Raw genomic sequence first — 55,945 nt, 5'->3', positions numbered from 1 at the left:
CGGCCGGGAAGCCCTGCAACAGCGCCGCCTGCGCAACCGTGAGCTTGATCAGGCCCTGGCTGTCGTCGCCCTCGGGCCCCGGAACCTCGTCCCCCAGCGCCCCACCGTTGACCCCCATCCGCGCCCAGGCGGCCTTCGTGCCCGTCGGGCCCAGGTCGGCGCCGCCGCGGTTGTCGGAGCCGCCCACCAGCGTCGGTGCCACGGAGATGGCCTGAGCGGCCCATGCGTCCGCCCCACCCCACCCCCGTGCCGCCATGGAGTCTCTGAGCGCCTCGCCCACCGGCACATGCTTCCCCACCGTGGGCACCGGCGGCCGGAAGCTGTCGAAATACCGCTCCTTCAGCGCGACGAGCACCCCCTGCTTCCGGTCCTGCGGCACCCCGAAGTCCGCTGCGTTGAGGACGAACCAGTGGAGGCGGTACCCGAGGTGCTCCAGCTCCTCCCGGACGAACGCGCGCAGAGGCTCGAAGGCGGCGGCGTCGACCAGCCCCGGTACGTTCTCGAGGAGCACGGCGCGCGGCTGGATCGAATGGGCGAGCAGGACCGCCGCTCTGAGCAGCTGCTGCTCCTCGTCCGTCTCCGTCCTGGCCGCCGTGGCGCTCGACTTCACCCGAGGAAGGCCGGCCGACAGGAGGTCGACGTCGTACGTCTGCGGATGCTCGTCCGGGACGAACTCCAGCAGGTCCATCTCCAGGACCTTCCAGTGCGGTCGGTTCAGCCCCAGCGTCTCGCAGGCCACCGCCTTCCTGTCCAGCAGGAGCACCGGATCGAACCCGGCCTGCTCCAGTCCGAGCGCCAGCCCACCGGCCCCCGCGCACACGTCCACGAACCGCAATCCGCTCACGAGCCCCCGCATCCCCGTCCCGTCCGCCTTGCGGACCTCTCGCGATCGACCGCCTCCGCCACCTTCTCGGCGACCTGGGCCGGGGCCTGGTGCTCCCAGAAGCGCAGGACCGTCCACCCCTCGGCCACCAGATGCGCCGTCGTCTCGGCGTCGCGCGCCATGTTCCGATCGAGCTTCTGACGCCACCACTCGGCGTTCGACTTCGGCTGCGTCGCGTGCACGGGGCAGCCGTGCCAGAAGCAGCCGTCCAGGAACACGGCCACCCTGGCCCGGGTGAAGGCGATGTCGATCGTCCGCCGGGACATGTGGGGCACCCGCTCGTTGAGGCGGTAACGGTAACCGGACGCGTGCAGCAACTTCCGGACCGCGACCTCGGGCGCGGTGTCCCGGCTCGCCTGGCGACTCATGCGGGCGGAGACGGCCGGGGAGGAGGGTTTGGCGGTACTCATCAGAGCCCAGTCTCCTACGCCCGGACCCCTACGCGGTCGATGACGGCGGAATCGCCCTTGCTCGAATCGACGGTGCGGAAGCGTACGAGGTTCCTCTGTCCCGCGCTCGCCGCGGCCGGTGCGACCAGGCAGAAGGCCATGACGACGTCTCCGGCGTCGATCGTGCCGTCGGCGCCGAGCCGTGGCTCCGTCTCGACCATCGGGTAGAGGACCACGACACCTCGCCGTTCCCGGACGAGCGATTCGACCAAGGGGTCGCCGGAGTCCCGCAGTGCACCGGCGATCCGCAGGGCGACCCCGCGGTGCTTCGGTTCGCTGATCGCACCGAAGAGGTCACCGCGGCGCCGGGCACGGCGTGCCAGGGAAAGCGGACCGTACCCGAGGACCGTTGCCTCGGTCCGCCGCCCCGACGTCTGACGCGGGGCGATCACCACCCAGTCGTCGATGCCGTCGCCGCTCTCGCCCGCCGAGACCAGGGACTGCAGATGCGGCGAGAACTGGCTGGGAACCGACCATTTCAGGTCACACAGGATGCCGACCAGCGTGCCGTGGTCGATCGTGCCGAGCAGCGCCTCGTAGCTGTCGTCCCGCCCGGCGGCGGCGCAGCGCAGGGTGACAGGAGTCGGATCCAACGCCCCCAACGCCGCCCCCCAAGCCCCCACGTTCCCCCGCAGCTCCTCCGCCCCCACCGGGTACGCGGTCGGTTCCACCCACTGGCCCGGGGAGCGGATCTCCACCAGTTCCGCGTTGAACATCTTGTTGCGGGCCGACGGGCGGATCCAGCTGAGGTGCTGGGAGACCAGTGGGGGGATCTGGGCAGGTGTGACCTGGGGTTTGCCGTCCACCAGGGTGGCGTAGCGGGTCAGCTGGGCGCGGAACGTTTCCTCGTCGCGGCAGATGGCCTCGAAGGCTTCGTAGAGGTCGATCGTCTTTGTCCTGCCGACCGGGACCTCGCGGCCGATGTAGAGGCGGACCAGGTCGCGGTAGCCGGGGCGGAAGCCGAACCAGCGGCCCACCTGCATCAGGGTGTCGGTCTGTTGGATGGGGCGGACGTAGTACGTGACCGTCAGACCCTCGACCGTGAAGCCCCGGGACAGCTTCGTGCCGCCGACCAGGATCTTCCACACGTGCGGGGTGCGCTCGAAGTCCAGGTCGGGCTGGTCGTAGTCGCGCTCGGTGTCGCCGTTCACCACCAGGACGGGGGTGCCGCCCGCGTTGATGAGCTGGCGGGCGCGTGAGACGTACGCGCGCAGCTCCTCGTACGAGTCCGGCGTGGGCAGCTCCGGGTCGGCGAAGCGGTGGAAGTCGGCGGCGAAGAGCGCGGCCAGCCGGTCGTGGCCCGCGTGGCTCGTGTAGGCGGCCCGGTGCCACATGGAGTTGATCCGCAGGGCCAGGGCCGTGTGCTCGGCCATGCGTACCGACTCGTGGACGAGCATCGTGTGGTGCCGGAACGGTCCTTCGGGCACGCCCCGGTCGGCGCGGTAGAGCTTGAGCGCCCCTGTGAGGACGAACGCGTCCAGCGCCTCCTGGAGGCGATCGCCCGTGTCCTCGTAGATGCCCCGGATGTGCGTCCTCTCCGCGGTGCCGTCGTCCGTGTCGAGGTCGTGGAAGTCCTGGACGCCCATGTAACCGGTCGGGCGGGGCAGCGAGATGAGGAAGTCGCGCGGGAAGATGTCGTCGCCGTCGCCCGGGTCCACGAAGACGTTGGCGAACGGCGTCGCGGTGTAGCCGACGTACTGGGCACGGGGCAGCAGGCCGAGCAGCTCGGAGATCTGGCCGTTGATGGCCGTACGGGTGACCTTGCCCTCCTCCCACTTCTTCGGGTCCGTCGTGTTGACCGACGCCTGGTCCGACTCGTCGTCGATGATCAGCGCGGGGATCTCGGAGAGGATCGGGCCGATCTTCTTGAGGTCCTTGATCAGCTTGGCCAGCACGGACTTGTTCTTCTTCACGACCATGACGCGGGCCGCCGCGTGGTGCAGGTTGGCCGGTGCGTACAGCGGTTCCGTGCGCGACTGCTTCTCGAATTCGAGGGCACGGATGCCGTTGAGCAGGCTCTTGTAGTCGTCGTCCCGGGTGGTGAGGCGCTCGATGTCGAAGGCGCCGAGTGCCGAGGGCCGGCCGCCGTGGCTGACGAACTTCTCCGGCCAGTCCGCGTCCTCCTGGTAGTCGATGCCGACCAGGGCGTCCCGGTCCGCCGGGTCCGCGCCGCGCAGGATGTTCTCCTGGCCGATGAGCTCCATGTCCAGCCGGCGCTGGGTCTGGCCCCGGAGCAGGTTCAGCGTGCCGCCGAGGACGATGACCAGGCGGTATCCCGCGTCGATGGCCTTCGCGGTGACGCCCGTGAAGTTGGCGGTCTTGCCCGACTGGACGTAGCCCACCACCAGGCCGCGCGCCCCGTACGCCTCGGGGCGGGTGGGGTCGGAGAGGCGCTCGACCACGGCGTGGCTCGCCTCGTCCAGTCCGGAGACCGCCGCGTCCGACCAGCCCTTGCGGCGCAGCAACGCCTCGTACGACTTCCAGTAGAAGGAGCGCGCCGCAGCGGCGTCCCGGGAGTACCAGGAGACGAACTCCTTGCTGATGACCGTCGGTCCGGGCTCCTTGAACACCGGGACCGCGCTGTCGAGCGCCTTCCGCAGCCCGGGTCCGAAGCCCAGCCGGGTGTACGTGTCCGCGCGGCGCTCGTCCGTACGGGGCGGCTCCGCCGACCAGTCGGCCCGCTCCGCCAGGTCCCAGGCGGTCAGCGTGCGGTGCCACAGTGCGATCAGCGCGTCACCCGGAGCCGCGCCCAGGACCCGGTCCTGGAAGTGGGAGAGCGTGGTGTCGGCGGGCTCCTCGTCGTCCGAGAGCACGAAGGCCAGCTTGGCGAAGGGCTTCGGCCCCCGGCGCATCGCGGCCAGCACGTCGCCGTGCAGGGTGAACAGGGGGTCGGTCATGGCAGGCGGCTCTCTCGGATCGGGTGACGGGGACGGGCGGGCGGGGGAGGGGCGCTCAGCGCTCCATCTCGCAGCGGGCCGCCGTGACCAGGACGCTGTTCCACAGCGCCACGTTGTCGGTGTGGACGGCCCGGACCCGTTCCTTCTGGAAGATCTCGTTGACCATCAGATAGAGCATGCTCTTGATCACCGGGGCGTCGTTCAGACCTCCGCGCCGGCCGCCGTTCAGCACCTGCCGGTACTCCTTGTTGAGCCGCACCTCCCGCTGTTCCCGGTCGAGTTCGAAGAACACGTCGGACGGCAGGCTGTCCCAGCGGAACGCGATCGGGTCCTCGCCCTCCAGCTCCGGCAGTTCGTCGCGCAGTGTCCGCCGGAGCTTCGGGTCGATCCCCTTGCCCGCCGGGAGCACCGCCTTGCGCTGCGGTTCGGTGGCGCGCCGGGCCGCCTCCCGGTACGTGAGGGCCGCCTCCTGCACGTACGCGGCGAAGCTGTGGCCCGCGGCGTCCACGGCCTGCTCCAGGCCGCGGGCGAAGGCGGGGGTGACGGTCACGCCGTCCTTCTTCACCGTGAGGTTGAAGACGTCGTTCGGCGCGGACGGCAGGTCTACGGCGATTCGGGCGAGCGCGAGGTGGCCCTCCGGGCTGCGGGTGCTGTTCCAGCCGCCCGCCTGGACGAGCCGGTCGTTGCGGTAGATGTAGAAGCCCTGGCGCTCGGCGAGCGGGCCGATGCCCCGGAAGCTGACCAGCGGCGACTTGGGCGGCCAGACGTGCGCGGTCAGCGCGACCTCGCCGACGCCCTCGACCGGAGCGGTGTACGTACGGGGGTAGCCCGCCCGGCCGGGCACCCGGTAGCCGAACGGGTCGATCGGTTCGACCCCGCGGTGGTCCAGCTCCTCCTTGGTCCGTACGTCCTCCACGACGATGTCGATGTTGAAGCCGTCGCGGGCCAGGAAGCGGTGGAGGTAGAGCCCGAGGTGGGTCTCCAGCTTCTCGATCGCGTCGTTGAGGTACCGGTCGGCCTGGCCGGTGGTGATGGTCTCGAAGGCGCGGACCCGGTCCCAGCGCACGATCGTTCCGTGCCACTGGATGACGCCGTCGTAGCGGTCGACCAGGTCCTGGCAGTACCCCGGGTCGACGATGTCGCAGCTGAAGTCGGCCTGGGCGCGGGCCGTCAGCCAGCGGCGCCCGGTGGACGGGCTGCGCTTGGTGCGGCTGATCACGGTGAGCGAGTCGGCGTGCGACAGGGACGCCGCCTTGAGGCCGGCGCCGAAGTGTCCGAGCGCTGTCTCGTCGTAGCCCTGCCTGCCGCCCACCGTCATGGCGGTGTCCAGCGCGGCGTCGTCCATGCCGCGGCCGTCGTCGATCACGAGGAGGCTGACCAGCCGGTCGTCGTCGCGCAGCAGGCTGACGACGACGTTACGCGCACCCGCGTCGATGGAGTTGTCCACGAGGTCGGCGATGGCCGCCTCGAACCCGTATCCCTGGTGCGTCAGTGACTCGACGTACCGGGCGGCGGGCGGGAGCCGCTTGGTGCCGGTGGTGGGGACCTCGAACTGCCAGTCGGCAGAGGGCTGGTACGGCGCCATGAAGCCTTCCTCGCGCACACAGAGCTGAGACCTGCGTGGGGAGGTGCGGCCCTGATGAGTAGATGCGATGTGATGGTATTGCAAAGGTGGGACAGCCGGGAATCCCGGTGACAAAGGTGTCCGTGTCACGCCGCCCCCAGCACCCGCACGAACCCCACCCCCCGCTCCCCGCTCAGCTCCACCTCTTCCCCCGTCTCCACGAACCCCGCCCTCCCCAGCACCGCCCGCGACGCCGTGTTCCGCACCGCTGCCCTCGCGGTGAGCACCGTCAGGCCGTACGTCGTGCGGCACAGCGCGAAGAGGTCGTGTACGGCGGCCGTCGCCAGGCCGTGGCCCGTGGCCTTCTCCGCGAGGCGGAAGCCGAGTTCGGCGGTGCCGTCCGCCGCGTCCATCAGGTTGAAGCGGCCGAGGACCTCGCCCGTGTCCTCGGCCACCAGGACGTGGAAGTGGCAGGTGCCCGCGGCCTGTTCGGCGAGCAGCGCCTCGTGGCGGGGCGGGTAGTCGGCGAAGAAGGCGTCGCCGCGGTCCGGGACCGACGCGGCGAAGAACGTGCGGTTGGCCGCCTCGAACGCGAGGACGGCCGGGGCGTGGTCGGGGCGCAGGCGCTGGAGTACGGGCATGGGCGAAGGGTACGGAGCCGGGGCGTGTCCCGGCATGCTCTCTCGGCCACCGGGGCGGCGCGGTGCCGGCCCCGCAGCGGCCCCGTACAAGTCCTTACACCCGGCCCCCGTGGCATCCCCGGTAGGACTCCCCCGACCCGCACCAGCACTCCGCGCTCTTCGCCGGGGGCCACGGGACCGCGCGGCCGCGTGCGGCCAGGGTCGTCGCGTACTGGGGGAGGAGGTCCGGGTCGGCCGGGGAGGCGGATTCGGAGGCGGCGAAGGCTTCGTAGGAGGGGACCGTGCCGCGGACGATGCCGAGGTTCGGGGTGCCCGCCGCCTGGAGGTCGCGCAGGGCCGTCTCCAGGCGGGCCAGGTGGTCCGGGTGGGAGGCGTATTCGCTGCCCAGGCTCGGGTACGCCGTGAGGAGTTCGCGGAACTCCGCCGCCGGCCAGTGCAGCACCGCCACCGGGAAGGGGCGGGACAACGCCGTGCGGTAGGTGCCCAGTTCGGCGCGGAGGCGGGTGATCTCGGCGCGCAGCTCGCCCGGGTCCGACGACCCCAGGGACCACAGGCGCTTCGGGTCGTGCAGCTCGTCCAGCGGGACCGCCGCCGTGTGCAGCGTGTCCGCCAGCTCGTCCCAGGCGTCGTGCCCGACGCCCATCAGGCGGCGCACGCGGTGGCGGCCGGTCAGCAGCGACTGGGTCGCGTACGGGACCTCCTCGCCGGGGGCGATCAGCAGGCGCAGGGCCGTGGAGAAGAGGTCGTGGGCCGCTTCCAGCTCGTCGTGGGCCTCCAGCGTCTCGGCCGCGATCTCCCACGGGGCCGCCTCCTGCGGGGCCGCCATGCGGACGCCGTCGATCAGCGCGCGGGCCTCCGCCTCGTGGCCGTACTCCCACAGGTTCGCGGCGCTGAGCGCCTTCACCAGGTGCGGATGCTCGGTGCGGGGGTCGCCGAGCAGGTCGTCGTAGAGCGTCGCGGCGCGGGCGCGGTCGCCGCCGAGTTCCAGGTGGGCCGCGGCCTGGAGGAGCAGCGGCTCGTGGTCCTCGGGGTACTGCGCCGCGGTGCGGAGCAGACGCTCGGCTTCGGAGATGTGGTCGGCAGGGGTGTCGGGGCGCATGCACCACACCGTACTGCTGTGCGGGCGCGCGGCGGGGGCTACTCCCCGGGCAAGGCCCCCGGCAGCGCCCCGGGCACGCCGCCGACCCTCTAACGTGTCTCCACGTGCTCAGACGACGTCCGCAGTTGTTGTGGTTGCTGGTCCCCTACGTGCTCTACCTCGGGGCGCTGCCGTTCGTGAACCGGGTCCGGCCCGTCGTTCTCGGGCTGCCGTTCCTCTTCTTCTGGCTGCTCGGGGCGACCCTGCTGACCCCCGTCGCCGTGTGGCTGACCCGGCGGGGTGACCGCCGGTGAACGCCGCCGTCGCGACCTCCGTCTTCGGGGTCTTCATGGTCGCCACCGTCGCCCTGGGGCTGCTCGCCGTACGCGGCAGACGTGGCGGAGGGGCGGGCTCGCCGAGTGGTCGGTGGGCGGGCGCAGCCTCGGCACCGTCTTCATCTGGGTGCTGATGGCCGGCGAGGGCTACACCAGCTTCAGCTACCTCGGCGCCGCCGGCTGGGGCTACAACTACGGGGCGCCCGTCCTCTACGTCGTCGCGTACATGTCCTGCGGGTACGCTGTCGGGTACGTCGTCGGGCCGATGCTGTGGGCGTACGCGCGCGAGCACGGGCTCGTCGGGATCACCGACATGGTGGCGCACCGCTTCGGGCGGCCCTGGCTCGGCGCGGTCGTGGCCGTTCTGGCGACCGTGTTCCTGCTGCCGTACATCCAGCTCCAGATCACCGGCATGGGCGTCGTCGTCTCGACGATCTCGTACGGGGCCATCAGCCTGAACTGGGCGTACTTCATCGCCTTCGCCGTCACCACCGGGTTCGTCGTCGTCAGCGGGCTGCGCGGCAGCGCGTGGGTCTCCGTGCTGAAGGACCTGCTGGTGATCGTCACGCTCGGCTTCCTGGCGGTCTACGTGCCCGTGCACTACTTCGACGGCTACGGGCCCTTCCTCGACCGGCTCGTCAGCGAGAAGAGCGAGTGGCTGACCTTCCCCGGTCACGGGGACAGCGGCCTCGGACAGGCGTGGTTCATCACCACGTCGTTCCTGAACTCGCTCACCGTCGTGATCTTCCCGACCACCGTCGCCGGCTACCTCGGCGCATCGAGCGCCGACGTGCTCCGCCGCAACGCGGTGTGGCTGCCCGCCTACAACGTCCTGCTCTTCGTCCCGATGCTGCTCGGCATGGCGGCGCTGTTCGTGGTGCCGGGGCTGGCCGGCGCCGAGTCCAACCTTGCCCTCTTCAAGCTGGTCACGGACTCGCTGCCCGCCTGGTCCGTCGGGGTCATCGGGGTGGCCGCCGCGCTCTCCTCGATCGTGCCCATGGCCGTGTTCATGCTGGTCATCGGCACGATGTGGGGCCGCAGTGTGCTCTCGCTCGTGCCCCGCTGGGAGCGCCGGCAGAAGGGTGCCGCGCAACTGGTCGTCGTGGTCGCGGGCTCCCTCGCGCTGCTGCTCACGTACACCGCCCCCAACACCCTCGTACGCCTCTCGCTCATCTCGTACGAGGGAATGGCGCAGCTGCTCCCCATGGTGCTGCTGGGGCTGATGTGGCGGCGGCTGACGCTGCTCGGGGCGCTGTCCGGGCTCGTCGTCGGGGTCGGCGTGGTGTGCGGGTTCGTGTTCACGGAGCACGATCCGGTGTGGGGGGCGAACGCGGGCATCGTCGCCCTCGCCGCCAACCTCGCGGTCGCGCTCGCGGTGACGTACGCCGGGCCGCGCGAGCGCGACGAACGGCCGGACGACGAGGTGCTGGCCCGGGACGAGCCGGCGGCGGACCGCGTGGTCGTCAACGCACGTTGACCCTTTCGGCCGGTCGTGTATAACGGATGGACCGACAGCGCGATACGGAAGGGAGGCACCGCCCATGGACACCGGCGCCATGAGCCGCGTACGCCGCGGTCTCTCCCGCTTCCCGCGCGCCGCGGGCCTGCTCCTCTTCCTCCTCACCGAGGTGCTCCTCGCCGAGGGCGGCAGCCTCTCCGCCGCCGTCGCGCTCGCCGCCACCGCGGCCGCCGGCACCGCACTCGTCGCCTGCTCGGTCATCAGCGCCCGCTGCGCCGCCCCGGTGCCCCGCACCCGGGTGCGCACCGCCATGCGCGACCGGGAGAAGCGCACCGCGTTCCTCCCGCAACGGGACCCGGACGCCCAGGGGCGCCGCCGCCCCCGAGCGCCGGGCCACGCCCTCCCGGCGGCCGCGTAGGGGCACATCGCCCCTTTAGCGGACCCGTCACGCCGATTCGACATCCCCGGCACGACGAGACCCCCGGAGGGCCTAGGGCCTTTCGTTTGGATCATGCCGGGCTCGCGGGCTCCGGCACCGCACCTCGCGGCGTTGTCGTCAATCACCAACGCTCCGCGTTGTCTCAATCCTCCGCCTTGCGATGCACGGCGCCGGAGCCCGCTCCCTGATCCGGCCTGATCCAAACGAAAGGCCCTACCCATGTCCGCCTTCATGTCCGCTTTCGCCAGCCTGGTCGGCGCCCTCGCCGATCTGCTCCACCCCCTCTTCCAGAGCGCGTCCACCGCCGCCGCGATCGTCCTGTTCACCGCGCTCGTCCGGCTCGCCGTGCACCCGCTCTCGCGGGCCGCCGCACGCGGGCAGAAGGCCCAGCGCCGGCTCCAGCCGCAGATCGCCGAGCTGCGCAAGAAGCACGGCAAGGACCGCGAGCGGATGCAGAAGGCGCTCATGGAACTGCACCGCGAGGAGAAGGTCTCACCGTTCTCCGGCTGCCTGCCGAGCCTCCTCCAGATGCCGGCGTTCTTCCTGCTCTACCACCTGTTCTCCAGCCAGAGGATCGGCGACGAGGCGAACTCGCTCCTCGGTCACCAGCTCTTCGACGCACCGCTCGGCGAGCGCTGGCACGACGCGCTCGCGCACGGCGGGATGTTCGGTGCGCAGGGCCTCGTCTACCTGGGCCTGTTCGCGATCGTGGCCGCCGTCGCCACCTTCAACTACGGGCGTACGAAGCGTCAGATGGCCGCCAACCCGGTCACCCCGCCCGCCGGCCCCGACGGGCAGCCGGTGCCCGGCATGGGCGCGATGAACCGGCTCATGCCGCTGATGTCCTTCTTCACCCTCTTCACCGTCGCCTTCGTGCCGCTGGCCGCCGCGCTGTACGTGGTCACCAGCACCACCTGGACCGCGATCGAGCGGGCCTTCCTGTACCGCGACATGCCCGCGCCGGGCACCGCGGTCGCCACGGCCGCGTGACGACGGCGGCGGCGGGGCGGTCGCCCGGCCCGTGACGGCGGCGGCCGGGCGGCCGGGCGGCCGGGCGGCCCGGTCCAGGTGGTGAACAGGGTCTTGCGGAGTGATCGGATGTCTTGGAGGATCGGACAAGCCTGCGATGGCCGCCACCCATCCGACGGGCCTGATCCCGACCGAGGAGAACGACTCTTGAAGCTGCTTCGTGTGGGTACGGCGGGCGCGGAACGACCGGCGCTGCTGGACGAGGACGGAACCCTGCGCGACCTGTCGGGCGTCGTCCCCGACATCGACGGCGCCCTGCTCGCCGACGAGGACGCGCTCGCCCGGGTGCGTGCCGCCGCGGCCGCGCCCGGCGGGCTGCCGGCACTCGACGCCGGGGGACTGCGGGTGGGCCCGCCGCTCGCCCGCATCGGCAAGATCGTGTGCATCGGGCTGAACTACCACGACCACGCCACGGAGACCGGGGCGCAGATCCCGGACGAGCCCATCCTGTTCTTCAAGGCCCCGGACACCGTCGTCGGGCCCGAGGACACCGTGCTCGTGCCGCGCGGCAGCGTGAAGACCGACTGGGAGGTCGAGCTCGCCGTCGTCATCGGGCGCACCGCGCGCTACCTGGAGACGGCCGAGGAGGGCCTCGCCCACGTCGCCGGGTACGCGGTCGCGCACGACGTCTCCGAGCGCGAGTTCCAGATCGAGCGCGGCGGCACCTGGGACAAGGGCAAGAACTGCGAGACGTTCAATCCGCTGGGCCCCTGGCTGGTCACCGCCGACGAGGTCGCCGACCCGCAGGCCCTCCCGCTGAAGCTCTGGGTCAACGGCGAGCTGAAGCAGGACGGCACGACCGCCGACCAGATCTTCCCGGTCGGTGAGGTCGTCCGCTATCTGAGCCGGTTCATGACGCTCTACCCGGGCGACGTGATCAACACCGGCACCCCGGCCGGCGTCGCCATGGGGCAGCCCGAGCCCAAGCCGTACCTGCGGGCGGGCGATGTCGTGGAGCTGGAGATCGAGGGCCTGGGCCGGCAGCGCCAGGAGCTGAAGGACGCATAGAGCGCCCCGATACATCGGAGGGGTGGGGTCCGTCGGCCACGGGCCCCCCCCTCCGCGCGGGTCAGCCGTCGATCCGCGACACGAACTGCTCCAGCGCCTCCACCACCAGCGCGTGGTCCTCGGCCTGCGGCAGCCCCGAGACCGTCACCGAGCCGATGACGCCCGCGCCCTCGACCGCGATCGGGAACGAGCCGCCGTGCGCCGCGTACACGTCCGGGTCCAGCCGGGACGCCTCGTCGAACGTCGTCCCCTTCGCCCGGAACCGGGTCCCCACCAGGTACGAGCTCTCCCCGTACCGCTCGACCACCCGGCGCTTGCGGTCGATCCAGGCGTCGTTGTCCGCGCTCGAACCGGGCAGCGCCGCGTGGAACAGCTGCTGCGCCCCGCGCCGGATGTCGATCGCGACCGGGGCGTGCCGCTCCCGGGCCAGCGCGACCAGCAGCCCGCCGAGCGCGTAGGCGTCGTCGTAGCCGAAGTGCGGCAGCGTCAGCCGGCGCTCCTGGGCGATCAGCTCGGAGATGGTCGGAGCGGTGGGGTTCATACGGGCTGCTCCTCGGGGGCGTGGGCGGGAGAGGGTACGGAGGGGCCGGCGGGCCGCAGGGTCACGGTGACCCCCTCGCGGGCCGAGCGGCGGGCCGCCTCCAGGACGTCCAGGGCCTCGGCGGCCTGAAGGGCGGTCACCGGATTGTCGCCCGTCCCGCGCAGCGCGTCGGTGACCGCCGCGTAGTACACCGGGTAGTCGCCCGGGAGCGTGCGGACCGGGGTGCCGCCGCCCGTGAGCGGGGACTCGCCCGCGCCGAGCCGGCCCCACAGCTCCTCGCCCTCCTCGCCCCACGGCTCGCCCGGAGCCGGCCGGCCGCCCTCGCGCAGGGCGGCCTCCTGGGGGTCGAGGCCGTACTTCACATAGCCGGCGCCCGACCCGAGCACCCGGAACCGCGGGCCGAGCTGGGCGGTCGTGGCGCTGACGTACAGGTGCGAGCGGACCCCCGATGTGTGGGTGACCGCCACGAAGGTGTCGTCGTCGGCCGCCGCGCCCGGGCGCCGCAGGTCCGACTCCGCGTACACCTGGGCCGCCGGGCCGAACAGGGTCAGCGCCTGGTCGACCACATGGCTGCCCAGGTCGTACAGCAGCCCGCCGATCTCGTGCGGGTCGCCCGACTCGCGCCAGCCGCCCTTCAGCCGGGGGCGCCACCGTTCGAAACGGGACTCGAAGCGCCGCACCTCGCCCAGGGCGCCGTCCGCGAGGAGCGCGCGCAGGGTGAGGAAGTCGTTGTCCCAGCGGCGGTTCTGGAAGACCGAGAGCAGCAGTCCGCGCGCGTCGGCCAGCGCCGCCAGCTCGCGCGCCTCGGCCGCCGTGCCCGCGACCGGCTTGTCCACGACCACCGGAAGCCCGGCCTCCAGCGCCGCCCGCGCGAGCGGTACGTGCGTCCTGTTCGGCGACGCGATCACGATCAGGTCCAGCTCGTCCGCCCGCTGCCACAGCTTGTCGGGCGAGTCGGCGAACCGCACCTTCGGGTGGGCGGCGCGGGCCTGGGCGCGGCGCTCCTCGTCGCGGGTGACGACCGTGTCGAGGACCAGTCCCTCGGTGGCCGTGATCAGCGGGGCGTGGAAGACGGACCCCGCCAGGCCGTAGCCGACGAGTCCGACGCGCAAGGAGGTCATGGACCCACTTTCGCAACGCTGTTGCCAAAGTGCAAGCGCGGGCCACAATGGTTCCGTGAACAGGAGCAACACCGGCGCGAACCTCCCCGCCCTGCGCAGCCACAACGCGGCCCTCGTCCTCGACCTGCTGCGGGTGGCCGGCGAGCGCGGCATCAGCCGGCTCGAACTCGCCGAGCGCACCGGGCTCACCCCGCAGGCCGTCAGCAAGATCACCGCCCGGCTGCGCGCCGAGGGCCTGGCCGCCGAGGCGGGCCGCCGCGCCTCCACGGGCGGCAAGCCCCGGACCGTGCTGCGGCTCGTCCCCGGGGCCGGGCACGCGGTGGGGCTGCACCTGGACCGCGACGGGCTGACCGCGGTCCTGGTCGACCTCGCGGGCACGGTCGCCGAGAGCCTGTCCGCCCCGCTGGACTTCGGGGCCCCGGCGGACGAGGTGCTGACGGCCGCCGCGGGGGCGGTCGCCGCCGTGCGGGGGGACGCGGCGCTCCCGGTGCTCGGGGCGGGCGTCGCGGTTCCGGGGCCGCTGGACCACCGGGGCGGGGTGCTGCACCGCGTCACGGGGTTCCCGCAGTGGGACGGCTACCCGCTGCGCGACGCGCTCGCCGCCCGGACCGGGCTGCCCGTGGTCCTCGACAAGGACACCAACGCCGCCGCCCTCGGCCTCGCCCTCGGCGCGGAGGGCCCCGCCGACTTCGCGTACCTCCATCTCGGCACCGGCCTCGGCGCGGGGCTCGTCCTCGGCGGTGCGGTGCACCGGGGGGAGCGGACGGGGGCGGGCGAGTTCGGGCACCAGACCGTGCAGCTGGACGGCCTCCGGTGCGGCTGCGGCGGACGCGGCTGCCTGGAGGCGCTGTGCCTGGCCGCCGTCCGCCGGGGCGACGCGGCCGAGGCGGCACGGGTGCTCGGGACCGGCGCCGCCAACCTCGTCGGGCTGCTCGACATCGACCGCGTGGTCCTGGGCGGGCGAACGGTCGCCGCCGACCCCGACACGTACGTACGCGGAGTGCGCGCGGTCCTGGACGAGCGCTCCCGCCGCGACGGGGCGCGCGGCACCCCGGTCCCGGTCACCGCCCACCGCGCGGGCGACCGCCCGGTCGCGGAGGGCGCGGCGCAGCTGGTGCTGGCCCCGCTGTTCGGGCGGGTGGGGCAGTCGGAGACGGGCTGACCCGAGGCACGCGTCTGCCGTTTTGCCCGGGTGGCGCGCGGGAGCCGTGCGGGGGCAGGGCAGGGCCCGCCACGGCGACGCAGGAGCCGCGCGGCCGTCCGCGTACGACCCGGGCCGCCGGTCCGTGCAGGACCCGCGGCCCCCGCACCCCGTCCGCGCGGCCCCGCACGCCCGTCCGCGCGGCCCCGCACGCCCGTCCGCGCGGCCCCGCACGCCCGTCCGCGCGGCCCCGCACCCCCGTCCGGGCGGCCCCCCGGCACGCCTGCGCCGGGCGGTCGCGCGCGCGTGGCAGGGTCGGCCACCCGGAGGGGTGCCCGGAGCCGCGCCGCCCGCGGCGCGCCGCGCCCCGCGCCCCGCCCCGACCGGCCGTTGCCGTACGAAGTGGAGGCTGCCCCGCCATGCCCCCCGAATCCGCCGAGCCCACCGAGTCCACCGATCCCCCCGCGGCCGGCCGCACCCGGCACGGCCTCGCGCTCGGGCTCGCCGCCGCGAGCGTGATGCCCGTGGTCCTCGGCGGGGCGACCGCGTCCGCCGCCCCGCAGCGCAGCCCGGTCACGGGTCCGGCCGGCCGGATGGTCCCGGCCGCCGCGCCCGGCTCGGCCGCCGCCGACCAGCAGCCCGCCTGCGGCGACCCCGCGTCGGCCGGTTTCCCCATCGACACCCGCATCCACGGCGGACCCGACACCTATGCGTCCGGCGGCGGCTACGGCACCTGGTTCCTGGACCTGACGAACACGACGACCGAGTCCTGCCGGGCGATCCACCCCGTGCTCGTCCTCACCGACGAGGAGCGGGCGCTGACCTCGGACCAGATCCAGCTCCAGTTCTCGGAGCGCGCCCGCCCCGGCGTCGAGCACCGCGTGACCTGGGAGACGACGGACCGGGACGAGCACATCGGGGTCTTCGGCGGCGAGGACGGCGACGCCTTCGCCGGGTTCACCGTGCCCGCCGGACGCACCGTCACCGTCCAGGTCCGGCTGGCCTTCACCTCCGACACGAGCCCCGGCCGGATCACCGCCAACGCCGCGATCGTCCAGCGGCGGGGCAGCGGGAGCGGCACGGGCGGCGACGGGGAGTGGGTCGGTGAGTCCGAGGACTACCCGTTCTCCGTGGTCGAGCCCGGCGAGGACGGCACCGGCACCGGTGAGACGGACGGCGACCGCGAGAGCGCGGACGGGACGGGCCGGGAGCACGTGGGCGGCACCGGCGAGAACGAGGAAGAGGGGAACGGCACGGTGAAGGGCAAGGGCGACGAGGGGTACGCGGACCCCGGCAGGACCGGCACCACCCGGCGGCCCGTCCCGCCCGGCACCGACCCGGCGGGGGTCCCGCAGCTCGCCGCGACCGGCATCTCCGTCCCCGTCCCCCTGCCCGCGCTCACCGTCTCCGGATTCCTGATCGGCGGCGGCGCGATGGTGCTCGCGGCCCGCCGGACCCGCCGCGCGAACCACTGACCATCAGGTGGTCGGCCCGTACCTGTACGTCGAACAGTCGGCCTCAGGTGGTCCGACAATTGGGGGGGCGGCGTCGCGGGGCTGGGCACGCACATCTGCGGCGTTGTCGTCAATCACCATGGCTCCGCCATGGCTCAATCCTCCGTCTTGCAGCTGCACGCACCCAGCCCCGCTCCTTCCTCCACCCCCCAATTGCCGGACCACCTAAACTCTGGGGCGTCGGCGCTGCACAACGCGGTGCCGCCGGCGTCCCCGCACCTGGCGTACGGCAACTGGAGTCCCACATGGCAGAGCGCAAGCCGATCTCGTCCTGGCTGACCGACATGGACGGGGTCCTCATCCACGAGGGCACCCCGATCCCCGGCGCCGACGCCTTCATCAAGCGGCTGCGTGACTCGGGGCTGCCCTTCCTGGTCCTGACCAACAACTCGATCTACACCGCCCGCGACCTGCACGCCCGGCTGAAGCGCATGGGCCTGGACGTGCCCGTGGACAACATCTGGACCTCCGCCCTCGCCACCGCCCAGTTCCTGGACGACCAGCGCCCCGGCGGCACGGCGTACGTCATCGGCGAGGCCGGGCTCACCACCGCGCTGCACGACATCGGGTACGTGCTCACCGACCACGACCCCGACTACGTGGTGCTGGGCGAGACGCGCACGTACTCCTTCGAGGCGCTCACCAAGGCGATCCGGCTGATCAACGCGGGCGCCCGGTTCATCTGCACCAACCCGGACGAGACCGGCCCGTCCGCCGAGGGCCCGCTGCCCGCGACCGGCTCCGTCGCCGCCCTGATCACCAAGGCGACCGGCAAGGCCCCGTACTTCGCGGGCAAGCCGAACCCGCTGATGATGCGCACCGGGCTGAACGCGATCGGCGCGCACTCCGAGTCCAGCGCCATGATCGGCGACCGGATGGACACCGATGTGCTGGCCGGCCTGGAGGCGGGCATGCAGACGTTCCTGGTGCTCACCGGGCTGACCACGGTCGCGGACATCGACAAGTACCCGTTTCGGCCGTCCACGGTCGTGGACTCCATCGCGGACCTGGTCGACCTGATCGACCTGGGCTGACACCGGTGCACGCGGGGGAGCGGGCCCGGTCCGCTCCCCACTCCACCGGCCCAGCGCCGCCGCGCTGCGGATGCGGAACGCGCCCGCAGGAGTGAACCTGCCATCAGGAGGTTCACGATGCGTTCCATACCCCTCACGTTCTGTGCCGCCGCACTGGCCGCGGCGACCCTGGTGCCGATCCCCTCGGCGCTGGCCGAATCCGGCTCCGGCCACGAGGACTCCCGGTCCCGCGCCGCCCTGTCGGTCTCGCCCTCGTCCGTCGCCCCCGGCGGCGAGGTCGAGCTGGAGCTGACCGGCTGCAAGGCCGGGGAGGCCAAGGGGAGCTCCGACGCCTTCGGCTCCGAGGCGCGGTTCTCGTCCGGTGGCGACCGCACGCTCCATGCCGTGGCCCGCGTCCGCGCGGACGCCGAGCCCGGCGACTACGACGTCCGGGCGACCTGCGACAAGCACACCCGGGTGACCGCCACCCTCACCGTCGTGCACCGCGGGCGGCCCATGCCCGTCGCCCCGGTCCACGCGGGCGGCGGAGGCACCGCCGTGCTCGCGAGCGAGACCGCGGAGCAGGACGGTCCCGGCACTACCCACGAGGTGATCGGCCTCGGACTGGCCGCCGTCGCGGCCGTCGCCGTCGCCTTCCGCAGCGTGCGCCGTCGCCGTCCGGCGGCCGACTGACATGTCCGCACCGGAGGAGGCTGCGGCGGGGCGCGGCAGACTGCTCACCGGAGTGACCTGGGCCGTCGTCCTGCTGGGCCTGTGGCTCTGGGGCCGGGGGTTCACGGACGGCTCGGGCATCGGCTCGGCCCCGACCACCGGCGATGTCGCCGCGGTCGGGCGCCCGCTCGGTGTGCCGCTGCCCCCGGCGCACGCGCCCATCGCGGGCGTCGCCCCGAAGAGCGTCGCGATCCCGTCCATCGGCGTCAGTGCCCCCGTCGTCTCCCGGGGCCTGGACGCGGAGGGCGCCATCGAGCCGCCGTCCTTCGACACGCCCCGGACGGTCGGCTGGTACGGCGCCGGCACCCAGCCCGGCGCCGAGGGACCGGCCCTGTTCGTCGGCCACGTCGACACCGAGACCGAGCCCGCCGTCTTCTACGGGCTCAGCTCGGCCCGCCCCGGGGCGAAGGTCGACGTGACGCGCACGGACGGCACGGTCGCCGAGTTCACCATCGACGACGTGCAGGTCCTCACCCGGGCCAGGTTCGACGCCCAGAAGGCGTACGGGCCCCGCGAGGACGGCCGGGCGGAGCTCCGGCTGATCACCTGCGGCGGCACGTACGACGAGGAGTCGCACTCGTACACCGCGAACGTGGTCGTCTCGGCCTACCTGACCGCGGAGAAGGGTGCGGAGAAGAGCGCGGAGGCCGTGGCCGAGGCGGCCTGATCCGGACGAAGGCACCGGCACCCGGCCCGGCCGCCGCCCGTTCCCCGGGCGGCGGCCGGGCCGGTCCTCGACCGCGGTGCGCGGGCCGCGGGAGTGGCCCGGCGCGGACACGGGAGGTCGGTGGCGTCCGGTCCGCCGCACACCCCACTGTAGGGGGAGGCCCCTCGTCCGCCCAGCCGCCCTCTGACGTTACGTCGATAACCGGTCACTCTCCGCAGGCGGTGAAGCGGTTGCGGAAGCGCGTCGAAGAACGACCAAGGCCCCCTCGCGCGAAGCGAGGGGGCCTTGGCTGTGCGTGCGCCGCCAGGGACTCGAACCCCGGACCCGCTGATTAAGAGTCAGCTGCTCTAACCAACTGAGCTAGCGGCGCCTGCTGACCTGGAAAACTCTACCCGATCCCGAGCGGTGCTCCCGACCATCCCCTCGCCTTACCGGCCTGTCGGATGGTCGTTTTTTCCCTTCTATCCGTCAAACTGCGGTATGTCGCGACGTATGTCACAACCGTTGACACGCTGACGCCCGAGCAGATGCGCCCGAGAAACTTGACGACTGCGGAGGGGAATCGCATGACTGTGCCGGCCTTCGAGGAGTACGTACCCGCCATCGACTGTCCCTGTCCCGGCTGCGCCGCCCAGCGGCGGAGCGCCGCCGGCGGGCTTCCCGTGCGGAACGGGGGACACCCGGCCGCCCACGGCGCGCGGCGCGCGATGGTGCTGGTCACCGCCGCCGGGATGGTGCTCGGCGGCGGCGCCGCGGAGTCCGCCGGAGCGCCCGCCGACCCCGCCCCGGTGCCGGGCACGGGGGTGCCGACCGGCATCGGCACGGTGCCGGACAGCCCCCAGGGGCTCCCGGGTCCGCTGCGCGGGTCCGGTTCGCCGGGGCCGGGGGCCGCCCAGGCGGCGTCGCCCGAGCCACGGGCGACGACCCGGACCGAGATCATCAACCGCGCCGAGAAGTGGGTGGACGCGCAGGTCCCGTACAGCATGTCGGCGTACTGGTCCGACGGGTACCGGCAGGACTGCTCCGGCTATGTGTCGATGGCCTGGAACCTGCCGGGCAACGAGTGGACCGGCAGCCTCGCCGCGTACGGCACCCGGATCGCCCGCGCGGACCTCCAGCCCGGCGACATCCTGCTCTTCCACAACCTCGCCGACCCCGGGAACGGCTCCCACGTCACGATCTTCGGCGGCTGGACCGACCACACGCACACCCACTACACGGCCTACGAGCAGACCAAGCCGCACACCCGCAAGCGGACGACGCCCATGGCGTACTGGACGAACTCCGCGAGCTACGTCGCCTACCGCTACAAGGGCCTGAACACGGGGAAGTCGGGCAGCGAGGCCGACGGGGACCCGTTCCCCGGCGCGGCGAAGTTCGGGCCCCGCACGAACAACGCGTACGTGACCCGGCTCGGCACGATGCTCGTCGCCCGGGGCGGCAAGCGCTTCTACGAGATCGGCCCCGACCCGGTCTGGACCGACGCCGACCGCCGGGCCACCCGGGCGTTCCAGCAGGCCCAGGGGTGGAAGGGCGCCGAGGCCGACGGCATCCCCGGCCCCCACACCTGGAAGCTGCTGGTGACCGGAACCGGTCGCGACATCCCCGCCGCGAGCGGCGGGAAGGCCGCCCCGGCCTTCCCCGGACGGGACTATTTCCGGCCGGGTCGGTCCAACAGCCATGTCGACCGGCTCGGAAAACAGTTGGTGAAGAAGGGGTACGGCGCGCACTACCGGCTGGGCCCCAGCCCCCGGTGGACCGAGGCGGACCGGCGCAATGTCGAGACCTTCCAGAAGGCCCAGGGCTGGCGGGGGACGGAGGCCGACGGCTATCCGGGCCCGGAGACCTGGCGGCGACTCTTCGCGTGACACGACGGACATGACGGAGGCGGAAATGCGATCCACGGTGTCGGACAGCTCCGGAAACCCGGAGAACGGCCAGGAGACGGAGTACGGGACGGTCCCGGTACGGGAATGGGTCGGCCCGGGCGGAGCGGGCAGCGTCACGGACGCGTGGGCGGCGGGGGCCGCGGCGGACGCGCCGCCGGTCGCCGAGGGGCTGCCGGTGCGGGGCGCGACCCCGGCCGCGCCCCGCGCGCCCGAGCCACCTCCCCTCTTCAGGCCCGTGCCGGTGTCGGTGCCCTCGGACGAGGAGGTGGTGGTCCAGGTCGCGGAGCCGGCTGCTCCGGCTCGCGGCGGCGACACGGATTCCGTCGTCGACCTGGTGCTCGACCTCCGGCCGGGCGAGGAGGACCGCGGGGTCTCACTCGGTGCCGCCTCGGCGTCGGTGTCGGTGCCGGCGGGGGCGGGGGCGGAGGCCCGCGCGGAGGAGCCCGAGGACGCGGTGCCGGGGGACGGGGTGCCCGAGGACGCGCGCCCCGCGCCCGTGCCGGACCTCGTGAAGGACGCCGGTGTCGAGGACGCGGGTGTCGAGGGTGCCGGTCCCGAGAACGTCGTGCCTGAGGATGCCGTGCCTGGGGACGCCGTGCCTGGGGACGCCGTGCCCGAGGGCCCCGGTCCCGAGGACGCCGTGCCCGTCGCGGTGGCCCCCCGGCCCGAGCCCGCCCTCGCCCTCACCGGGGCGCGCCTGCCCGGTCCCGACGCCGCGCCCCGCCCCGACCCGGTCCGGGACAGCGGCCGGCACCAGGCGGTCATCGCCAACGAGCGCACCGCGTCCATCCCCGTCCACCTCCTCTTCCGCGAGGAGCGGCAATCCGGTGCCGCCGTGCCGCCCACCGGCGTACGCCCGGCGGGCGGCCGACCGGGCATGCGGCGGCCGCCCGTGCCGAGGACGCCGCAGGTACGGCCCCCGGCCCGGCCCGCCCCCGACGCCGACCCCCGGCTGCGCGAGCGGCCCGGGCCCGCGCTGCCCGGCTGGGCCGCGCTGCTCACCGGCTTCGGCGGGATCGCGGCGGCCGGCGGGGTCCTGTGGTGGGCGGGCGTGGTCCCGGCCGCTCTGCTCGCCCAGGTCGGGCTCGGGCCACGGCCGTACGAGGGGCTGCCCACCGGCGCCTGGGCCGCGCTCGTGTTCCTGGCGGCCCTCGTGCTCTTCGCGCTCGGCGGCCTCGGCCGGGGGCGGGTCGGACACGCCTGGGTCCTCACGCTCTTCGGCCAGTACCGGGGCAGCGTGCGGCGCACCGGTCTGGTGTGGATCAGCCCGCTGCTGCTGCGCCGGCGGATCGACGTACGGCTGCGGCACTGGCGCAGCGAGCCGCTGCCCGCCGTGGACGCGAACGGCACGGCGCTGCGGGTCGTCGTCCAGGTGGTGTGGCGGGTCAAGGACACCGTGCGGGCGGCGCTGGGGATCGAGGACCACGAGGCGTATCTGCGCGAGCAGGTCGAGGCCGCGATGGCCCGGGTGCTGTCCCAGCTGCCCGCCGACGCCTTCCACGAGGACGCGCACACCCTGCGCGACGCGGAGGCGGTCGGCGACGCGCTGACCCGGATGCTGAAGGCGGACTGCGAGCCGGTCGGCGTCGAGGTGTACTCGGCCCAGCCGACCGGGATCGAGTACGCGCCGGAGGTGGCGGCGGCGATGCAGCGGCGCCGGATCGCGGCGATCGACGCGCAGCACCGGGACAGCGTGCTGACCTCGGTGGTGGACGCGGTGGACGACACCGTCGGCCGGCTCACCGAACGGGGTCTCGTGGAGCTGGACGACTACGAACGGAAGGCGCTGGTCAAGGACTTGACGGTGGCGTTCTACACCGGCCGGACCGGAGGCGACGGCTCCTGAGGAGGTGCGGGGGAGGTTCCGGGAAACCGGAATCCCGCGCTCATTGGTCTGGACATGGTCAAGGCGCGGCAATAATCTGAGCCTTGGTCTAGACCGCAGAACGCGCGTACGCAGCAGTGCTCATGGAATCCCCTCCCCCCACGATCCGAGGAGCGACAACACATGCGTATGAAGGCAAGCGCGGCCCTGGTCGGCCTGGCGGTTGCGGGCGTCTCGATGTTCGCCACGAGCAGCGCCAGCAGCCACGGCTACACGGACAACCCGATCAGTCGTCAGAAGCTGTGCGCCAACGGCACGGTGACCGGCTGCGGCAACATCCAGTGGGAGCCGCAGAGCGTCGAGGGCCCGAAGGGCTTCCCGGCGGCCGGACCGGCCGACGGAAAGATCTGTTCCGGGGGTCACGGCGAGTTCGCCCAGCTGGACGACCCGCGCGGCGGAAACTGGCCCGCCACCAAGGTGACGGCCGGCCAGGGCTTCAGCTTCCGCTGGCAGTTCACCGCCCGCCACGCCACGTCAGACTTCCGGTACTACATCACCAAGGACGGCTGGGACCCCACCAAGCCGCTCACCCGGGCCGACCTGGAGCCGCAGCCCTTCATGACGGTGCCGTACGGCGGCAAGCAGCCCCCGGCGACCCTGACCCAGCAGGGCACCATCCCCACCCAGAAGTCGGGGAAGCACATCATCCTGAGCGTCTGGAACGTCGCGGACACGGCCAACGCGTTCTACGCGTGCTCGGACGTGCAGTTCTGACATGCGGTTCTGACGCGGCGAACCCCGGGGAGTCCGAGGCCTCTCCGGGGTTTCGCTGTGCCGGTACGGGTCAGACCTGGGCCGGGACCGGAGCCTCGGCGGTCGGGGCCTCGGCCGCCGGTGTCGTCCGGGTCGCCCTGAGCAGCAGGGTCGCCGCGAGCACCGCACCGGTCAGCAGGATCAGGGAGCCGGTCACCGAGGCGTACCGCATGCTGTGCACGAAGGCGTCCCGGCCGGCCGTGATCAGCGAGTGGTCGCCGGTGGCCAGCGCGCCCGGCAGGGTCTTGCGGGCGGCCTCGGGGGCGGAGGCGGGCATGTCCGCCCGGTAGACCGCGGTGGAGACGGCGCCCAGGAGGGCCATGCCCAGCGCCCCGCCGAACTCCTGCCCGGTCTCCAGGAGCGAGGCGGCCGAGCCGGCCTTCTCCGGCGGGCTGACCGCCATCGCCATGTCCGAGACGAGCGCCATCACCGCGACGATGCCGCTGCTCATCACGGCCGACCCGATCAGCAGCAGGGCCAGCGAGTCGGTCCCGGCCAGCGTGAAGACCCCGAACCCCGCCGCGCCGACGGCGAACCCGCCGCAGACCACGTGGGCGCGCTGGGTCCGCTGGGCGAGCGCGGTCGCCGCCGGGGCCGCCGCACCCACCGCCAGCGACGGGGCCAGGCTCCACAGCGCGGCCTCCATCGTGCTCATGCCGAGCACCGACTGAAGGTACTGGGTGGTGAAGAAGGCCGAGCCCATCATCGCGAAGGCGGCCAGCGCGTTGAGCCCGATCCCGGTGCCGAAGCCCCGGCCCCGGAACAGTTCCCGGCTGATCATCGCGTCGGAGCGGGTGCGCTGCCGGTGGACGAAGATGCAGCCGACGGCCAGCCCGGCGGCGATCGCCGCGGCCCGTCCGATGTCGAACCCGTGGGCGGCGCTCTCCTTGATGCCGTAGACCACCGGCAGGACCGTGCCCATGGACAGCGGAACGCTCAGGAAGTCGAAGCGGCCCGGCTCCGGGTCCTTGAACTCCGGCACCAGCAGCGGCACGAGCACCAGCAGCAGCACCATCGCGGGCACGTTGATCAGGAAGACGGAGCCCCACCAGAAGTGCTGGAGCATCACCCCGCTGAGCACCGAGCCGAGCGCGACCCCGCCGGCCATGGCGCCCGACCAGATGCCGATCGCCTTCGCCCGTTGCTGCTCGTCGCGGAACATGTTGCGCACGAGCCCGATCGTGGAGGGCATCAGCGTCGCCCCTCCGATGCCGAGGACCGCCCGGGCCGCGATGAGCATCTCCGGGCTGCTCGCGTAGGCGGCGCAGACCGAGGCGGCGCCGAAGGCGAGCGCCCCGATCATCAGGAGCTTCCGGCGCCCGATGCGGTCGCCCAGGGACCCCATCGTGATGAGGAGGCCGGCCAGGGCGAAGGCGTACACGTCGAAGATCCACAGCTGCTGGGTGGCGCTGGGGGCGAGGTCCCGGTCGATGGACGGGATCGCGAAGAAGAGGACGGAGACGTCCATCGAGACGAGGAGGAGGGGGAGGAGCAGGACCAGGAAGGCGGTCCACTCCCGACGTCCGGCGAGTGCGCCGGGGGCGGCGGTGGTGCTCGTGGGGTTCGTCATGGCAAGGAATATACGATTGTTTAAAACAGCTGTCTAGTACGTCCGTGTAATACATCTGTACATGATCGCGGGCAGCGCAAAACGCACGAGGCGGTCTCCGTGGATACGGAGACCGCCTCGTGCGTTGTCTGTGCGCCGCCAGGGACTCGAACCCCGGACCCGCTGATTAAGAGTCAGCTGCTCTAACCAACTGAGCTAGCGGCGCCTGCTGACGTGAAAATAATACCTGGTCCGGAGGGGTGCTGATGACCACCCGCCCGGCGGCCCCGCCGGCCGGTCCTACAGCGCCAGCGACAGCAGCATCGGCGCGGCGCGCCGGTTCAGCGTGTCCGCCGCCGCGCGCAGCCGGTGCGCGTCCTGCACCGGCATCGACAGCGCCAGGCAGCCCGCCGACGACCCGGCGGTCAGCGGCACCGCCGCGCACACCGTGCCGACCGCGTACTCCTGGAGGTCGAGCACCGGGACCGTGGCCGGCTGGCTGTCCAGCTTGGAGAAGAGGACCTTCTCGCTGGTGATCGTCCGCGAGGTCAGCCGGGGCGTCTTGTGGCGGGCGATGTGGTCGCGCCGGCCGTTCTGGTCGAGCTGGGTCAGCAGGCACTTTCCGATCGCCGAGGCGTGCGCCGCCGACCTGAAGTCCACCCACTCGTTGACCGCCGGGGTGAGCGGGCTGTCGGCGTACTGCGTGACGCGGATCTCGCCGTCGATGTACCGGCTGATGTAGACCGCCGCGCCCACCGAGTCGCGGAGCTGGGCCAGGGTCTGCTGGAGCCTGGACTCCAGGGCCTGGCGGCGGGCGGCGCCCGAGCCGAGGAGCAGCAGCGAGGCGCCGATGACGTACGCGCCGTCGGTGATCTGTTCCACGTAGCCCTCGCGGCGCAGCGTCAGCAGCAGGGAGGTGAGGTGCCCGGCGGGCAGCCCGGTCTCCCGGGAGAGCTGCGTCTCGGTGACCCCGTTGCCGTGCTTGGAGACCGATTCGAGAACGCGAAGGGCGTACTGCACCGAGTGGAACGGCGCAGTCGGTTCGGGCTTCAACACCACGGATTCCCCCTGCCAGTCGGGACCGGAGGCCGGTCGGTGGGCCCTCGACCTCGCCCCCACGATAGCCGCCGAGGGCCTGTTCAGGGCGGGGTGCGGCGGACTCGTGGGTGCGCCCCGGCGCTGTCAGCAGGGGCGCACCCGCTTGGCATATGCCGCCGTCATGAGCGAGCGACGGATGCCGAGGTCACAGCACTGCGTTGAGGAATTCGCGCGTGCGTTCGTGCGAGGGATCGGAGAAGATTTTTTCCGGCGAACCGGACTCCACGACCCGCCCGGCGTCGAACATCAGCACCTTCTCCGAGACGTCCCGGGCGAAGCTCATCTCGTGGGTCACGCAGACCATCGTGATGTCGGTGTTCCTCGCGATGTCCGTCAGCAGCTCCAGCACCCCCGCCACCAGCTCCGGGTCGAGCGCCGAGGTCACCTCGTCCAGGAGCAGGATCTCCGGCTCCATCGCCAGCGCACGGGCGATCGCGACCCGCTGCTGCTGCCCGCCGGACAGCTGCGAGGGGTGCGCGTCGACCTTGCCGGAGAGCCCGACCAGGTCCAGCAGCTCCCGGGCCCGGGTCTCCGCCTTGTCCCGGTCCATGCCGAGGACGTTGACGGGCGCCTCGGTGATGTTCTGGAGCACCTTCATGTTGGGGAACAGGTTGAACTGCTGGAAGACCATGCCGATCTTCCGGCGGGCCGCGCGCAGGTGCTTCTCGGAGGCGGGCTTCAGCGAGCCGTCGGGCGTCCGGAGGTGCGTCAGCGGCTCGCCGTTGACCCAGATCACGCCGTCGCTGACCCGCTCCAGCGTCATCAGCAGCCGCAGGATCGTCGTCTTGCCCGAGCCGCTGGGCCCGATCAGGGTGACGTGCTCGCCGCGCTCGACCGTGAAGTCAAGCTCGTCCAGGACCGTGTGGTCCCCGTAGCGCTTGACGACCTTGTCGAAGCGGACGAGCGGGTGCCCGTCGTCCTTGGACACGGCGACGGGCACGACGTCCTCGGGGGCCGCGGCCGCGTTCTTCTGCAGGGGGAGGGGTTCAGTGGCCAAGGCGCTTCTCCAGCTTCCTCATCAGGAGGGACGTGGGGTAGCTCGCGACCAGGAAGATCAGGCCGGCGAGCGTGAACACCTCGGTGAAGACGAAGTGCGTGGAACCGTAGTCGCGTGCCTCGAAGACCATCTCGTGCACGGTGATCACGGCGAGGAAGGGTGTTTCCTTGAACATCGAGATCGCGTAGTTGCCGAGCGCGGGCACCACGTTGCGCACGGCCTGCGGCAGGATCACCGCCTGCCAGGTCCGCCGGACGGGCAGCGAAAGGGCCCGGCACGCCTCCCACTGCCCCTTCGGCACGGCGTCGATCCCGGCGCGGTACACCTCGGAGGTGTACGTGGCGTAGTGGATGCCCAGCACCACGATGCCGACGGTCAGCGGCTCCACGGAGGTGAACAGTGCCGCCGCGCCGACCAGCTGGACGATCAGCGGGGTGGAGCGGATGAACTCCATCACCGCCTTCACCGGCACGGTCACCAGCCGGCTCGGGGCCCGGCCCGCGACCGCGATGGCCAGCCCGAGCACCGCGGCGACCAGGGTGCCGAACACCGTGGCCAGCAGGGTGGTCCAGAACCCGTCCAGGAGCAGGGGGAACGCCTCGCGGACCGCGCCCCAGTCGAAATCGTTGTTCACCTGGCACCTCCGGCCTGGGCGGCGGACACGGCGCTACGGCTCTTCAGCAGGCTCTTCCCGCCCGCCGCCAGACCGAGCCGCCGCTTGGCGGACCGCTCCAGCAGGTTCATGAGCAGGGTCAGCGCGTAGGCCATGACGAAGTAGCAGACCAGCAGCGTCGCGTAGGCGGCGAGGGTCTCGCCCGTACGGGTGCGGAGCTTCTCGATGGCGGTCATCAGGTCCGCCGCCGAGATCAGCCACAGCAGCGGGGTCGCCTTCAGCAGCTGGATCAGCAGGTTGGTGAACGACGGGATCATCTGCACCCACGCCTGCGGCAGGATCACCTTGCGCATGCGGTGCAGCGGCGACATGTTCAACGCCAGCGCCGCCTCGTACTGCCCGCGCGGTACGGAGTTGACCGCGCCGCGCACCACCTCGGCGCCGTACGCCCCGTAGTTGAGGCCGAACGCGAGCACCCCGCAGACCAGCGGCGTCAGCGTGTACCCGGTCAGCTGCGGCATCGCGTAGGCCAGCCAGAACAGCTGCACGTACAGCGAGGTGCCGCGGAAGAACTCCACCACCACACGGGAGACCCCGCGCGACAGCATGAGCCGGCTGAGCGACATCAGGCCGAGGACGAACGACAGGAGCAGCGCCGCCAGGGCGCCGAACACCGTGGCCTCCAGGGTCACCCACAGGCCGGACCGCAGCTGCGGTAGATCGTCGGCGAAGGCCGAGAAGAAATCATTCATGCGGTGGGTACCGTCCCCGTCAGCCCTTGCACAGATCGGCCGTCTTCAGCGTGGCCGGCGGCAGTTCGGTCGCGCCGAAGCCGTAGTCGCGCAGCAGCTCCACATAGCGGGACTTGTCGGCGACGATCTTCTTCAGCTCGCGGTTGAACGCGTCGCGCAGCTCCTCGTTGCCCTTGCGGAAGACCGCGCCGCCGGGGCTGTACTGCTTCTCGCCGTTCAGCTCGGGCAGGAAGGCTTCGGTGACCTCGGTGCCCTCGTTGGTCTTGGCGAGCCAGCGCAGCGAGATCCCGGTCAGCAGGAACGCGTCGACCCGGCCGCCCTTGACCGCGTCCGCGCCGTCCTGCGGCTTCTGGAGCGTCTTGATCTTGCCCTCGGGGATGCCGGCGCCCTTGGCGTACGAACCCTCCACCGCGCCCGCCATCACACCGATGGTGATGCCGGCCTCCTTCGCGGAGGCGAGGTCGGTGACCTTCTTCGGGTTGCCCTTCTTCACCATCATCGCGGTCGGCGAGATGAACTCCGGCTCCGAGAAGAGGGCGTTGGCGCAGCGCTCCGGGGTGATCGCCATACCGGCGCTGACCACGTCGTACTTGCCGGCCTTGAGACCGGGGATCAGGCTGTCCCACTCGGAGAGGGTGGGCTTCAGCTCGTCGACACCGAGCGCCTTGAAGATCTCGCGGTGCAACGTGGGCGCCTCGCCCTTGAGTTCCTTGCCCTCCATGTAGCCGTACGGCGCCTCGTCCGCGTAGGCGACCCGTACGAATCCCTGCTTGCGGAGCTTCTCCAGCGCGCCTTCGCCGTCGGCGGAGCCCTCACCGGTCTTGCTGCACGCGGCGAGGAGGCCGGGGACGACGAGCAGACCGCCCACCGCTGCCGATCGGTTGAGAAATCCCCGGCGGGACAGGTTCGGGAAGTCAGCCATGGTCGCAATCTCCTGAAGCAGTCGAACAGTCCGGACAGGCTTGGCGCCTGCCCGATCCGGGGCTTCTATGCAGGAAGAAAGCGCATGTAATCGAACGGTGGCCGGAGGGTGACCTTCCCGTGTCCGGTGGCAGGCCGGTAGGCGGAGATTGCGCGGGGATGTCCCGTAACCCGGCTCCGTACCGCGACGGGTGCCCGCGAGGCCGCCGTTCATGCGTGCCGGGCCGTCGCGCCCGCGTGCTCGGGGCGATATCCGGGCCGGATGGCGGAATACTGGAACAGGAGCGGGGAAACCGGTCAGTGCCGCCGCGGTTCCGCGCGGCACGGACGCAGGCGCAGAGAAAGGGTGGACATGACGACCGTCGGATTCCTCTACCCGGGCCACTTCGCCGAGGACGACTACCCCCGCATGGAGATCCTCCTCGACAGCACCATCAGACTCGTCGTCCACCACACCGAGAGCCCGGACGCCGCCTACCGCGAGGAGGCCCTGAGCGCCCTGGGCACCCCCGGCCGGCTCGCCGCGGGCATCGAGGAGCTGCAACGCTCCGGGGTCCAGTCCATCGTCTGGGCCTGCGACGGCGGCAGCTTCCTGTACGGGTGGCAGGGCGCCCACGACCAGACCGCGGCCCTCGCCCGGGCGGCGGGCGTGCCCGCGTCCAGCACCTCGATCGGCTTCGTGCACGCGGTGCGGAAGCTGGGCGCCGAGCGCGTCGCCGTCGCGGCGACCTACCCGGAGGCGGTCGCCGAGCGGTTCGCCGCGTTCCTCCGGGAGACCGGCATGGAGGTGACCGGCCTCCACGCCGCGGGCCTCACCGAAGCCGCCGGGGCCGCCTCCTGGGGCGCGGAGCAGGTGCTCGAACTGGCCAGGGCCGCGGACCGCCCCGACGCGGAGGCGGTCCTGATCCCCGACACGGCCCTGCACACCGTCGCCCACCTCCCCGAGCTGGAGGAGGCGCTGGGCAAGCCGGTCCTCACCGCGAACCAGGTGGCGGCCCGCGAGGCCCTGCGCCTGGCCGACCGCCCGGCCTGGGCCCCGAGGCTCGGCGCGCTCTTCGCCCACCGCGAGCAGCCGCCGGCCCCGGTGACCCGGGGGAGCGGGAGGGCGTACGCGCACGGGAAGAAGAGCGCGTAGAGGGGCGCCCGGAACAGCGCGGAGGTGCTCGCCCGGGAATAAACGGAGCCATCCTCCTGTTGAGGCTCTCCGGACAGACGAGGCATTGAGCGCACCACCGGAGAGGCCAGACGTGGACGAGATTCGAGGCGACGAGATCCAGGGCGACGAGATCCGCGGCACGGCCCGGGGCACCGCCCCCGTGCCGCTGTCCGTGCTGGACCTGGTCACCGTCGGCCAGGGCCGCACGGCGAGCCAGGCCCTGCGCACCGGCGTGGAGATCGCCCGGCTGGCCGAGCGCCGGGGCTTCCACCGCTACTGGGTCGCCGAGCACCACTCGATGCCCGGCGTCGCCTCCTCGTCCCCGGCCGTCATCCTGGCCCACACCGCCGCCCGCACCGAGCGCATCCGGCTCGGCTCGGGCGGTGTCATGCTGCCCAACCACGCCCCGCTCGTCATCGCCGAGCAGTTCGGCACCCTGGAGGCGATGGCCCCCGGCCGCGTCGACCTCGGCCTGGGCCGCGCCCCCGGCACGGACGGGGCCACGGCGGCGGCGCTCCGGCGCACGGACCGGCTGAACGAGGGGGCGGATGATTTCCCGCAGCAGCTCATGGAGCTGACCCGGTTCCTGGACGACGACTTCCCCGACGGCCACCCCTACGCCCGCATCCACGCGGTCCCCGGACCCGTCCAGGCCACCGCCGAGGGCGGCGTCCAGTCCCCGGCGCGCCCGCCCGTCTGGCTGCTCGGCTCCTCCGGCTTCAGCGCCCGGCTCGCCGGGGTGCTCGGGCTGCCGTTCGCCTTCGCGCACCACTTCTCGGCCCAGAACACCGTGCCGGCCCTCGAGCTGTACCGGGACTCCTTCAAGCCGTCCACGGTGCTCGACGCCCCGTACGCCCTGATCGGCGTGGCCGCGCTGGCCGCCGACGACGAGCGGGAGGCGCGCCGCCAGGTGCTGACCGGCGCGCTGTCGATGCTCCGGCTGCGGTCCGGGCGGCCCGGTCTCGTACCGACGCCCGAGGAGGCGGAGGCGTACGCCTTCTCCCCGATGGAGCGCGAGTTCGTGGACAACTGGCTGGTCAACATCGTGCACGGCACCCCCGACGAGGTCCGCTCCGGCCTGGACGACCTGGCCAAGCGCACCGGCGCCGACGAGTTGATGATCACCGCCAACGCCCACAGCGGCGAGGCCCGGCTGCGCAGCTACGGCCTGATCGCCGACGCGTACGGCATGCCCGAGCTGTAGGGGTCACGCCCCCGGGGCGCGGGTTCCGATCAGTTCGGCGATGCGCTCCGGGGCCACCGGGCGCGAGTAGAGCCAGCCCTGTCCGGTGTCGCAGCCGATCCGGCGCAGCCGCTCCGCCTGGCCCGCCGTCTCCACGCACTCCGCGGTGACGGTCAGGCCCAGCCGGTGCGCCAGCTCCACCATGGCCTGGACGATCGTCTCGTCGGCGGGGCTGGGACGCGTGCCGTCCTCGTACCGGAAACCGCGCACGAACGCGCCGTCCAGCTTGAGCACGGACACCGGGAGGCGGCTCAGGTAGGCCAGGTTCGAGTAGCCGGTGCCGAAGTCGTCGATGGCGATGCGCACCCCCATGTCGCTGAGCGCCTGAAGGGCCCGCAGCGGCCGGCCGGCCGAGCCCATCACCGCGGACTCGGTCAGCTCCAGCTGGAGCAGCGCCGGGTCGAGCCCGGTCTCCGCCAGGATCTCGCCCACATCGGTGACCAGGTCGGAGTCCCAGACCTGGCGCACCGCGACGTTGACGCTGATGAACAGCGGCTGCCGCGCCGGGTGGTCCAGCTGCCAGCGTCTGGCCTGCCGGCAGGCGGAGCGCAGCACCCAGCGGCCGAGCTGCACGATCGAGCCGTCCTCCTCGGCGATCGCGACGAACCGATTCGGCGAGAGCATGCCGAACTCCGGGTGGTTCCAGCGCACCAGCGCCTCGACCCCGCGCACGACCCCGTCGGCCAGGCCGACCAGCGGCTGGTATTCGATGGTGAACTCGCCGCGCTCCACGGCCGGGCGGAGCGTGGACGACAGCGCCTGGCGGGTCATCCGGTGGGCGTTGCGCTCCGGGTCGAACAGGGTCCAGCGGGCCTTGCCGTCCGCCTTCGCCCAGTACAGCGTGGTGTCGGCGGCCTGCATGAGCCCGGTGGCGGACGTACCCGCGACGGGCCGCTCCACCACCCCGATCGACGCCGAGACCGCCAGCCGCTGCCCGCCCAGGTCGAACGGCTGCTGGAGGGCGCCCAGCACCGTGCCCGCGAGGCCGGTCAGCTGCTCGGTGCCGGTGGACTCCTCGACCAGGACCGCGAACTCGTCGCCGCCGAGCCGGGCCACCAGCGGGGCACCGGCCGGATGCGCCCCCTCCTGCTCGGCGCAGTCCGTGAGCCGGGCGGCGACGGCCGCCAGCAGCCGGTCGCCGACGCGGTGCCCGAGGGTGTCGTTGACCGCCTTGAAGCCGTCCAGGTCCAGATAGCAGAGCCCGACCCGGGAGCCGGCGCCGTCCTCGTGCGGCGGGGTGCGGAGCGCCGCCGACAGCCGCTCGAAGAACAGCGCCCGGTTGGGCAGCCGGGTCACCGGGTCGTGCATCTGGAGGTGGCGCAGCCGGTTCTGGAGCTCGCGCCGGTCGCTGACGTCCGCGACGGAGAGCAGCACCTGGCCGGGCGCGTCCCCGCGGTGCGCCTGCCGGGCGTCGGGCAGCGGGACGACGGTGATCTCGGCCCACAGCGAGCGCCCGTCGGGGTGCTTGAGGCGGCGGGTGCAGCGGAAGCGGGAGCGCCGGCCGTGCAGCACCTCGCGGTACGCGCGCCAGCCGCGGGCGTCCGCCGCGAGGTCGACCAGGTCGGCCGCCGACTGCGCGGTGAGCGCCGCCGCTCCGGTGCCCGTCAGCGCGCCGAGCGCCTCGTTGGCGGTGACGATCAGGCCCTCGTGGTCGACCACGGCCATCGGCAGGGTCGCGGCACGGAACGCGGCCCGGTAGTCGTGCGTCTCGTCGGCGGACGCGGCGGGCGGCCACGATGCGTGACTCTGCGTGATGCCGGGTCGCTGTGCGGAGGGCGCCTCGGGGTCCGGCCCTCCGGAGGTTGCGCTCACCGTTCGCTCCGCCCTGCAGTTCTGTCCCGGACACCTCTGACCGGACTGGCCCGCCGCGTGGAGTGCCGTCGTCAGAGGCGGAAACCGCGCAGGAAAGCGAGGTGAAGCATAGAGGGCGGGCCCGGGCCCGATCCAGCGCCCCGGCCCTCGGACGCCCCCTTCGAGACTCGCACGGCCCACGCGGACACCGATCCGGTTTGTCCCCACCTGATTGTTTCTGCGCACCTCTGTTCACTCCCGCTGCGCGGGTGATCGATTGTGACTGTCTGTGAAGGATGCGGGTGGGAGGGCGGCCGACACGACTGGGGGAGTCCAACGTGACGAAACGGCCATAAACCCACAAGGTGGACGGGAGGGTTCCAGGGTCCGTGCCCCGTGCCGGAGTCGTGCGCGGCCCCAGGTGTCCGCTCCCCGTACCGGAGGTAGATGTGCCGCGTCAGCCCGGGCCCTCAGGGGTGGAGAGGCCGAGTCCGCGCGGGCTGGCCGCCGGGCTGGTCTCGCTGCTGGCGCTCGCCGCCACCTCCCTCGTCGCCGGGCCCGCTGTCGCCGCCGCCGGGGACGCCGCCCCCTGCGCGCTGCCCCGCACCCCCGCGCACCACTCCCTCGGCGTCGACCGCTGGAACGGCGCCTACCCGCGCCCCGACCACGCCCTGGACGCGGTGATGGTCTTCCTCTCGTTCCCGGACGCCGAACCGGCCACCACCCCCGCCGAACTCACCGCGGACTACTTCCCGTCCACCACGCAGTTCTTCCGGCGCGCCTCGTACGGGAAGTTCACGCTGCGCCCGCACCCGCAGCGGGAGTGGATCCGGATGCCGAAGCCCTCGACCTGGTACGGCATACAGCGCGACTGGGCCAGCGACCGGCGCAGCGCCTATCTGCGCGACGCGGTCCGCGTGGCCGACGAGCGGATCGACTTCTCGCGCTACGACATCGTCTACCTCGTCGCCGACCCGGACGCCCCCGGCGTCGACTCGGACGCCACCAAGGTCGTCAACTTCGACCGGCCGCTGCGTGCCGACGGTACGGACATCAGGCGCGTCGTCACCGTCTTCGAACAGCACCCGCCGGACCACAACGTCCTCGCCCACGAGACCGGGCACGTCTTCGACCTGCCCGACCTCTACCACCGGCCCACCGACGGCAAGGGCGACTGGGACACCTACGTCGGCGACTGGGACGTCATGGGCAGCCAGTTCGGCCTGGCGCCGGACCTCTTCGGCTGGCACAAGTGGAAGCTGGGCTGGCTGGACGACCGGCAGGTGGTCTGCGTCCAGAGCGACCGCGTCGTCACCCTCGAACCGATGGCCGACGTGCCCGTGCCCGGCGCCTCGCTCGGCACCCGGCTCGCCGTGATCAGGACCGGCGAGGGCAGTGCGGTGGCCGTCGAGGCGCGCGCCTCCACCGGCAACGACCTCTCGACCTGCGCCGAGGGCGTACTGCTCTACCGGGTGCGCAACGAGACCCCGTCCGGCGGCGGCCCGGTCGAGGTGCTCGACACGCATCCGGCCAGCGACGCCTGCTGGGAGCGCTCGGTCTACCCGCCGCTGGCGGACGCGCCGCTGCGCGTCGGGGAGACGTACTCCGTGCCCGGCGCGCACGCCACGGTCGAGGTCGCCGACCGGACGCCCTCGGGCGCGTACACGGTCCGCATCACCACGGGGGCCTGACCGGGCCGGTGCCGGACGACGAAGAAGCCCCCCGCTTCCGCGAGGGGCTTCTTCCGTCTGTGCGCCGCCAGGGACTCGAACCCCGGACCCGCTGATTAAGAGTCAGCTGCTCTAACCAACTGAGCTAGCGGCGCCTGCTGACGTCGTAGACCTTAGCACTCGGATCGGTGAGAGGAAAAATCGAAATCCGGGGCGTCGGGGCGGGCGCCGACCGGGCCACCCGGACGCACGCCCACAGCAGCACGTCCGGACCCGGCAGCCACGGGGTCCGGGTGTCCGGGGCCACCAGCCAGCGGGGCCCCGCGTACTTCTCGCCGCAGGTCAGGGGCGGGACCGTCACCGCGTCCCCGGTGCCGTGGCAGAGCAGCGGGGGCACCTTCGTACCGCCGCCGTTCCGGCTCTGCGGGCCGCCGCCCCACTCCTCCCAGTCCAGCAGCGACGGCAGCCGCTGGGCCGTGCCGGGGGACGCGAAGAGCAGCATCCGGCCCCGGTGCGAGGCGACCGGACCCGAGCCCGGGCCGTCCGCCCACAGATGCTCCAGCATCCGGCGCCCGAACAGCGTGGGTACGTTCACCACGTCGAACGCCGTGCCGCACGGCAGGACCCCGGGCGCCGTCGGGTGCGACTCCCACTGGGCCAGGGCGCTGCGCGGATACGCCGTCGCCCCGGCCAGCCACGCGGCACCGGCCGCCGTGATCTGGGCCGTCTGGTTCCGCGCGGGCTCGCGCAGGGCGGCGAAGAGGTCCGCCTCGTGGCCGGCGGGGAGGCAGGGTCCGTCGCCGTGGTGCAGGGTCGTTTCGTCGGGCAGCCATGCGGTCATGTGCACAGGTCTACCCGGAGTGATCAACCGGATTCCGAGAGTTGCCGGAAATCGGGACAGAGGAACAGCGCGAGGAGTATGGTTCGCCCGGGCATATGCCGGTGGTGGTACCCGGGGGCCCGGCCCAGACCCTAGGGCTGCGGCGCGTTCAGCAGGGTGCGGCCGAACTCGACCATCTTCTTCGCGTAGTCCTCGGTCCACTCCGCGCGCTGCGCGATGTCCGCCGTCGTCAGCCGGTCGAACCGGCGCGGGTCGGCCAGCTGGGCCGCCGCCATCGCCTGGAACTCGACCGCACGGTCGGTCGCGGCGCGGAAGGCCAGCGCCAGCTCCGTCGCCCGGTCCAGCAGCTCCTTCGGATCGTCCATCGACTCCAGATCGAAGAAGTGCTCCGGATCCGAGACGGCCGCCGCCGGCTCGAAGAGCAGCGGTGCGGGGCGCAGCCGCCGCTGCTCGCCTTGTTCGGGTTGTGCCATGTGGTCTTCCTCCTCGGGCGGCCCGGGATGTCGCGGGTTCGAGTCCCGCCACTCGACGGCCACCCTTCATTGTCCTGTCGGCCGCAAGAGCGCATACGTCCCGACGCCGGGGCGTGCGCCGGCCCGGGCGCGCCCCCGGCGCACTCAACAACTCCAGCGCACCCGGTGTTCCGCCAGATGCGCCAGCACCGCGTGGTTCGCCTCCCAGCCGTCCGGGAACTTCACCGTGACGCCCAACTGGACCGGCTCCGTCGACGGATGCTCGTCCAGCAGGTCCGCGACGCCCTCCCGGCAGACCACGACGCACGCGTGCCGGTGGCGGGAGGCCAGGACGCACAGGCGGCCCGTCTCCAGGTGGAACGCCGTCGCGTCCGGCCGCCCGGACAGCGGGTGCAGCACCACCGTCACGTCGAACTCGCGGCCCTGGAGCCGGTTCGCCGTGTCCACCGCGACCCCCGTCACGCCCAGCTCCGCGAGGGCCGCGCGCACCGCCGCCGCCTGGTCGCGGTGGGCCGTGCCGACCGCCACCCGGTCCGCCGTCACCGGGGCCGGGTCCGGCGACCGCTCGCTGGTGGCCGCGCCGCCCCGGTCCAGCAGCCGGCGCACCACCCGGGCGACCGCCCGCACCGCCTCCGGGTCGGTGCGCGGGGTGTGCCGGGCCGGCAGTTCGAGCAGCCCCCAGCCGGACTCCGCCGCCTCGTCCAGCACCCGGTCCGCCGCCGACCCGTCCGACGCCACCCCGAAGGACAGCCGCCGGTCGCCGTGGTCCGTGCCGCTGCGGAACGGGGTGTACGGGTAGAACGCGTCCGACACCAGGGGCGCCGCCGACGCCGGGAGCCGCCAGGAGACCGGAAGCCGGTGCTGCGGCAGCTCCGGATTGTGCGCGAGCAGGGTGCTCACCGCGCTGGCCGACGGGTCGTAGCTCAGCCCCGCCCACTGGTCGGCGCCGACGATCGAGAACGGGTCCAGCTGGCCCGGGTCGCCCACGAACAGCGCCCGTTCGAAGAGCCCGGCCACGGCGAGCAGCGCGTCCGAGCGCATCTGGTACGCCTCGTCCACGATCGCGTGCCCCCACGGCTCCACGTCCTTCACATGGGCCCACTTCGCCGCCGTCGAGATGACCACGTCGAGCCCGGCCAGATCCGCCGCCTTCGCCGACTTGCGCACGTTGGCCAGGCCGTCGAGCACCTTGTCGTACGGATCGGAGTCGCTGCTGTGCAGCCGGCCCACCGGCAGCCCGGGGTCCTTCTCCGCGAGCCGCACCACCAGATCGTCCACCTGCGCGTTCGTCTGGGCGACCACCATCAGCGGGCGGCCCGCCGCGGCCAGCTCCAGCGCCGCGCGCACCACCAGCGTCGACTTGCCGGCGCCCGGCGGGGAGTCCACGACGACGCCCCGGGCCGTGCCGTTCAGCGTGTCGTCCAGGATCTTCGCGGTGGCCAGGCCCGCCGCCGCGCCCGGGTCGAATACGGCCGTCACAGAACGTCCTCCGGGGTCACGGGGTCGGGCAGCTCGGCCGCTTCGAGGCCGCCCGGCGGGCCGCCGTGGGTCCACGGCGTCTCCTCCGCGTCCGGCAGCTGCGGTCCGCCGCGCTGGTCGTGCTCGAACAGGGTCCAGGCGATCCGGTCGCCGGGCTCCGGGACCGACCCCGGGGCGGGCTCCTTGCCGCGCCCCATCCGGTCCGTGATCCGCAGCACCAGCGAAAGCCCGCCGTCCTCACCGTCCGCCCCGTCCGCCGGGCCGTACGCCACGAACTCGGCGCTCTGCGGCTTGCCGTCCAGCGAGCGGTAGACCTTCACGCCCGCGCCCAGCTGCGGGCGCTCCTCGGTGCGGACCGTGACCAGCGGGCGCGGCGAGGGCCGCTTCGACTCGCTGTACGCCATCTCCACCGCGCTCACCTCGGCGACGAACGCCTCCCCGGCGAGCCGGCGGCCCGCCAGGACGAGCGGGTCGTCCAGCGCCTCCTGCGCCTCCAGCTGCGCCTGGGCCGTCTCCCGGGCGGCCAGCTTGCGGGCGGCCGTCACCGCGTCGTCCCGGCGCGGCTGGGGCGGCTCACCGGAGCGCACCCGGTCGCGGTGGGCGGTGAACGACCAGCGGTCCCGGGTCCAGCGGTCCTCGGTCCTGGACCCCTCGGGCAGCTCCCGCAGCAGGTCCAGGCCCCGCCACACCGCGTCCCAGGTCGGCAGCAGCACCCCGGCGAGCAGTGCCCGGATCTCGCGCTCCGCCCCGGACAGCTCGGTCAGCCGGGCATCGGCGGCGAGCCCGTCCTCGGCCGCCGCGAACGAGGCGCGCGCCCGGTCGTACTTCTCGATCGCGGGGGCCAGCAGCCGGTTGTCGAAGTCCGGGTCGGTCGCCGGGCCGGCCGGCGGGCACAGCAGCTGCCCCGTCGCGTCCCGGGCCAGCTCGGCCCGGAGCGCCGCCTCCGCGCCGGACTCGCCGGCGGGCGGGTCGATCCAGGCGAGCAGGGCCCCCAGATGCTGGTCCTCAAGATTCGACTGGCCGGTCGCCCAGTGCCGGTTCAGGAGGTCCGTGCAGGCCAGCAGGAGGGAAGAGCCGGGAACCCGGGCCCGCTCCCCGTAATGCGTCAGCCAGCGCCCCAGCAGCGGGACCCGGGCGGGCGCCGGATACGGGGTGTCCGGGTCGTCCTCGGCGGTCCGCCGGAAGCGCATGGAACGGCCGAGCAGCCGGACGAACTCGATGCCCGCCCGGCTCGGGACGACGAGCTGCGCCGCGTCCACGCACAGCTCGGTCTCGACCTTGACCCGCTTCCCGGTCGCCGGGTCCGTCTCGCCCCGCTCGGCGGGCTCGATGACGTCCGCGTACGCCTCGATGTGCGGCAGGACCGCCTCGGCCAGCTCGGCCAGGAACGCGAACCGCAGGTCCCGGTCGCGCGGCTGGGCGACGGCCAGCAGCCGGGGCGCCTCCCGGTCCGTGCCGACGAGCGCGCCGAGCGGGGCGCCCGCCTCGCCCGCCGTGGTCAGCGGCACCAGGACGAGCGGCCGGTCGGTCAGCCGGCGGTGGCGCACGGTGGCCGTCGGCGTGGCCCGGCCGCTCTCCACGGCCTCCATCCGGGCCAGCGTGGTGATCAGCGACATGCGGCCCGCCCCTCCAGCGCGTCGGCGCGCAGGGCCGCCGCGCGGCGCAGGGCGGCGACCGCCGGATCGGCCGGATCGCCCTCCTTGCCCGCGGCCGCCGCCAGCACCCCGGCGACCGTCGTCAGGCCGCCCAGCTCGCCCCGCACCCCGCGCCCCAGCGCCTCCACGGCACCCTCGGCGCGCGCCCGGGCCCGGCAGTGGAACGCCAGCTCGCAGGCGGACAGGCACTCCGGCGCGTAGGCCGCGGCGACCGCCTCGACCGCCGACTCCAGCTCCCCGGGGGAGCGCTCCGGGTCGAACGAGGCGCCCTCGGGGAGGGCCGCCGCGATCTCCTCGACGCGGGTGAGCCGGGTCAGCTGGCGGCGGGTGACGGCGCGCTGTTTGCGTACGTCCATGACGGAGGCGGCCGGCAGGTTCGAGAAGTCCTTCGGGCAGACCAGCAGCACCCGGTGCCCCACCCGGGCCCCGTCGGTGACCTCCGCGACCCGTTCGAGCGCCAGCACGTACACCGCGGACTGGCGGGCGGCGGCGCCCACCTTCGCGGCGTCCGCCGAGCCGTCGATCATGGGGAACGACTTGATCTCGACCACGGTCCAGGTGCCGTCCGGGTGCACCACGACGGCGTCCGGCTCCAGATAGGCGGGGGACCCCGCCACCTCCAGGGCCAGCATCGGATGGTCGAGCAGCGCCCAGCCGCCCGCCTCCGTCGCCTCCCGCAGCGCGAGCGCGGTCCTGGCGGCGCGGCCCTCGGGCCCGGCGGCGGTCAGATCGGGCGTCGCCACCCCGCGCGGCGCTTCACCGGAGCCGCCGAGCCGCTCGTGCAGCAGGCGCATCAGCTCCGTACCGCCGTCGGCCTTGACCCGGGCCTCGAAGGCGTTGCCCCGCATGAAGGCGAACTGGGACTGGCCGAACGGGGCCGGTGAGCCCAGCGCGGAGGCGAGCGCGCCCTTGTCGACCCCGGCCCCGTCGAGCAGGGCGCGGCGCTTGCAGCCCGGGTTGGCGGCGAGGGCCGCGAGCGCGCGGGCGTCCAGCGGGCGCGGGGCGACCGCCGGACCTCTCAGCTCAGCGAGTCGCTGCCGCAGGGTCCCCGTCGGGGGTCCGTCCGGTCCGGTCGGCGCCGTCGGCCCGGGCAGGCGGGCCGGCCGCTGCTGCCGCGTCGGATGGTTCTGCGGAGGAGGTCCGCTGGCCGGGGATTCGCTCACCCGCCGAAGTCTCGCACCCGGCACTGACATCCGGGGACTCCGTCGTCGCGGAAGTCCGCGAGAAGCGGGGCAGGACCGCCGCCCTGACCCGGTCGGCGAGGCGCATCACGGGCCGGGCCAGCAGCGCCCCGACGCCCATCACGGCGCAGCCGGCCACCGCGTCGAGGAAGTAGTGGTTGGCGGTGCCCATCACGACGAACGTGGTGATCAGCGGGTACGCGATGCCCGCGGCGCGCAGCGCCGGGTGCTTGGCGTGCCGCCACAGCAGGATGCCGCACCACAGCGCCCAGCCGACGTGCAGGCTGGGCATCGCCGCGTACTGGTTGGTCATCCCGCCCATGCCGCGCGGCGCGCTCGCCTCCGTGCCCCACCAGCCGTACGAGCTGTACTGCGCCATCGTGTCCACGAACCCGTGCTTCGCGTCCAGCAGCCTCGGCGGGCACGTCGGCATCAGCGTGAAGCCGATCAGGCCGAGCATCGTGGAGGTCATCAGCCAGGTGCGGGCCCTGCGGTACGCGGCCGAGTGGCGCCGGAACATCCAGATCAGCACGGCCGGGGTGACCACGTAGTGCAGGGAGGCGTACGCGAAGTCGGACGGTACGCCTATGGAGGGGTGCGCCGTGAAGAGGCGGTTGAGCGGGTGTTCCGCGTTCAGGAACAGCGCCTTCTCCAGGCGCAGGATGCTCAGGCCGTGGTCGACGGCCGTGGACACGTCACCGCGCACGAGGAGCCGGCCGCCGGAGTACGCCCCGTACACCAGGGCCAGGAGCGGCAGCTCGGTCCACCAGCGGAGCCGGTGAAGCGGAGCGGGCGCGGTGGTGGCGTGCGGCATCCGGAGCTTCTCCATCATGTGTTCATGCGGCCGACTGGGGGCGTTCAACCGTACGGTGCGCGTCGGGCGCGGTTCCCCCGGGGGTGTGGTCGGCACCCCTCAGCTGCGCTGATTCATCTGTGGTCAGTGGGACGCCGCCGCGGCCCCCCGGGTTGCCTCATGGGCGGATACGGGATGATGGGAACCAGGTCTCGGAATTTTCAGGGAGAACCCTCTTATGGCACCGCGCATCCTGCTCGCCCGGCACGGGCAGACGGAATGGTCCCTCAACGGCAGGCACACCGGCAGGACGGACATTCCGCTGCTCGACGCCGGACGCGAGGGGGCCAAGCTGCTCGGCGAGCGGCTGCACGGGGGGCCGTGGACGGACCTGCACGGCCTGGAGGTACGGACCAGCCCGCTCGTCCGGGCCGCCGAGACCTGCGAGCTCGCGGGCTTCGGCGACCGCGCCGAGCCGTGGGACGCGCTGATGGAGTGGGACTACGGGGCGTACGAGGGGATGACGCCGGCCGAGATCAAGGCGGGCCGTCCGGACTGGTTCATCTGGCGCGACGGGGTGCCGGAGGGCGAGAGCACCGCCGAGGTGTCGGCCCGGGCCGACGAGATCGTGGAGTGGGCCCGGTCCGCCGACCGGGACGTCCTGGTCTTCGCCCACGGTCACATCCTGCGGGCGCTCGGCGCGCGGTGGCTGGGCGAGGACATCTCCTTCGGCGCGCGCATCTGGCTGGCCCCGACGTCCCTGTCCGTCCTGGGCTGGGCGTACGGCGCCCCGGCGATCCAGAAGTGGAACGACACGGGGCACCTTGAGCGGTGAGCAACGCGTGAAACCCAGCCCGTCCGGCGCTTGAGGACGGAACCGGTCGGTCCGGACCGGGGCGCGGGGTTCCGTCCTCAAACGCCGGACAGGCTGGAGTCGGCCCGGTCCAGGAAGTCCCGGACTTCCCGGGGCACCCCCGTCCGGGGCCCCAGGGCCCCCACCGTGTCGCGCAGCATCGCGTGGATGCGCGACGACTGGACGTCCTCCAGCAGGTCCAGGACGGCGTGGCCGGCCGAGGCCGCCTCCTCGGGGCGGCCCCCGCGCGCCAGGTCCCGGGTGAGCTCCGCGCGGTAGAGCGCGAGGTTGCGGGTGAAGTGGGGGTCCTGGAGCCGGACCGCCCGGTCCGCGTGACGCGCCGCCCGGGCCCAGTCCCCGAGCGCCGCCCAGCACTGGGCCTCCAGCATCTCCAGCTCCGCCTCGCGGAAGAAGCTCATCCACTCCGGGTCCGCCCCCGACGCCCCCCGCGAGAACGCGGAGTGCGCCCGGCCGAGCGCCCGCTCGCACCCCGTGCGGTCCCCGAGCCCCGCCCGGCCCCCCGCCTCCCGCAGCGCGAGCAGCGCCCGCAGCCGGGGCGAACCCAGCGGCTCGGCGGCCCGCTGCCCGGCCTCCGCCGCGCGCACCGCCTCACGGGGCCGCCCGGTGTCGCGGGCCAGGAACGACACGTTGCAGAACGCGTGCGCCTCCAGCGCCGGGTCACCGGCGACCCGGGCGGTGGCCAGCGCCTCCGCGTAATGCGAACGGGCGTCCTCGAAGCGGCCCGAGTCATGGGCCAGCCAGCCCACGGAGATGGCCAGCTCACCGGCGCCGGAGTGCAGCCGGTCCGCCGTGGAGCGCCGGTGCACGGTGCCCGCGTCGAGCAGCGCGTACGCCGCCCGCAGCGGCTGCGAGGCGCGCCGGTAGAGCCGGTCGGCGCCGTGCCGGTCGTCCAGCACCCGGATCTGCCGCACCGCCCGCTCGACGGCGCTCACCTCCGTATCGCCGACCCGGCGTTGCAGGGGCAGGGCGGCGGCCTGGCCGCCGAGGCCCAGTCCCAGGGAGACGGCCGCCATCGCGGTGGGGCCGCTCGTCATGAACACGCGACGCAGCACGTCGCTCTCCTCGTCGTCGCCGCCGGGCTCCGGCGGCGGGGCAGTGGGGGGCGGGGCGGCCACCGCGGGCCTGGCCGCCCGCCCGCGTACCGAAGCGCGGGGCGAGAAGCCCAGGTCCTCCAGGGTCGTCCCGGGGAACATGTGCAGGAAGACCCGCTCGTACGCGTAGTTGGGACAGCGGATCTCGCCGGACTCCACGCGTCCGATGTACCGGGCGTCGCACGCGACCTGCTCGCCGATCTCGCGAGCGGACCTGCGTACCGCAGCAGCGAACTCCCCGGCGGAGCGCGGGCCGCGCAGCCGCCGGAAGGCGAGGTTGGGAACTGCCCGTGTCGACACCATGGCATGGCCCTCTCGGTGCGAGCCGGGCGCTGTTTCCGGTGTCCCGGCGGAGCAAGAACGTACCCGTTGTGACGGGGTGCACACGAAGCGTTTCCGGAGGAACCGGGCATCTCGGCCGCGATCCGCCATGAACTGCCACCCTTTGCGGCGGTGTCGCACCGTAGCCCTTGACGCGGTCGGGGCGTTGGACCTCACGGAGAGGGAGTGCGGAGCGCGGCTCCGCCCCCGGCGATGAGAGGAGAGGTCCCTTGTTGCACACCGACCCGGCGAGCGGCGGCACGGCGTCCGCCGGCGAACCCTGTGATCTGGTGACCGTGCCCGCCCGGCAGGGCCTGGAGGCCGTGGACATCCTGCGCCGGGGCGCGGCGCGGGACGTCGTGGGCCCGGTCATCCACGACGGCGCCTGCGACACCCTCGGGTTCCTGGTGCCGCCGGGGACCGCGCAGGGCTGGGACGTACCGGGGAGCGCCTGTACGCGGACCGACGGCCGGGGGCTGCGCATCCCCGCCGAGCCGCCGGTCTCCGGCAGCGGCTGGCTGCTGCCGCCCGCCGCGGACACCCCGGTCACCGACCCGGCCGTGCTGCGCGTCGCGCTCGACCAGGCGGCCCGGCTGATCGAGGCGGCCGACAACTGCCGCTGAGCCGGCCGCCGCCGTCACCCCGATAATGGTCCGGACGGCGGGCCGCGCGGATCGGCCCGTCCCGGACACGGTGAGCAGGGGCGAGAAGCAGTGGCACGTCGAGGAGCGGCCGGCGGCGACCGCAAGGGGCGCGCGGGTCGCGCAGCCCCGGAGGGCAACGTCTCCGAGCCCGTGGACGGCGGACTCGCCGCACTCGTGCCCGACCGGGAGCGCCGCCGCGCCTGGACGCTGACGATCGACGGGGCCCCGCAGTCGCACGTCGACCTGGACGACCCCACGTACCTCTCCTTCGAGTACCAGCGCCGCATCGGCCACATCGCGGACCTCGTCGCCACCGCCGGGCAGCCGCTGCACGTGGTGCACCTGGGCGGCGGGGCCTTCACGCTCGCCCGGTACATCGCCGCCACCCGCCCCCGGTCCACCCAGCAGGTCATCGAGGTCGACGCGGCGCTCGTGCGACTGGTCCGCCGCGAACTGCCGCTGGACCCGCAGGCCAGAATCCGGGTCAGGTCCACCGACGCCCGGGCCGGGCTCGGCAAGATCCAGGACGGCTGGGCCGACCTCGTCATCGCGGACGTCTTCAGCGGCGCCCGCACCCCGGCGCACCTGACCACGACCGAGTTCCTCGCCGAGGTGCGCCGGGTCCTGAAGCCCGGCGGGAGTTACGTGGCCAACCTCGCGGACGGGCCGCCGCTGGCCCATCTGCGCGGCCAGATCGCCACCGCCGCCACGGTCTTCCCCGCCCTCGCGCTCGCCGCCGACCCCACGGTGTGGCGGGGCCGCCGCTTCGGCAACGCCGTCCTGCTCGCCTCCGACACCGCGCCGGAGATCGCCCGGCTGACCCGCCGCGTCGCGACCGACCCGCACCCCGGACGCGTCGAACACGGCCGTGCCCTCACGGACTTCACCGGCGGCGCGGCCCCGGTGCACGACGCGGAGGCCCGCCCGTCACCGCCGCCGCCCCCGGACGCGTTCCGCTGACCGCCTCCCCGGACGGGCGGCTCCCTTCCGGTGCGGGCTACGAGTGGACGATGTCCACCTGGGGCGCGTGGTCGTTCCAGGTGCAGAAGACGGAGACCGTCGTGCCGTCGTCCCGGGCGAAGTCGACCCGTATCCACGTCGTGTTGGACCACACCCGCATCGACCAGCCCGGTTCCGGGGTCGCCGAGACCAGCTCCGCCGAGTCGGGCCGGATCTCGAAGACGACCCGGCCGCCGTCGGTCGCGTAACTCCGCGCCTGCCCGGCCGCGGCGGTCGTCCCCGACGCGGGGCGCGGGGTGTTGGGCGCCGGGGTGTGCGACGGGGACGGCTTGCGGGAAGAGGGCGCGGGCGGCTTCGGGGCGGTGGTCCGGGGTTCGGGGGACGGCGAGGCCGGGGGAGCGGGGCGGTGCGTCGACGAGGTCAGGCTCTCCGTGGTCGGCGCCGCGACCGGCACCGCGCGCGGCGGGTCGTACACCGTGCCCGCGAGCACGGAGCGCACACCCCACCACGAGACCGTGACCGCCGCGCCGGTGGCGAGCGACCACGCCAGTGCGTGTACCAGACCTCGTTGCATCATCAACATCCTGCACCACGAACCAGGTGGACATGTCACCCGGGCAGACCGATGGCGTACGGTGCCGCCCATGCCCAGTGTGCTCGTGGTCGAGGACGACCAGTTCGTACGTTCCGCCCTCATCCGGCACCTGACGGACGCCGGTCACACCGTACGGAGCGTCGGCACCGCCCTCGAAGCGCTGCGCGAAGTCGCCCATTTCCGCTTCGACGTGGTCATCCTCGATCTCGGACTGCCCGATCTCGACGGCTCCGAGGCCCTGAAGATGCTGCGCGGCATCACCGACGTGCCCGTCATCATCGCGACCGCCCGGGACGACGAGAGCGAGATCGTCCGGCTGCTCAACGACGGCGCCGACGACTACCTCACCAAGCCGTTCTCCGTGGAGCACCTGTCGGCCCGGATGGCCGCCGTGCTCCGCCGGGCCCGGGCCGCCGCGGGCGAGGCACCGCCCCCGCGCGTCATCCAGGTCGGCGGACTCTGCGTCGACCCGCTGCGCCGGCAGGCCGAACTCGACGGCACCGCGCTCGACCTCACCCGCCGCGAGTTCGACCTGCTGGCCTTCCTGGCCGGGCGCCCCGGCGTCGTCGTCCCCCGCCGGGAACTCCTCGCCGAGGTCTGGCAGCAGTCCTACGGCGACGACCAGACCATCGACGTCCACCTCTCCTGGCTGCGCCGCAAGCTGGGCGAGACCGCGGCCCGGCCGCGCTACCTGCACACCCTGCGCGGCGTCGGCGTGAAGCTCCAGCCCCCGGCGCCGGAGCGGCCGGCATGAGATGGGCGCTGGTCAAGGTCTGCCTGGCCGTCACCGCCATGGTCGTCATCGCCTTCGCCGTGCCCCTGGGGCTCGTCGTCAAGGAGATGGCCCGCGACCGCGCGTTCTCCGACGCCGAACGGCAGGCCGCGACGATCGGCCCCACGCTGTCCATCACCACGGACCGGACCCAGCTGGAGAAGGCCGTCCTCACCACCGAACCGGGTGCCGCCGGCCGGATGGCCGTCCACATCCCGGCCTCCGGCGAACCCGACGGCATCGCGGCCGACATCGGCGAGGGCCGCGCCACCCCCGGGGAGCTGGAGGCCGTACGCGTCTCGGGCCGCGCCACGATCATCGGGGTCACCGGCGGCTCCGTGCTGCTCCAGCCGACCGCGGTGGGGCCCAGGGGCATTGCGGTGGTCGAGGTGTTCGTCCCCGAGGCCGCGGTCTCGCATGGGGTCACCACCGCCTGGCTGATGCTGGCCGCCGTCGGCGTCGCGCTCATCGTCGGCTCGGTCGCCGTGGCCGACCGCCTCGGCGTCCGCATGGTCGGGCCCGCGCGCCGCCTCGCGGGCGCCGCCCACGACCTGGGGGAGGGGCGGCTCGGCACCCGCGTCCCCGAGGAGGGCCCGGACGAACTGCGCTCCGCGGCCGTCGCGTTCAACTCCATGGCCGACCAGGTCGTCCAGCTCCTCGCCAACGAACGCGAACTGGCCGCCGACCTCTCGCACCGGCTGCGCACCCCGCTCACCGTCCTGCGGCTGAACGCCGCCTCGCTCGGCGAGGGGCCCGCCGCCGAGCAGACCCGGGCGGCCGTCGAACAGCTGGAGCGCGAGGTCGACACGATCATCCGGACCGCCCGCGAGCAGCGCCCGCAGACCCAGCCGGGCGGGCCCGGTGCCGGCTGCGACGCCTCCGAGGTGATCCGCGAGCGGATGGCCTTCTGGTCCGCCCTGGCCGAGGACGAGGGCCGCGAGGTACGCCTCGCCGGGGTGGACCGCACGGTGCGCATCCCGGTCGCCCGGCCCGAACTGGCCGCCGCGCTCGACGCGTTGCTCGGCAACGTCTTCCGGCACACCCCGGAGGGCACCGCCTTCGCGGTCGACGTGCACCACAGCGGTGACGCGGTGATCGTGCTGGTCTCGGACGCGGGCGGCGGGATCGCCGACCCCAAGGCGGCCCTGGCGCGCGGCGGGGCCCGGGACGCGGTGGGCTCGACCGGACTCGGGCTCGACATCGTGCGCCGGGTCGCCGAGTCCACCGGCGGCGACGTGCGCATCGGCCGCTCGGTGCTGGGCGGCACGGAGGTCCGGGTCTGGATCGGGCAGGACGGACAGCGCCCGCGGGGCGGCGGGCGGGGTCACCGGGTCGGCCGTCAGCGCCGCCGCCTCCGGAGGGCCGGCCGCCCGAACCTTTAGCCCGGCCGATGCGCTCCTTAAGGCAGTCCTAAGAACCTCGACCCCGGTCCGCCTCGCCCCGTTTGCCCGTTCCGTGGCCGCTAGCGTGCTCCCGCATCCCCCACTCCCGTACGACGAGGCAGGAACGCGATGGGCACCAGCACGCACCGGCGCACGATGGGCACCAGGACCAAGGTGATCGGCTCGGTCGTCGCGGCCGCGGTGATCGGCGGGACGGTGTTCGCCCTCACCGGCACGGCGCAGGCATCGGCGGTCGGCGCCGCGTACACCCGCACCAGCGGCTGGACCGGCGGCTACACCGGCCAGTACGTCGTCACCAACGACACCGGCTCGGCCAAGACCGGCTGGACGCTGGAGTTCGACCTCCCGGCGGGCACGAAGCTCAGCTCGCTGTGGAACGGCGAACACACCGTCAGCGGGAACCACGTCACCGTCCGCCCCGCGAGCTGGAACGAGCGGCTGGCCGCCGGGCAGTCCGTCACCGTCGGCTTCGTCACCGCGTCCGACGGCACGGCGGCCGACCCCACCGGCTGCCTGATCGACGGCGCCACGTGCTCCGTCGACCCCGGCGCCACCCCGGAACCCAGCGGCCGCCCCACCGAGTCCGCACCCCCGTCCCCCACGGCCACCCCCACCGAGAAGCCCACCGGAACGGCGACCCCCACGCCGACCCCCACCCCCACGAAGACCGACGACGGCGGCTCCACCGCGACCGGCGCCCGCTTCGCCCCGTACGTGGACACCTCGCTCTACCCCGCCTACGACCTGGCCGGCACCGCGAAGAAGACCGGGGTCGAGCAGTTCACCCTCGCCTTCATCACCTCCGGCGGCGGCTGCGCCCCGCTCTGGGGCGGGGTCACCGGCCTCGGCGACGACCACGTCGCCTCCCAGATCGGCGCCCTGCGCGCGGCCGGCGGCGACGTCCGGGTGTCCTTCGGCGGGGCCGCCGGCTCCGAACTGGCCCTGCGCTGCTCCTCGGCGGCCGACCTCGCCGCCGCGTACGGCAAGGTGGTCGACACGTACGAGCTGACCAAGGTCGACTTCGACATCGAGGGCGGCGCGCTCCCCGACACCGCCGCCAACACCCGCCGCTCGCAGGCCATCGCGAAGCTCCAGAAGGCGCACCCCGGCCTGGACGTGTCCTTCACGCTCCCCGTGATGCCCGAGGGCCTGACCCAGCCCGGCGTCGACCTCATCGCGGACGCGAAGAGGAACGGCGTGGACGTCGGTGCCGTCAACATCATGGCGATGGACTACGGCGCCTCCTACAGCGGCGACATGGGCACCTACGCCGTCCAGGCCGCCACCGCCACCCAGGCCCAGATCAAGGGCGTGCTCGGGCTCTCCGGCGCCGAGGCGTGGAAGACCGTCGCCGTCACCCCGATGATCGGCGTGAACGACGTCAGCAGCGAGGTCTTCAAGGTCGAGGACGCCACCCAGCTCGTCGCGTTCGCGAAGGAGAAGGGGCTCGCCTGGCTCGCGATGTGGTCCGGCACCCGGGACAAGGAGTGCGCGGGCGGCGCCAAGCCCACCGCGGACGCCTCGTGCAGCTCGATCACCCAGGAACCGCTCGCCTTCACCAAGGCGTTCGGCGCGTACGAGTAGGACCACGCGGGTGCCTGCGAGGACCGCACGCAGGACCATCCCCTCCCCCGCGCACCCCGGCCCGGCCCCCTTCCCCCCACCCCCGGCCGGGGGCGCGCCCCACTGCCCCCGGCCGGGACGAGCACCCCCCTTCCTCCCGGCCGGGGGCGCAGGCCCTATCCCCGCGCCCGGTTCACCGCCGACAGCACCGCCGCCACGGACGCGGCCACGCCCGAGGCGGCCCGGCCCGCGCCCCAGCGCTCCTCGCCGCCGGTCCGGCAGCGCGCGTACGCCGTGGCCGTGCGGGTCCCGGCCGGCCCCGAGGGCTCCTGCTCCACCAGTTCCAGGACGTCCGCCGCCACCCCGGCCGCCGCCAGCGCGTCCGCGAACGCCGTGACCGGGCCGGCGCCCGTCCCCTCGTAGTCGCCCTCCCGGTCGTCCACCCGCAGGGTGCAGACGAAGCGGTGCTCACCGGCCGGGCCGGTCTGCGCCGACCAGGAGGTGAGGGCGACCCCGCCGTCCCGCCCGGGGGCCAGGTACGCCGCCTCGAACAGGTTCCACAGGTCCTTCCCGGTGGCCTCCGCACCGCTGTCGTCGGTCGCCTCCTGGACGGTCCGGGAGAACTCCACCCGCATCCCGGCCGGCAGGTCCACGCCGTGGCCGGTGCGCAGCAGGTGGGCGATGCCGCCCTTGCCCGACTGCGAGTTGACCCGGATGACCGCCTCGTACGTACGCCCCACGTCGGCCGGGTCGATCGGCAGGTAGGGCACCTCCCACAGCTCCGACACACTGGTCGCGCGGTGGGCGAAACCCTTGCTGATGGCGTCCTGATGGGTGCCGGAGAACGCGGTGTACACCAGATCCCCGCCGTAGGGATGGCGCGGCGACACCGGCAGCCGGTTGCAGTGCTCGACCGTGCGGCGGATCTCGTCGATGTCCGAGAAGTCGATCATCGGGTCGACGCCCTGGGCGTGCAGGTTGAGCGCCAGGTTGACCAGGTCGACGTTGCCGGTGCGCTCGCCGTTGCCGAACAGGCAGCCCTCCACCCGCTGGGCGCCCGCCAGCACCGCCAGCTCCGCGCAGGCCACGCCCGTGCCCCGGTCGTTGTGCGGGTGCACGGAGAGGATCACCGAGTCGCGCCGGGCCAGGTGGCGGTGCATGTACTCGATCTGGTCCGCGTACACGTTGGGCGTGGCGATCTCCACGGTGGCCGGCAGGTTGTGGACGACCGGCCGGTCCGGCGAGGCGTCCCACAGCTCGGTGAGGCTGTCGCAGACCTCCAGGACGTAGTCGGGCTCGGTCAGGTTGAAGACCTCGGGCGAGAACTGGAACCGGATGTCCGTGCCGGGCCTGGCGCTGGCCAGCCGGTCCATCCGCCGGGCCGCGTCCAGCACCACGCCGTGCACGTCGGCCCGGTCGCGGCCGAGGACCACCTCGCGCCAGACGGGGGCGGTCGCGATGTAGAGGTGGACGACGACCCGGTCCAGGCCGGCCACGGACTCGAAGGTCCGGTCGATCAGGCCGGCCCTGGCGGGGGTGAAGACGACCACGGTGACGTCGTCGGGGACGGCCCCGCTCGTCGCCAGGTGGCGTACGAAGTCGAAGTCGGTGCGGCTCGCGGACGGGTAGCCGACCTCGATCTCCTTGAAGCCCATCGCGACCAGCAGGTCGAACATCCGCCGCTTGCGCGGGGTGTCCATCGGCTCCGCCAGCGCCTGGTTGCCGTCCCGCAGGTCGACCGGCACCCACAGCGGGGCCCGCTCGACACGGGCCTGCGGCCAGCTCCGCCCGGTCAGCGGGACCGCGACCCGGTCGTACGCGGACCGGTAGCGGTGCGAGGGCATGGAGCTGGAGCGTTGCGGGTTCCAGCGGGGCGCCGCCTGGGGGACCGGGCCGCGGGGCGTGCAGATGGTGGGGAAGCCGTGCATCGGGGACCGGGCGCCGGACGTGGCCGCGGACATGAACTCGGGCATGGACGGTGTCTCTTCTCGCATCGCCGGATGCGACCGGCCCAGCACGGCACCCCGCGGCGGGGTGCCGATCGCTTCAGGCCCCGCCGCGGCAGCCGAGAAGGAGGAGACCGCGGTACGTCATGGCCGGTACAGTAACCAGAACGCAACCCCTCAGACAACCTGACAGGTGAACGACGTGTCCCCGCTCGGCCCCCTCCGCCCCAGCCCCCTCGTGGAACAGGCGACCAGCCATCTGCGCGCCCGGATCACCGAGGGGCACTGGCCGGTCGGCACGAAGCTCCCGGGCGAGACCTCCCTCGCCCGCGAGCTGGGCGTGGGCCGCTCCACGGTCCGCGAGGCGGTCCGTACGCTCGCGACGCTCGGCCTCCTCCAGTCCCGCCAGGGCGCCGGCGTCTTCGTCGTCGCGGACCACGTCACGGAGGACTGGCCGGTACGGCTGCGCAGGGCGTCGGTCACCGACGTCTACGAGGTCCGCATGCTCATCGAGGTCCAGGCCGCCCGCCTCGCCGCCCGCCGCCGCACCGACGAGGACCTGACCGCCCTGGACGCGGCGCTCACGGCCCGGTTGAAGGCGGGCGCGGGCCTCGACGACGCGGAGTTCGTGGACGCGGACATCGCGGTGCACCGGGCGGTCGTGGCCGCCGCGCACAACCCGGTCCTCACCGACCTCTTCGCCGAGTTCGTCCCGGCCCTCCGCCAGGGCCTCATCGACCTCGTGGACCTCCTGGGCCTCCGCCGCCAGGACCCCCGGCACGGCCAGGCGGGCCACCGCGCCCTCGTCACGGCCATCGTGTCGGGCGACCCGGAGGCGGCGGCGCGCGCGGCCCAGGAGGAGCTGGAAGCCACGCTGGGCCGGCTGCGCGGGGTGTGAGTCCGGGACGGCGCTCCGGCCGGGCCCGAAGGCGCCGGGCGGGCGCCCGGGTTCGGGCAAAGAACGCGCGACTCCACATCCTGGCCTGCTCCGTGGTGTGCCCCGTTCACTTCCCGGCGGGGTCCTCGACGCCCCGGCAGGCTGTTTCCGGCCCCTGCCGGAAAACCGGCACCGAAGCCGGTTCTCGACGGGCGCTCGACCAAGATCCAACCCCAACCCGTCCCCCACCTGCGGGAATTCAAGAATCGGCCGCGCGCCGCAACGCGGCGAACCGCTTTGGCAAGCCCTCGGCCGGACACGGTCTCGTGACTTGCAGGACACGCTCGCGCAACGGAAGCGTCTTCAACTCTTGACACCCACCCCCCGTAGGCAGCAATCTTCCGACATCGACGCATGGGAGCGCTCCCACATCACACGAGGTTTTCTCGCGTGAACGGCACTGCCCGTGTACTCCCCCCAAAACCATCCGGCACCCGCACTCACCAGCGCGTATGCCACGCAGTGAGCCAGTCCCACCCTGGAACAAGGAGTAGTGGAATGCGTATCACCCGCACCGTCGCCGGCCGGAGCCGCAGAGTCGCGGTCCTGGCCACCACGGGCCTGACCGCTTCGGCGTTGCTGCTGACCGGCTGCAGCAGCGACGACTCCGACTCGAACGAGTCCTCCGACGCGAACGGGAAGATCACGCTGACCGTCGCCGACTACGGCCAGTTCGGCTACAAGGAAGCCGGTCTCTTCGCCAAGTACCACGAGCTGCACCCGAACATCACGGTGAAGGAAGACACCACCGCCGATGAGAAGGTCTACTACCCCAAGCTGCTCCAGCAGCTGAACTCGGGCAGCGGTCTCGCCGACGTCCAGGGTCTTGAGGTCGGCCGCATCAAGGAGCTCGTCGACACCAAGGCGGACCAGTTCGCCGACCTGAGCAAGGTCATCGACGTCAACGAGTTCGTGTCGTGGAAGGAGAAGCAGGCCACCACGCCGGACGGCAAGGTGATCGGCGCGGGCACCGACATCGGCCCGATGTCGCTCTGCTACAACACCGAGCTGTTCAAGAAGGCCGGTCTGCCGACCGACCGCAAGGAGGTCGCGGCCAAGATCTCCGGCGGCTGGGAGGACTACCTCAAGCTGGGTGAGGAGTACAAGAAGAACGCCCCCGAGGGCACGTACTTCATGGACTCCGCCAGCGCCATGTTCAACGCCGTCGTCAGCTCCAACGCGAAGCAGTACTACGACGAGAGCGGCAAGCCGATCTACAAGGAGAGCCCCAGCGTCAAGCAGGGCTGGAACCTGGCCGCCGAGGCCGCGGACAAGAAGCTGACCCAGGGCCTCGCCCAGTTCAGCGACCCGTGGAAGGCCGCGCTCCGCAAGAGCACCATGGCCACCGTGGCCTGCCCCGCCTGGATGGCCGGTCAGATCTCCGTGAACGCCGGTGACGCGAACAAGGGCAAGTGGGACATCACCACCGCCCCCGGCGCCACCGCCGCCAACTGGGGCGGCTCCTTCCTCGGTGTCCCGAAGTCCGGCAAGCACGTCGAGGAGGCCACCAAGCTCGTCAAGTGGCTGACCGCCCCCGAGCAGCAGGCCGCCGTCTTCAAGGCGATCGGTTCCTTCCCGTCCAACAAGGGCGCGTACGAGCTGCCGGACGTGAAGAACGCCAAGCTCCCCTACTTCAACGACGCCCCGATCGGCCAGATCTACGCCGATGAGGCCAAGTCCATCCCCGAGACGATCCTCGGCCCGAAGGACGCCGCCATCAAGGACACCATCTCCACCCAGATCAACAACATGGAGCAGCGCGGCACCAAGCCCGACGAGGCGTGGGAGGCCGCGACCAAGGCCATCGACAAGGTGATCGGCTGACGTTCGCCAGGGCGCGTCCGGCCTGATCCGCCGGACCCGCCCGGGCGCGGGCGGCCCCTACCCGGGCCGCCCGCACCCGCGTGTTCCTGAGGGGTGCGGCGTAACGGCCCAGCCATCCCCGTACCCGGGTAACTCAAGCAAAATCCAGGGAAGGACTCCCGCTCGTGGCCACCTCGACTCCCACCCGGGACGCATACGCGCCGCCACCCCGCGGCTCCCAGCACAAACTGGAGGACGCACGCCGGCAGAACTGGCGCAGCCGGCTCTGGCGGTTCGACGACAAGGCGTCGCCGTACGCCTACATAGCCCCGTTCTTCCTCGTCTTCGGCGCCTTCGGGCTTTACCCGCTGCTCTACACCGGCTGGATCGCCCTGCACCGGGTCGAGATGACCGGCATGGACCAGATGGAGTGGGTCGGCTGGGAGAACTTCGACAAGATCCTGCACGACGCCGAGTTCTGGACGGCCGTCAGCAACACCTTCCTCATCGGTGTGATGTCGACGGTCCCGCAGCTGCTCGTCGCGCTCGGCCTGGCCCACCTGCTCAACTACAAGCTGCGGGCCAGCACCTTCTGGCGCACGATCATCCTGACCCCGTACGCCACCTCGGTGGCCTCCGCGGCCCTCGTCTTCGCCCTGGTCTTCCGGGCCGACGGCGGCCTGCTCAACTGGGCGCTGCACTTCGTCGGCCTCGGCGACACCAACTGGGCCAACGGCCACTGGACGTCCAAGATCGCCATCTCGGTCATCGTGATCTGGCGCTGGACCGGCTACAACACCCTGATCTACCTGGCCGCGATGCAGGCCGTGCCGTCGGACCTGTACGAGGCGGCCTCGCTGGACGGTGCCTCGCGCTGGCAGCAGTTCCGCAAGGTGACCATCCCGTCGCTGCGGCCCACGATCCTCTTCACGATCGTCATCTCGACCATCGGGTCGATGCAGCTGTTCGGTGAGCCCCTGCTGCTCGAAGGCGGCACCCTCGGCCAGACCGGTGGCAACGAGAATCAGTACGAGACCCTCAGCGTCTACCTCTACAACTACGGCTGGAACCTCGGGCACCTCGGTCCGGCCGCCGCAGTGGCCTGGGCGATGCTCGCCCTCCTGCTGATCATCGCCGCGGTCAACTGGCTCATCGGCCGCTTCGTACGCAAATCCGCGGTCTGACCGGGAGCGAATTCCAATGACCATGACCAGCCCCACCAAAGTCTCGGAGCCCGGCCTCCCGGCGCGTTCCGTCCACCGCGCACCGAAGCGCGCCAGCCGCTTCAAGCCCGGTGCCGGGCAGCAGCTGAAGGGCGGCCCGTTCGCCTACATCGCCCTGGCCGTCGTCGGCATCGGCTCGCTGCTCCCGCTGTACTGGACCCTCGTGGCCGCGTCCCACACCCAGGACGAAGTGCTGGCCACCACCCCGCCGTTCCTGCCGGGTGACCGCCTCTTCCACAACCTCGACGCCGCGTGGAACCAGGCCCATCTGGGCAAGGCCATCGTCAACAGCGTCATCGTGTCCGGCTGCATCACCGCGGCGACGCTCTTCTTCTGCACCCTGGCCGGCTACGCCTTCGCCAAGATGCGCTTCCGCGGCCGGAACGTCCTGATGACCGGGGTCATCCTGACCCTGACGATCCCGCCGCAGCTCAGCGTCGTCCCGCTGTTCATGATGATGTCGGACATCGGCTGGGGCGGGGACCTGGAAGCGGTCATCTTCCCGACCCTGGTCAGCGCCTTCGGTGTGTTCTTCATGCGCCAGTACCTGAGCGAGGCGATGC

48 protein-coding genes, 3 tRNA genes and 1 pseudogene (2 of these 52 only partly in view) are annotated in these 55,945 nt (G+C 73.0%); 26 read left to right on the top strand and 26 right to left on the bottom strand.

Going from position 1 to position 55,945, the window contains the following annotated elements; translation table 11 throughout:
• The 6 genes from ACFUJY_RS15865 to ACFUJY_RS15840 all read right to left on the bottom strand — a co-directional run.
• Positions 1 to 856: the 5' portion of a DNA cytosine methyltransferase gene (locus tag ACFUJY_RS15865; protein ID WP_383299154.1), read on the bottom strand. It extends 113 nt beyond the left edge of the window; only the first 856 of its 969 coding nucleotides appear in the window; the start codon lies at positions 854 to 856; its stop codon lies off the left edge, out of view.
• Positions 841 to 1,293 carry a very short patch repair endonuclease gene (locus ACFUJY_RS15860; protein WP_383299151.1) on the bottom strand — a complete coding sequence of 151 codons (453 nt, stop codon included), beginning with the start codon at positions 1,291 to 1,293 and terminating at the stop codon, positions 841 to 843. Before ACFUJY_RS15860 ends, ACFUJY_RS15865 begins: the two co-directional genes overlap by 16 nt.
• 14 nt (positions 1,294 to 1,307) lie before the next feature.
• Positions 1,308 to 4,229: a Z1 domain-containing protein gene (locus ACFUJY_RS15855; protein WP_383299148.1), complete on the bottom strand. Its 2,922-nt coding sequence runs from the start codon at positions 4,227 to 4,229 to the stop codon at positions 1,308 to 1,310.
• Between the two features lie 55 nt (positions 4,230 to 4,284).
• Positions 4,285 to 5,814 (bottom strand): ATP-binding protein, encoded by a 1,530-nt coding sequence (locus ACFUJY_RS15850; protein WP_383299145.1) that lies wholly within the window; start codon positions 5,812 to 5,814, stop codon positions 4,285 to 4,287.
• 125 nt (positions 5,815 to 5,939) lie between these two features.
• The gene (locus ACFUJY_RS15845; RefSeq protein ID WP_383299143.1) at positions 5,940 to 6,434 is read right to left on the bottom strand and encodes a GNAT family N-acetyltransferase; all 495 of its coding nucleotides are present in this window, start codon (positions 6,432 to 6,434) and stop codon (positions 5,940 to 5,942) included.
• A 94-nt stretch (positions 6,435 to 6,528) separates the two neighbouring features.
• On the bottom strand, positions 6,529 to 7,533 hold the full coding sequence (locus ACFUJY_RS15840; RefSeq protein ID WP_383299140.1) for a hypothetical protein: 1,005 nt from the start codon (positions 7,531 to 7,533) through the stop codon (positions 6,529 to 6,531).
• A 134-nt stretch (positions 7,534 to 7,667) separates the two neighbouring features.
• On the opposite strand from ACFUJY_RS15840, the gene ACFUJY_RS15835 reads away from it, so the two are divergent.
• The 5 genes and pseudogenes from ACFUJY_RS15835 (at position 7,668) to ACFUJY_RS15815 (ending at position 11,782) form a co-directional block, all read left to right on the top strand.
• The gene (locus ACFUJY_RS15835; RefSeq protein WP_018105675.1) at positions 7,668 to 7,826 is read left to right on the top strand and encodes a DUF3311 domain-containing protein; all 159 of its coding nucleotides are present in this window, start codon (positions 7,668 to 7,670) and stop codon (positions 7,824 to 7,826) included.
• Positions 7,823 to 9,324: pseudogene (locus ACFUJY_RS15830) on the top strand (sodium:solute symporter). The gene ACFUJY_RS15835 and the pseudogene ACFUJY_RS15830 overlap by 4 nt, the downstream one beginning before the upstream one ends.
• 64 nt (positions 9,325 to 9,388) lie before the next feature.
• Complete coding sequence (locus ACFUJY_RS15825) at positions 9,389 to 9,724, top strand: DUF6412 domain-containing protein (RefSeq protein WP_383299137.1); 336 nt, start codon at positions 9,389 to 9,391, stop codon at positions 9,722 to 9,724.
• A 240-nt stretch (positions 9,725 to 9,964) separates the two neighbouring features.
• Positions 9,965 to 10,735 carry a YidC/Oxa1 family membrane protein insertase gene (locus tag ACFUJY_RS15820; RefSeq protein ID WP_383299134.1) on the top strand — a complete coding sequence of 257 codons (771 nt, stop codon included), beginning with the start codon at positions 9,965 to 9,967 and terminating at the stop codon, positions 10,733 to 10,735.
• A 186-nt stretch (positions 10,736 to 10,921) separates the two neighbouring features.
• On the top strand, positions 10,922 to 11,782 hold the full coding sequence (locus ACFUJY_RS15815; protein WP_383299132.1) for a fumarylacetoacetate hydrolase family protein: 861 nt from the start codon (positions 10,922 to 10,924) through the stop codon (positions 11,780 to 11,782).
• Positions 11,783 to 11,843: 61 nt separating this feature from the next.
• Here the strand turns inward: ACFUJY_RS15815 and ACFUJY_RS15810 are convergent, their stop codons facing one another.
• Complete coding sequence (locus ACFUJY_RS15810) at positions 11,844 to 12,323, bottom strand: heme-degrading domain-containing protein (protein ID WP_073965042.1); 480 nt, start codon at positions 12,321 to 12,323, stop codon at positions 11,844 to 11,846.
• Positions 12,320 to 13,444, bottom strand: a complete 1,125-nt coding sequence (locus ACFUJY_RS15805) for a Gfo/Idh/MocA family oxidoreductase (protein ID WP_383299130.1) — start codon at positions 13,442 to 13,444, stop codon at positions 12,320 to 12,322. Before ACFUJY_RS15805 ends, ACFUJY_RS15810 begins: the two co-directional genes overlap by 4 nt.
• Before the next feature lie 55 nt (positions 13,445 to 13,499).
• Here ACFUJY_RS15805 and ACFUJY_RS15800 point away from each other — a divergent pair, with 55 nt between their 5' ends.
• From ACFUJY_RS15800 to ACFUJY_RS15780, 5 genes are all read left to right on the top strand, one after another.
• Positions 13,500 to 14,606: an ROK family protein gene (locus ACFUJY_RS15800; RefSeq protein WP_383299127.1), complete on the top strand. Its 1,107-nt coding sequence runs from the start codon at positions 13,500 to 13,502 to the stop codon at positions 14,604 to 14,606.
• A 398-nt stretch (positions 14,607 to 15,004) separates the two neighbouring features.
• A complete protein-coding gene (locus tag ACFUJY_RS15795) occupies positions 15,005 to 16,060 on the top strand; it encodes a hypothetical protein (protein WP_383299124.1) in 1,056 nt (351 codons plus the stop codon).
• Positions 16,061 to 16,344: 284 nt separating this feature from the next.
• Positions 16,345 to 17,133 carry an HAD-IIA family hydrolase gene (locus ACFUJY_RS15790; RefSeq protein WP_383299121.1) on the top strand — a complete coding sequence of 263 codons (789 nt, stop codon included), beginning with the start codon at positions 16,345 to 16,347 and terminating at the stop codon, positions 17,131 to 17,133.
• A gap of 117 nt (positions 17,134 to 17,250) precedes the next feature.
• Positions 17,251 to 17,805: a hypothetical protein gene (locus ACFUJY_RS15785; protein WP_383299119.1), complete on the top strand. Its 555-nt coding sequence runs from the start codon at positions 17,251 to 17,253 to the stop codon at positions 17,803 to 17,805.
• 1 nt (position 17,806) lies between these two features.
• Positions 17,807 to 18,511: a class F sortase gene (locus tag ACFUJY_RS15780; protein ID WP_383299116.1), complete on the top strand. Its 705-nt coding sequence runs from the start codon at positions 17,807 to 17,809 to the stop codon at positions 18,509 to 18,511.
• Between the two features lie 296 nt (positions 18,512 to 18,807).
• Here ACFUJY_RS15780 and ACFUJY_RS15775 read toward each other — a convergent pair.
• Positions 18,808 to 18,881, bottom strand: a tRNA-Lys gene (locus ACFUJY_RS15775).
• Positions 18,882 to 19,077: 196 nt separating this feature from the next.
• Between ACFUJY_RS15775 and ACFUJY_RS15770 the strand changes: the two genes are divergently transcribed.
• The 3 genes from ACFUJY_RS15770 to ACFUJY_RS15760 all read left to right on the top strand — a co-directional run bounded on the left by ACFUJY_RS15770 (position 19,078) and on the right by ACFUJY_RS15760 (position 22,999).
• Positions 19,078 to 20,379 (top strand): peptidoglycan-binding protein, encoded by a 1,302-nt coding sequence (locus ACFUJY_RS15770; protein ID WP_383299114.1) that lies wholly within the window; start codon positions 19,078 to 19,080, stop codon positions 20,377 to 20,379.
• A gap of 25 nt (positions 20,380 to 20,404) precedes the next feature.
• Positions 20,405 to 22,246 (top strand): SPFH domain-containing protein, encoded by a 1,842-nt coding sequence (locus tag ACFUJY_RS15765; protein ID WP_383299111.1) that lies wholly within the window; start codon positions 20,405 to 20,407, stop codon positions 22,244 to 22,246.
• Positions 22,247 to 22,408: 162 nt separating this feature from the next.
• Positions 22,409 to 22,999, top strand: a complete 591-nt coding sequence (locus tag ACFUJY_RS15760) for a lytic polysaccharide monooxygenase (protein ID WP_164636379.1) — start codon at positions 22,409 to 22,411, stop codon at positions 22,997 to 22,999.
• A 70-nt stretch (positions 23,000 to 23,069) separates the two neighbouring features.
• On the opposite strand, the gene ACFUJY_RS15755 is transcribed toward ACFUJY_RS15760, so the two are convergent.
• The 7 genes from ACFUJY_RS15755 to ehuB form a co-directional block, all read right to left on the bottom strand.
• Positions 23,070 to 24,608 (bottom strand): MFS transporter, encoded by a 1,539-nt coding sequence (locus ACFUJY_RS15755; protein ID WP_383299108.1) that lies wholly within the window; start codon positions 24,606 to 24,608, stop codon positions 23,070 to 23,072.
• Between the two features lie 131 nt (positions 24,609 to 24,739).
• Positions 24,740 to 24,813: transfer RNA gene (locus tag ACFUJY_RS15750), tRNA-Lys, on the bottom strand.
• A gap of 74 nt (positions 24,814 to 24,887) precedes the next feature.
• Positions 24,888 to 25,646 carry an IclR family transcriptional regulator gene (locus tag ACFUJY_RS15745; protein ID WP_383299105.1) on the bottom strand — a complete coding sequence of 253 codons (759 nt, stop codon included), beginning with the start codon at positions 25,644 to 25,646 and terminating at the stop codon, positions 24,888 to 24,890.
• A gap of 184 nt (positions 25,647 to 25,830) precedes the next feature.
• Positions 25,831 to 26,682, bottom strand: a complete 852-nt coding sequence (gene ehuA, locus ACFUJY_RS15740) for an ectoine/hydroxyectoine ABC transporter ATP-binding protein EhuA (RefSeq protein ID WP_383299102.1) — start codon at positions 26,680 to 26,682, stop codon at positions 25,831 to 25,833.
• Positions 26,672 to 27,316: an ectoine/hydroxyectoine ABC transporter permease subunit EhuD gene (gene ehuD / locus ACFUJY_RS15735; protein ID WP_383299099.1), complete on the bottom strand. Its 645-nt coding sequence runs from the start codon at positions 27,314 to 27,316 to the stop codon at positions 26,672 to 26,674. The genes ehuA and ehuD overlap by 11 nt, the downstream gene beginning before the upstream one ends.
• Positions 27,313 to 28,047, bottom strand: a complete 735-nt coding sequence (ehuC, locus tag ACFUJY_RS15730; protein WP_383299097.1) for an ectoine/hydroxyectoine ABC transporter permease subunit EhuC — start codon at positions 28,045 to 28,047, stop codon at positions 27,313 to 27,315. The genes ehuD and ehuC overlap by 4 nt, the downstream gene beginning before the upstream one ends.
• A gap of 19 nt (positions 28,048 to 28,066) precedes the next feature.
• Entirely contained in the window at positions 28,067 to 28,969 is a 903-nt protein-coding gene (ehuB, locus tag ACFUJY_RS15725) for an ectoine/hydroxyectoine ABC transporter substrate-binding protein EhuB (protein ID WP_383299094.1), read from the bottom strand.
• A 351-nt stretch (positions 28,970 to 29,320) separates the two neighbouring features.
• On the opposite strand from ehuB, the gene ACFUJY_RS15720 reads away from it, so the two are divergent.
• Complete coding sequence (locus ACFUJY_RS15720) at positions 29,321 to 30,103, top strand: decarboxylase (protein ID WP_383299091.1); 783 nt, start codon at positions 29,321 to 29,323, stop codon at positions 30,101 to 30,103.
• Positions 30,104 to 30,215: 112 nt separating this feature from the next.
• Positions 30,216 to 31,328: an LLM class flavin-dependent oxidoreductase gene (locus ACFUJY_RS15715; RefSeq protein ID WP_383299089.1), complete on the top strand. Its 1,113-nt coding sequence runs from the start codon at positions 30,216 to 30,218 to the stop codon at positions 31,326 to 31,328.
• A 3-nt stretch (positions 31,329 to 31,331) separates the two neighbouring features.
• Here the strand turns inward: ACFUJY_RS15715 and ACFUJY_RS15710 are convergent, their stop codons facing one another.
• Positions 31,332 to 33,179: a putative bifunctional diguanylate cyclase/phosphodiesterase gene (locus ACFUJY_RS15710; protein ID WP_383299086.1), complete on the bottom strand. Its 1,848-nt coding sequence runs from the start codon at positions 33,177 to 33,179 to the stop codon at positions 31,332 to 31,334.
• Positions 33,180 to 33,607: 428 nt separating this feature from the next.
• Between ACFUJY_RS15710 and ACFUJY_RS15705 the strand changes: the two genes are divergently transcribed.
• Complete coding sequence (locus ACFUJY_RS15705) at positions 33,608 to 34,849, top strand: M6 family metalloprotease domain-containing protein (protein WP_383299083.1); 1,242 nt, start codon at positions 33,608 to 33,610, stop codon at positions 34,847 to 34,849.
• 60 nt (positions 34,850 to 34,909) lie between these two features.
• On the opposite strand, the gene ACFUJY_RS15700 is transcribed toward ACFUJY_RS15705, so the two are convergent.
• From ACFUJY_RS15700 to ACFUJY_RS15675, 6 genes are all read right to left on the bottom strand, one after another.
• Positions 34,910 to 34,983, bottom strand: a tRNA-Lys gene (locus ACFUJY_RS15700).
• The gene (locus ACFUJY_RS15695; protein WP_383299080.1) at positions 34,974 to 35,669 is read right to left on the bottom strand and encodes a bifunctional DNA primase/polymerase; all 696 of its coding nucleotides are present in this window, start codon (positions 35,667 to 35,669) and stop codon (positions 34,974 to 34,976) included. Before ACFUJY_RS15695 ends, ACFUJY_RS15700 begins: the two co-directional genes overlap by 10 nt.
• A 131-nt stretch (positions 35,670 to 35,800) precedes the next feature.
• On the bottom strand, positions 35,801 to 36,142 hold the full coding sequence (locus tag ACFUJY_RS15690) for a hypothetical protein (RefSeq protein WP_383299077.1): 342 nt from the start codon (positions 36,140 to 36,142) through the stop codon (positions 35,801 to 35,803).
• A gap of 144 nt (positions 36,143 to 36,286) precedes the next feature.
• Positions 36,287 to 37,621, bottom strand: coding sequence for an AAA domain-containing protein (locus ACFUJY_RS15685; RefSeq protein WP_383299074.1), 1,335 nt, complete (start codon positions 37,619 to 37,621; stop codon positions 36,287 to 36,289).
• A complete protein-coding gene (locus ACFUJY_RS15680; protein ID WP_383299071.1) occupies positions 37,618 to 39,237 on the bottom strand; it encodes a hypothetical protein in 1,620 nt (539 codons plus the stop codon). Before ACFUJY_RS15680 ends, ACFUJY_RS15685 begins: the two co-directional genes overlap by 4 nt.
• A gap of 1,062 nt (positions 39,238 to 40,299) precedes the next feature.
• Complete coding sequence (locus ACFUJY_RS15675) at positions 40,300 to 41,271, bottom strand: phosphatase PAP2 family protein (RefSeq protein ID WP_383299413.1); 972 nt, start codon at positions 41,269 to 41,271, stop codon at positions 40,300 to 40,302.
• A gap of 217 nt (positions 41,272 to 41,488) precedes the next feature.
• Between ACFUJY_RS15675 and ACFUJY_RS15670 the strand changes: the two genes are divergently transcribed.
• Positions 41,489 to 42,085 (top strand): histidine phosphatase family protein, encoded by a 597-nt coding sequence (locus ACFUJY_RS15670; protein WP_383299068.1) that lies wholly within the window; start codon positions 41,489 to 41,491, stop codon positions 42,083 to 42,085.
• 77 nt (positions 42,086 to 42,162) lie between these two features.
• Here ACFUJY_RS15670 and ACFUJY_RS15665 read toward each other — a convergent pair whose 3' ends face one another.
• Positions 42,163 to 43,518, bottom strand: a complete 1,356-nt coding sequence (locus ACFUJY_RS15665; protein ID WP_383299065.1) for a tetratricopeptide repeat protein — start codon at positions 43,516 to 43,518, stop codon at positions 42,163 to 42,165.
• 251 nt (positions 43,519 to 43,769) lie between these two features.
• On the opposite strand from ACFUJY_RS15665, the gene ACFUJY_RS15660 reads away from it, so the two are divergent.
• The gene (locus tag ACFUJY_RS15660) at positions 43,770 to 44,159 is read left to right on the top strand and encodes a hypothetical protein (RefSeq protein WP_383299410.1); all 390 of its coding nucleotides are present in this window, start codon (positions 43,770 to 43,772) and stop codon (positions 44,157 to 44,159) included.
• A gap of 90 nt (positions 44,160 to 44,249) precedes the next feature.
• Positions 44,250 to 45,140 carry a spermidine synthase gene (locus ACFUJY_RS15655; protein WP_383299062.1) on the top strand — a complete coding sequence of 297 codons (891 nt, stop codon included), beginning with the start codon at positions 44,250 to 44,252 and terminating at the stop codon, positions 45,138 to 45,140.
• Between the two features lie 37 nt (positions 45,141 to 45,177).
• On the opposite strand, the gene ACFUJY_RS15650 is transcribed toward ACFUJY_RS15655, so the two are convergent.
• Positions 45,178 to 45,717: a hypothetical protein gene (locus tag ACFUJY_RS15650; protein ID WP_383299059.1), complete on the bottom strand. Its 540-nt coding sequence runs from the start codon at positions 45,715 to 45,717 to the stop codon at positions 45,178 to 45,180.
• Positions 45,718 to 45,784: 67 nt separating this feature from the next.
• Here ACFUJY_RS15650 and ACFUJY_RS15645 point away from each other — a divergent pair, with 67 nt between their 5' ends.
• From ACFUJY_RS15645 to ACFUJY_RS15635, 3 genes are all read left to right on the top strand, one after another.
• Positions 45,785 to 46,489, top strand: a complete 705-nt coding sequence (locus ACFUJY_RS15645) for a response regulator transcription factor (RefSeq protein WP_383299056.1) — start codon at positions 45,785 to 45,787, stop codon at positions 46,487 to 46,489.
• Entirely contained in the window at positions 46,486 to 47,889 is a 1,404-nt protein-coding gene (locus ACFUJY_RS15640) for an ATP-binding protein (RefSeq protein WP_383299053.1), read from the top strand. Before ACFUJY_RS15645 ends, ACFUJY_RS15640 begins: the two co-directional genes overlap by 4 nt.
• A gap of 129 nt (positions 47,890 to 48,018) precedes the next feature.
• Positions 48,019 to 49,494 (top strand): cellulose binding domain-containing protein, encoded by a 1,476-nt coding sequence (locus ACFUJY_RS15635; protein ID WP_383299050.1) that lies wholly within the window; start codon positions 48,019 to 48,021, stop codon positions 49,492 to 49,494.
• 155 nt (positions 49,495 to 49,649) lie between these two features.
• Here ACFUJY_RS15635 and ACFUJY_RS15630 read toward each other — a convergent pair whose 3' ends face one another.
• Complete coding sequence (locus tag ACFUJY_RS15630; protein WP_383299047.1) at positions 49,650 to 51,446, bottom strand: 2-isopropylmalate synthase; 1,797 nt, start codon at positions 51,444 to 51,446, stop codon at positions 49,650 to 49,652.
• Positions 51,447 to 51,621: 175 nt separating this feature from the next.
• On the opposite strand from ACFUJY_RS15630, the gene ACFUJY_RS15625 reads away from it, so the two are divergent.
• The 4 genes from ACFUJY_RS15625 to ACFUJY_RS15610 all read left to right on the top strand — a co-directional run.
• Complete coding sequence (locus ACFUJY_RS15625) at positions 51,622 to 52,317, top strand: FadR/GntR family transcriptional regulator (protein ID WP_383299408.1); 696 nt, start codon at positions 51,622 to 51,624, stop codon at positions 52,315 to 52,317.
• A gap of 537 nt (positions 52,318 to 52,854) precedes the next feature.
• Positions 52,855 to 54,180, top strand: coding sequence for an extracellular solute-binding protein (locus tag ACFUJY_RS15620; protein ID WP_383299044.1), 1,326 nt, complete (start codon positions 52,855 to 52,857; stop codon positions 54,178 to 54,180).
• Between the two features lie 164 nt (positions 54,181 to 54,344).
• On the top strand, positions 54,345 to 55,343 hold the full coding sequence (locus ACFUJY_RS15615) for a carbohydrate ABC transporter permease (protein WP_383299041.1): 999 nt from the start codon (positions 54,345 to 54,347) through the stop codon (positions 55,341 to 55,343).
• 16 nt (positions 55,344 to 55,359) lie between these two features.
• Positions 55,360 to 55,945 carry the 5' portion of a carbohydrate ABC transporter permease gene (locus ACFUJY_RS15610; protein ID WP_383299038.1) on the top strand. The gene runs 335 nt beyond the window's last position, so the window shows 586 of its 921 coding nt (coding positions 1-586); it begins with the start codon at positions 55,360 to 55,362; its stop codon lies beyond the right edge, outside the window.

Source organism: Streptomyces sp. NPDC057249 (assembly GCF_042669245.1).
In the GTDB taxonomy this organism is placed as follows: Bacteria; Actinomycetota; Actinomycetes; order Streptomycetales; family Streptomycetaceae; genus Streptomyces.
Note: the sequence above shows the minus strand (reverse complement) of the source record. Positions and strands in the feature narration are given on the sequence as shown.

What these genes read in the sequence shown, in the direction of transcription:
- ACFUJY_RS15645 (WP_383299056.1), top strand. Translation starts at nt 45,785, where the DNA reads ATGCCCAGTGTGCTCGTGGTCGAGGACGACCAGTTCGTACGTTCCGCC.
- ACFUJY_RS15790 (WP_383299121.1), top strand. Translation starts at nt 16,345, where the DNA reads ATGGCAGAGCGCAAGCCGATCTCGTCCTGGCTGACCGACATGGACGGG.
- ACFUJY_RS15820 (WP_383299134.1), top strand. Translation starts at nt 9,965, where the DNA reads ATGTCCGCCTTCATGTCCGCTTTCGCCAGCCTGGTCGGCGCCCTCGCC.
- ACFUJY_RS15765 (WP_383299111.1), top strand. Translation starts at nt 20,405, where the DNA reads ATGCGATCCACGGTGTCGGACAGCTCCGGAAACCCGGAGAACGGCCAG.
- ACFUJY_RS15640 (WP_383299053.1), top strand. Translation starts at nt 46,486, where the DNA reads ATGAGATGGGCGCTGGTCAAGGTCTGCCTGGCCGTCACCGCCATGGTC.
- ACFUJY_RS15780 (WP_383299116.1), top strand. Translation starts at nt 17,807, where the DNA reads ATGTCCGCACCGGAGGAGGCTGCGGCGGGGCGCGGCAGACTGCTCACC.
- ACFUJY_RS15670 (WP_383299068.1), top strand. Translation starts at nt 41,489, where the DNA reads ATGGCACCGCGCATCCTGCTCGCCCGGCACGGGCAGACGGAATGGTCC.
- ACFUJY_RS15755 (WP_383299108.1), bottom strand. Translation starts at nt 24,608, where the DNA reads ATGACGAACCCCACGAGCACCACCGCCGCCCCCGGCGCACTCGCCGGA.
- ACFUJY_RS15825 (WP_383299137.1), top strand. Translation starts at nt 9,389, where the DNA reads ATGGACACCGGCGCCATGAGCCGCGTACGCCGCGGTCTCTCCCGCTTC.
- ACFUJY_RS15680 (WP_383299071.1), bottom strand. Translation starts at nt 39,237, where the DNA reads ATGTCGCTGATCACCACGCTGGCCCGGATGGAGGCCGTGGAGAGCGGC.
- ACFUJY_RS15720 (WP_383299091.1), top strand. Translation starts at nt 29,321, where the DNA reads ATGACGACCGTCGGATTCCTCTACCCGGGCCACTTCGCCGAGGACGAC.
- ACFUJY_RS15635 (WP_383299050.1), top strand. Translation starts at nt 48,019, where the DNA reads ATGGGCACCAGCACGCACCGGCGCACGATGGGCACCAGGACCAAGGTG.
- ACFUJY_RS15665 (WP_383299065.1), bottom strand. Translation starts at nt 43,518, where the DNA reads ATGGTGTCGACACGGGCAGTTCCCAACCTCGCCTTCCGGCGGCTGCGC.
- ehuB (WP_383299094.1), bottom strand. Translation starts at nt 28,969, where the DNA reads ATGGCTGACTTCCCGAACCTGTCCCGCCGGGGATTTCTCAACCGATCG.
- ACFUJY_RS15620 (WP_383299044.1), top strand. Translation starts at nt 52,855, where the DNA reads ATGCGTATCACCCGCACCGTCGCCGGCCGGAGCCGCAGAGTCGCGGTC.
- ACFUJY_RS15695 (WP_383299080.1), bottom strand. Translation starts at nt 35,669, where the DNA reads ATGACCGCATGGCTGCCCGACGAAACGACCCTGCACCACGGCGACGGA.
- ehuC (WP_383299097.1), bottom strand. Translation starts at nt 28,047, where the DNA reads ATGAATGATTTCTTCTCGGCCTTCGCCGACGATCTACCGCAGCTGCGG.
- ACFUJY_RS15805 (WP_383299130.1), bottom strand. Translation starts at nt 13,444, where the DNA reads ATGACCTCCTTGCGCGTCGGACTCGTCGGCTACGGCCTGGCGGGGTCC.
- ACFUJY_RS15630 (WP_383299047.1), bottom strand. Translation starts at nt 51,446, where the DNA reads ATGCCCGAGTTCATGTCCGCGGCCACGTCCGGCGCCCGGTCCCCGATG.
- ACFUJY_RS15840 (WP_383299140.1), bottom strand. Translation starts at nt 7,533, where the DNA reads ATGCGCCCCGACACCCCTGCCGACCACATCTCCGAAGCCGAGCGTCTG.
- ACFUJY_RS15760 (WP_164636379.1), top strand. Translation starts at nt 22,409, where the DNA reads ATGCGTATGAAGGCAAGCGCGGCCCTGGTCGGCCTGGCGGTTGCGGGC.
- ACFUJY_RS15650 (WP_383299059.1), bottom strand. Translation starts at nt 45,717, where the DNA reads ATGATGCAACGAGGTCTGGTACACGCACTGGCGTGGTCGCTCGCCACC.
- ACFUJY_RS15850 (WP_383299145.1), bottom strand. Translation starts at nt 5,814, where the DNA reads ATGGCGCCGTACCAGCCCTCTGCCGACTGGCAGTTCGAGGTCCCCACC.
- ACFUJY_RS15795 (WP_383299124.1), top strand. Translation starts at nt 15,005, where the DNA reads ATGCCCCCCGAATCCGCCGAGCCCACCGAGTCCACCGATCCCCCCGCG.
- ACFUJY_RS15770 (WP_383299114.1), top strand. Translation starts at nt 19,078, where the DNA reads ATGACTGTGCCGGCCTTCGAGGAGTACGTACCCGCCATCGACTGTCCC.
- ACFUJY_RS15855 (WP_383299148.1), bottom strand. Translation starts at nt 4,229, where the DNA reads ATGACCGACCCCCTGTTCACCCTGCACGGCGACGTGCTGGCCGCGATG.
- ACFUJY_RS15845 (WP_383299143.1), bottom strand. Translation starts at nt 6,434, where the DNA reads ATGCCCGTACTCCAGCGCCTGCGCCCCGACCACGCCCCGGCCGTCCTC.
- ACFUJY_RS15785 (WP_383299119.1), top strand. Translation starts at nt 17,251, where the DNA reads ATGCGTTCCATACCCCTCACGTTCTGTGCCGCCGCACTGGCCGCGGCG.
- ACFUJY_RS15810 (WP_073965042.1), bottom strand. Translation starts at nt 12,323, where the DNA reads ATGAACCCCACCGCTCCGACCATCTCCGAGCTGATCGCCCAGGAGCGC.
- ACFUJY_RS15675 (WP_383299413.1), bottom strand. Translation starts at nt 41,271, where the DNA reads ATGCCGCACGCCACCACCGCGCCCGCTCCGCTTCACCGGCTCCGCTGG.
- ACFUJY_RS15860 (WP_383299151.1), bottom strand. Translation starts at nt 1,293, where the DNA reads ATGAGTACCGCCAAACCCTCCTCCCCGGCCGTCTCCGCCCGCATGAGT.
- ACFUJY_RS15690 (WP_383299077.1), bottom strand. Translation starts at nt 36,142, where the DNA reads ATGGCACAACCCGAACAAGGCGAGCAGCGGCGGCTGCGCCCCGCACCG.